Raw genomic sequence first — 57,671 nt, forward strand, 5'->3', positions numbered from 1 at the left:
GTGGCGTCCTCGGTGACGGTGGCGGTGGACGTGGCGGGTGTGTAGCCGTACTTGGTGACCTTGACCCGGTAGTCGCCGACCATGAGTTTCGGCAGGCTGTACGTTCCGTCGGCGCGGGTGTCGGCCAGGGCGTTCATCGGCCCGTCGAGCTCCACGGTGGCGCCGGACACGGGCGCGCCGTCGGAGGTGACCGTTCCGAGGAGACCACCGAGCGGGCCGCGCGGAACGGACGCGACGGCCTGGTAGGCGTCGAGCCGGCCCTCGCCGAACACGTTGTTGTTCTCGGCGCTGCCGCCGCATGTGATGTCGTCGACGTCGTGTGCCGTGCGGTCGAGGAGGCGCTCGGTGGCCGCGACGTCGCCGCGGATCGCCGGGGAAGCCGCCCACATCAGGGCGACGGTGGCGGCGGTGTGCGGTGAAGCCATCGACGTACCGGACATGATGGCGTATCCGCCGCCGGGCGCGGCCGAACGGATGTCGACGCCGGGGGCCGCGATATCGGGCTTGACCGCTCCGTCCTCGCCGGTGCCCCGGGAGGAGAAGTACGCGATGGCGCCGTCGCTGCCGTAGGCGCCGGTGGCGTAGCTGTTGGTGTAGGCACCCGGCGAGCCGGCGGTGGCGCAGTCCGGGCCCGCGTTGCCGTTGGAGAACGCGGGGAAGATCCCGGCGTCGGTCCACGCCTGGACCATGTCCTTGTACCAGGTGTCGATGACGTCGGCGCCCCACGAGTTGTTCACCACGTCGGGGGCGAGTTCCGGGCGCGGGTCGTTGCCGTTGCTGTCGGTGGGCGCGAGGATCCACTGGCCGGCGGCCATCAGCGCGTCCTGCGGGCAGCCGAGCGGGGTGCACGCCTTGGCGGCGATCCACCGGGCTCCCGGGGCGACACCGATCCGGTTGCCGTCGTGGTCGTCGCCGACCATGGTGCCCATGGTGTGGGTGCCGTGTCCGTGGTCGTCGCAGGGGGCGTCGCCCGAGCAACTCGCGGTGGCGTCGTACCAGTTGTGGTCGTGTACGTATGCGCCGTCGGTCTTCAGGCCGCGGTACGTGCTCATCAGTGTCGAGTGCTGGTAGTCGACGCCGGTGTCGATGTTCGCGATGACCATCCCGTCACCGCGCACGCCCAGTTCGTCCCAGACCTTGGGGACGTCGATGCTGTCGAGGTTCCACTCGACGCCGTTGACCGTCGGCTGCTGCTCGGCGGGCAGTTCGTCGGGCAGTTGAAGCAGTTGGTCGGCCGCGAGGGAGGCGACCTCGGGGCGCGCGGCGATCTTCGTGGCGAGGGCCTTGTCACCGGTGATCTTGAGGGTGTTGCTGATCCAGTACGAGGTGGAGTGCGCGCCCGCCTGCTTCACCAGTGCCTCGATGCCAGGCCTGCGTGGTGCTCGCGTGCTTCTTCTTGGCGGTGATGAGGGCCTTGTCACGCCCGGTCCGCGTCTTCGCCTTCTTCGCGGCCGAGGTGTCGGCACGGGAGCCGAGCTGCACCCAGAAGGTCGTGGTGTCCTTCTTGTCCAGCTGCTTGACGACTTCGGCGTCGACCTTGACCCGCAGGGTGGATGCGGGTGTCGGTGCGGGGTCGGCGGTGGCGGGGACCGCTGCGAGGAGCGGCACCCCCATGGCCATGGTGAGCGCGACGGCCAGCAGGCCGTGCCGTCGCGCGAGTTGCTGTCTCACGTGCGGACTCTCTTTCCGGAGGGTGTGAGCAGGGGGCGGGGACCGGGCGGTGCCGGTCCCCGCCTGGGCAGGGGGGCGGCGTCAGCCCAGGTCGGGCCGGTGGGTGACGCGGATCGTGTTGACGAGGGGCTTGTCGGCGGGGCTCGCGAACCGCCCCGGTCCTCGGCGTCGAGCTACGCGCGCACCGCGCCGTCCGTCTTCTGCGCGTACGGGTTCGGCTCGGGCGGGGCGGCCACCGATGCCGGCATCACCCCCATCAATGGCAGGCTCATGACACCCGAGAGCAGGGCTGCGACGACGGTTCGCCGTCGTGCGGTGACTTGCCTCAACACGCACTCTCCTTTACCGGAAACCCGCGCAGGAACCGCGGAATGATCGCCAGCGATGACCACACAGCAGTATGGGAGCGGTACAGGGGGTCACCGGAGGCGTGGGGCTGGCGAGTTGGCGACATGACGTCCACTCGCCAACCGATCGTCCGGACGGGGTGGAGCGCGCTCTCCCGAACGCGGGGTGCCCCCGGACGCGACGGCGTCCGGGGCACCCGGCGGGGCGGGCCGGTCCCGTCATTTCACGACGTGCGCCCGGGTGATGGTCTGTTGTACGGAGTTGCCGTCGGCGTCCTGCGCGCCGATCCGCAGGGACACGTAGCCGGCGCCCTCGGGATGGCGGGTTGTGACGGTGAACCGGCCGCCGTCACCACCGGTCACTCCCGCCTGGTGCCAGGTCGTCCCGTCGTCGTACGAGACCTCCGCCGTCAGCGTCCTCGCCCGCACGGGGCCGGCCGTGCCGGGTTCCTCGGTACGCACGGCGAAGCTGAACTTCCCTCCTGCGGAGGCACGGTTGAGCAGGTCCAGCGGCAGGTCGTAGTAGAGCTGCAGCAACGGAAGCGGCGCCGTTCCGGAGGCCGGGCGGGCCGAGGTGAAGCGCCACTCCGAGTGCGTCTTCGTGGACAGCTTCCAGTACGCGGCGGTGCGGGAACTGTCCATGGTCAGCGTGTACTCGGTCGGCTCGGCGTACGGGGCAGGGAACGAGCCGGTGGCCGTGATGCGTTTCGCCAGCACCTCACCGTGTGCGGAGAGCTGGGTGGTGAACTTGTCGGTGACGTAGGAGTACACGCCGTCGTGGCCGGCCTGGGAGTCGGTCCAGGGCGTGATGGCCAGGTTCATCTGGGGCCGATTCGGCGGCGGTGGGCACCTGGCCGAGGCCGCCCGGGCCGAGGGCGAAGGCTGTGGCCACCGCCAGGAGCGGTAACCGTCCGGATCCGGGCACGCGGGACTCCTTGTCGACACGGGAGGTGCGGGGAGACCCCCGGATCGTCGCGGAGTGCCGTGCCGCGGGACAAGGCGTACCGCTGGCGAGTGTGAGACAGCTCGGCCGCTGTCGTCGCTTCACCACCGGCGGTGTGCCGTGGCGTCACATCCAGTTGTTCCGCATGGCGTACCAGCCGAGCTGGAGCCGGGAGGACACCGATGCCAGGTCCATGAGCGCCCGCAGTCTGCGCTGCACCGTCCGGGGCGAGGTACCGAGCTGTTTGGCGGTCGCCGCGTCCGTGAGTCCGGAGAGCATGAGCTGCAGGATCTGCCGGTCGACCGGGGTGAGTTCGGCGACCTCTCGGAGGTACGGCCGGGAGTGCCGCCACACGGTGGCGAACAGCTCCGTCACCAGCGTCGTCAGCGGCTGCCGCAGCAGCACCGCACGTTCCGGGCTGAGCTGGACCATGGCGATGTCCCCGTCGGCCACGGCCAGTTTGAGCAGCGGGCTGTCCGTCACCCGGACCTGCTCACCGCGTCGCACCCGTTCCTCCAGGGCGGCCACCGCCGCCGGTTCGGCGAGGAAGTCGCGGTCGACCAGGAGCTGGTAGGTGACACCGGACGGGGCCCGGCGGTCGCCGTCGGACGCGTCCGACGCCTCCGACAGGGTCTGCGGCACCGGCGTGATCCTGTTCAGGCCGGTCAGGAACGCCTGGAACGTGTGGCGCGCTCCCGTTTCGAGCTCCAGGATCCGGCCGGCCTGGGCCGCAGGACCGTCGACGGTCTCCACGTACACCAGGCCGTCGTCCTCGGGCCGGTCCCTGAGCAGGGCCGCCACGGCCGCCTCGGCGCGGCGCAGATCGTCCCCGAGCTGCCGGAAGACGGCGTGCAGCCGTTCCGTGGCGGCCTCCGCGTCCGCGGCGGTGGTCGGCACGCGATCGGCCCGGGGAGGCGTCTCGCGCGACTCCCCCGATGTCGTCACTGATCGTCCAGGATCGGGCATGGGCGTCAGTCTCGCCGACGGCCTCGGCCCTGTCTCGCGCCCGGGAAGGCGTGCGCAGCCGCCCGGAAAGGCCGGTTCACCGCCTCAGCACTGGTCCGTGAAGGGTTTGTCGACGCTCCGGGCACGGAGTGGCGAAATTGCGTCATGTCGTGTCCTCGCCACGTCGGAATCGCGTGAGCGGGCCGACTCCGGAAAGGGCAGCCGGTCCGCTCGCGCCCTGTCTACCGGCGGGACTTGTTGACCTGGAAGGCACGGGTGACCGTCTGCTTCACCGAGCTGCCGTCACTGGCCGTGACTGTGGCACGCAGGGTCGCGTACGAGGCGCCGGCGGGTGCGGTCAGGTCGGCGTGCGGTTGCTGCCCACCCTTTCCGTCAAGGGCCTTGACGGAGTGCCAGGTGGCCCCGTCGTCCCAGCTGACCTCCAGCTTCGCCGGTGCGACGGTCGCTTCGGCGGCTCCCGGTGCGCGCTGGACGGCGATGTCCACCCGCGTCCTCGCGTGGCGCCGGGCACCGCCGGAAGCGTCGAGGCCGTGCGGAGTGAAGCGGACGGCCATGAGTGGCAGGAGGGTCCCGGCGCCGTCGTCGGTGTCCGAGTCGAAGGCCCACTGCATCTGCACGCGGGTGGACAGCGCGGCGTAGGCCTGGTCGCGGGTGAGATCCGCGTCGAGCGTGTAGCGGCCGGCGCCGGCCGGGACGTTCACCGTCTTGGCACTGCCGACGGCGTTCCACTCGCCGAGCCTCTGCCCGTCCTTGGCCAGCGTGAGTGTGCCGGTGGCGCCCCAGTCGGTTCCGCCGCGGGTGCCGTCGCCGTCGACGAACCAGGGCGTCCCCGCCCAGATGACGGAGTCGTTGATCCGGTAGGCGGGTGCGGCCGGCAGGCCGGGTCCGACGACGGCTGCCGCGAAGTCCAGGCGGCGCAGGGCGTGCGGGCCGAACGTCTGCGTCGACGTGACGACGGACTGGCGGCCGGCGATCGAGGCCCGGTCGAGCCAGTCCCCGGCGGTCCGGTAGTCGTGCACGGTCGAGGGGAAACGCACCGACTGGTCGATGAAGAGCGGCAGCAGGCTGTCGTCGTCGGGGGTGGCCGCAGCGGTGCCGGCGGCCGGAACGCCTTGGGCGTTGAAGTGGACTCCCACGTCCGTCAGTTCACGGCGCTGTACCGAGAAGGACGGACGGACGGGAACACCGTCCTTCCAGGTGCGTGCCACGTGGTAGAAGAACGGGCTGGGCGCCTGCGAGGAGGCGTCCTTGGACGCGAACACGGCGAACGTACGGTACGTGGCGTCCGCGTCGGCGAACGGCGTCGCGTACAGGGACTCACCGGCGCGTTCGCCGTTGGTGACCACGCTCAGGGTGTACGTGCCCGTCCCGGCGGGCAGGGCGAGAGCGGCCTGCACGGCCGTGGCGCCGGCCCGCGCGTCGTGGACGTCGGCGCCTACCGGCACGGCGGTGCGGGCGTCGAGGTCGACCGAGGTGTCCTCGACCGGGGTGACCGAGGCGGCGGCCATGGTGCTGGTGCGTTCCGTGCCGGTGCCGCTGTGGATCGTCATGCCGATCCAGTACTGGGCCTCGGGCACGGACACCGTGCCGGTGCCTGCGGTGATGCGCACCGGGTAGCGGTCGCCGGTCCAGCGGTTGACCATCAGCGCGGACCCCGTCGCCGGTGTGCCGTCGCGCTGCTCCGCGTGGAGCGTCACCTGGTGGGTGGGGATGGGGCTGTTGACGCCGAGGATGGTGCGGGTGACGGCCTTGCCGTCCTGCGAGGCGGTGAGAACCGCGGACCACGGGCCGTGCGGCAGCAGCGAGGCGCGGGTGGTGACGGTCGCGGTCGCGGTGCCGTGCGCGGGGACGGCGACCTTGTCGCGGTCGACCGAGAACTGCCCGGCGTTGCCCGGCTGGGCGGTGGGCGAGAGCGGCTTCTCGATGGCCAGGCCGAGTGTCGTGTCGCTGTCACCGGAGTTGGAGAAGGTGACGGTGTGCTCGGTGTCCTTGCCCGCTCCGTCGGACCAGCCGGCCGTCGTCGTCAGGTTCGCCGGGGAGGCGAGGACCGTCTGTCCGACGGCTCGGCCCACGTCCACCCGGCCGGTGCCCTGCTGGTAGGCCGCGCGCTTCGCGTTCGGCTCGGCGCTGTTCATGAGGGCGGTCTTGATCTGCTCGCCGGTCCAGTCGGGGTGTGCCTGGGCGACGAGTGCGGCGGAGCCCGCCACGTGCGGCGTCGCCATCGACGTACCGCTCTTGGAGGTGTGGCCGCCGCCCAGCTTCGCGGCGACGATGCTGACGCCGGGGGCCGTGATGTCGGGCTTGACCGCGTTGTCGCTGGGGCGCGGGCCGCGGCTGGAGAACGGGGCGAGTTCGTCGTCGGCGTCGACCGCGCCCACGGAGAGGGCGGCGTTCGCGATGGCGGGCGCGCCGACCGTGGCGGTCCCGTACTCGCCGTCGTTGCCCGCGGCGACGACGAAGAGCGTGCCGGTGCTCGCCGACAGGTCGTTGATGACCGCGATCGCGGGGTCCGTCTCGTCCGCGGGGCCGCCGAGGCTGAGGTTGACGACCTTGGCGTGGACGGTCTTGACGGCCCAGTCGAGGCCGGCGAGGAGCGCGGAGGTGGGGCAGAGACCGGTGTTGTCGCACACCTTGCCCACCGCGAGCGAGGCGTCGGGGGCGACGCCCCGGTAGGTGCTGTCGACGCCCGCGATCGTGGAGGCCACGTGCGTGCCGTGACCGTTGTCGTCCTCGGCACTCGCGCCGCCGAGGAAGTTGGAGGAGACCGTCACCCGGCCCGCCAGGTCCGGGTGGTTGGAGTCGTAGCCGCTGTCGAGGACGGCGACGGTGACGCCCTTGCCGGTGTACCCGCTCTCCCAGGCCTGGGGGGCGTGGATCTGCGGAACGCTCTTGTCCAGGGCGACGTGCATCCTGCCGTCCAGCCACAGCTTGTTCACCCCGCCCGCGAGGGACCGGCCGGTGCCGGCGGTGAGGCGCTTCCAGGTGATGGCGGCGTCGGCGTCGTCGTGCGGGTCGAGCGCGGTCATGCCGAGCCGGGAGATGGGGTGCCCGGGACGGGCGGCGTCGCCGAGGGCCCGGCGCGCCTTGTCCGCGGCGCCGGAGCCCTTGGCGTGCTGGACGATCATCCCGACCGTGGTGTGTGTGGTGGTGCCCTTCGTGCCGTAACCGGCCTCCAGCAGCGCCTTGACGTCGAAGAGCCGGGGGTCGACCCGGCCGGCGGCGAGCAGCGGTTCGGCGTCCGCGGGCACGACGCTCATGTCGTCGGAGTCGACGGAACTGGTCGTGAAGGCGATGTCGGAGCGGCCGGGTGCCGGTGTGACGGTCGCCGAGCGGATGGCGGTGCCGGAGCGTTCGACCGTGACGGTGTCGCCGGTGGGCAGCGGCACGGTGAAGGTCGCGGGCACCTGCGGCCGGCCGGCGGTGGCCGGGACCGACGGACCGGCCGCCTGCGCGGCGGTGACGGGCACGAGCGCCGCCGCCACCAGGCCGGCGGCCGCGGCTATGGATCTGACATGCATGGAGAGAACCCCCAAGGTTCACGGAGCGAGGACGCGACGCATCCTCGCAGCGCAGGGGCCTTCAACCGGGTTCGTCTAGTGGCGACTTGACGACGCGTCGTAGATCCGCCACCACACGTCGCATGGACCGGTGACACAGGAGGGGCCGGACCGTCGCGCGTCGGTCCGGCCCCCGTGGGGTGTGGGTGGTCAGTCCTTGTAGTCCGGTGCGATCCGCCCCACCAGTCGCAACAGTGCGCCCCAGGCGAGGTCGTAGGCGTCGTGGTCCTCGAAGTCCGAGGACGCCTCTCCCTCGCCGGCGAGCTGCTGGGCGGTGTACTCCGCGACCTCGTCCGAGGGGATGATCAGCGGAGTGGCGCCGGCCTGGGCGGTGACCTGGATCTCGCAGGCCTTCTCCAGGTAGTACATCCGCAGGAACGCCTGCTTGGCGCTGTCACCCACGGTGAGCAGGCCGTGGTTGCGCAGGATGAGCGCGGGGTGGCCGCCCAGGTCGGCGACGAGGCGCTCCTGCTCGTCCAGGTTGAGGGCGACGCCTTCGTAGTCGTGGTAGCCGACGCGGTTGTGGAACTCCATCGACATCTGGTTGACCGGCAGCAGACCGCCCTGCTGCGCGGCCACGGCGCAGCCCGCCTTCGTGTGCGTGTGCAGGACGCAGTGGGCGTCGGTGCGGGCGCGGTGGATGGCACTGTGGATCACAAAACCGGCCGGGTTGACCGGGTGCGGGGTCGGCTCGACGGGGTTTCCGTCGAGGTCGATCTTGACCAGGTTGGAGGCGGTGATCTCTTCGAAGAGCAGCCCGTACGGGTTGATCAGGAAGTGGTTGTCGGGGCCGGGCAGCCGCTGCGAGATGTGCGTGAAGATCAGATCGGTCATCCGGAAGTGCGCGACCAGCCGGTAGACGGCGGCGAGTTCGCGGCGCAGGCGCAGTTCCTCTGCGGCTGCCTCGTCCGTCGCGACAAGGGTGGTGAGGAGGTCTGTCACGCGGGGGCTCCTTGCGTGCCGGCGGTGCGGGGTACGGGGGTGGCGGCCTGTTCCGGGGCGACGACCGGAGTGTTCGGGCGTCCGGTGGTCCACCAGGCGATGACGTTGTGCGCGGGTCCGGTGACGTACGCGCGCAGCGAGGCATCCGAGAGGAAGGCGCTGTGCGGGGAGAGCAGCAGGCGGGGGTGGCGGCGCAACGGGTCGTCGGCGGCGGGCGGTTCGACGGGGAATACGTCGAGGGCCGCGCCGCCGAGGCGGCCGCTGTCGAGGGCGGCGAGAAGCGCGTCGGCGTCGACGAGGTCACCGCGCGAGACGTTCACCAGAAGGCTGCCGGGTCGCATCCGGGCCAGCAGAGGCGCGTCCACCATGCCCCGGGTCCGCGGGGTGGACGGGACGTGCAGGGAGAGGACGTCCGCCTCGGCGATCACCGTGTCCAGGCCGGCGAGCTCGACGCCGTCGGCCCGGTCGGTGGCGTGCGGGTCGTGGGCGAGGACGCGGCCGAAGAGGGGTGCGGCGATGCGGGCAAGGGTGCGGGCGATGCGGCCGAAGCCGACCAGGCCGAGGGTCAGTTCGCTCGCGCGGCGCGGGAGTTCGGGGAAGTCGTTGCTCCAGCCGCCGTCCCGGACCACGGTGTCGGCCTGCGGGAGGCGCCGGATGAGCGCGAGCGCCTGGGCGAGGGCGTGCACGGCGACGTCCTCGGTCGCCGCGTCGGGCAGGTTGGACACCCACAGTCCGCGGCGGGCCGCCTCCGCGGTGTCGACCATGTCGTGGCCCGCGGACGTGGTGGCGATCATGCGCACCGCGGGGAGCCGGTCGAGGAGGGCCGCGTCGACGCGCGCGTATCCGACGATCAGCGCGTCGGCGTCGTGCGCGGCGGCGGCGATGGCGTCCGGGTCGCGGCTGCCGACGAAGCGGGCGTCGAAGCCTGCGTCGGCCAGGAGCTCCAGGCCCGGTCCTGGATCCAGCTCCTCGGTCTCGGTGACCACGGCCACCGGGCGCGTCACCGCAGCCACCAAGAATGATTCGATTGCCTCATGGACGGGAAACTTACGTTTCGACTGCCATGGATGTCTACCCCGAACGGGATGCTTGCGTAAGTCGCCCTCCCTCGCCGCACCCGAGCCGCCGTCCGGGCGGGCGGCCCCCTGTCCGAGAATGAGCACTGACCCCGGCCGGACCCACGACCGGGCCGACCCATCACCGAGGGGACCAACCCGTGGATCTCGACGAGACCGACCTGGCGATCGTGCGCGGACTGCAGACCGACGGCCGGCTGACCTACGAGACACTGGCCCAGCAGGTGGGGCTGTCCCGGCCGGCGACCCGGATGCGGGTGCAGCGGCTCCAGGAGTCGGGAGCCGTGCGGATCGTGGCCATCGCCCATCCAGCGGTGCACCGGCTCACCGCCTCCGCGCATCTGGCGATCGACACCGACGGCACGTCCGCCCCGGTCGCCCGCGCGATCGCCACCCTCCCCCAGGCCCCCTTCGTGACCCTGACCAGCGGCCGGCGGTCGATCATGGCGGAGCTGCGCACGGCGGGCTTCGGGGAGCTGGAGCGGACCGTCGAGCACATCCGGGCGATGGACGGGGTGCGCGCGGTGGACCCACTGGTCGCGACCCGGCACGTGAAGGATCCGTACCTGCTGGCCCAGGAGCCGACCGTCGCCCTGCAGGACGACATGGACGCACGGATCCTCGCCGAGCTGGAACAGGACGGCCGGCTGCCGTTCGCCGAGCTGGCGGGGCGGGTCGGCCTCTCGGCCGGCGCCACCCGCGCGCGCACCCTGCGGCTGCTGGAGGGCGGGGTGGCGAAGGTGGTCGCACTGGTGCGGCCCGACGTGCTGGGCATGGGGTATCTGTGCGGGTTCAGCCTGCGAGTGGCCGGGGCGGCAGCTCCGGTGGCGGAGCTGGTGGCCGCGTTCCCGCGGGTGACGTTCCTGTCGACCTGCCTGGGCCGTGCGGAGCTGGTCGGCACGATCACCGCCGAGTCGTTCGCCGCCGTACGCACCACCCTGGAGGAGATGCGGGAACTGCCGCAGGTGCGCGAAGTGGAGAGCTGGCTCCATCTGGAGCTGGTCAAGGAGCAGTACGGCATGGGTCCGCGCCCGGCCTGAGGCCGAAGCGATCACCCCCGGAGACCCGCACAGCCGATTCGTACGTCGTTTGGTGATTCACCTTTACAAACATTCTTCCGGTGACCCTCTGGTCAATCGGTCGTTCGCTATCTATGGTTCACCAAGTCGAATCGTCTGTCGGCACACCCCCGTACCTCTCCGGTCGAAAGCAGGCCTTCCATGTCCCGTCCGTCCGCATCCCCCGATCGCACGCTGCTCGTCACCGGTGCCGCCGTGGCCGTCCCGGGCACCCCGGTGCGCGCCGAGGCGCTCGCCGTCCGCGGTGACCGCGTCGTGCACGTCGGCACCGCAGAGGAGGCCCGCGCGGCGCTCGGGGGCCGTGTCGACACGGAACTCGTCCTGGACGGCGGCCTGGTCCACCCCGGCTTCGTCGACGCCCACTGCCACCCGGTCATGTACGGACAGGCCCTCGCCTGGGTCGACCTGCGGCCCGAACGCGTCGGCGACATCGACACGCTGGTCGACGTGCTGCGCGAAGCCGGCCGCGACCTGCCGGCCGGCGTCCCGATCCGCGGCTTCGGCTACGAGCACCGCCGGCTGGCCGAGGGCCGCCACCCGAACTGCCACGACCTGGACCGCGTCGCCGACGACCGTGAGGTCTACGTGATGAACGCCTCCGGCCACGGCGGCGTCGTCAACTCCCACACCCTGCGCACCTGCGGCATCACCACCGCCACCTCGTCGCCCGAGGGCGGCAGCATCGGCCACTTCGAGAACGGGGAGCCCGACGGCCAGCTCTGGGACGCGGCCTGCGACATGCTGACCGGCCCGGCAGGGGTGAAGATCGGCAACCACGGCCCGAACTTCCACCTCTCCGAGCCCGACGACATCATGGCCGACCACCTCATGCGCGCCCAAGAGGTCTTCCTCGCCGCCGGCGTCACCACGATCGGCGACGCCCAGGTCTCGCGCCGCGAGATGGAGACGTACCTGCGCGCCCACGACGACGGCAGCCTGCGCATGCGCGTCTCCGCGTACCTGACGTCCGCACTGCTCGACACCGCCCTCGAACTGGGCGCGGTGCGCGGCTTCGGCGACGACCTGTTCCGCATCCAGGGCGTGAAGTTCTACGCCGACGGCACCCTCGGCGGCTGGACCGCGTACTTCCCCGAGGGATACGCCGCCGACTGCTGCCACCACGGCCAGCTCTACCACTCGGTCGAGGAGTACGCGGAGATCGTCCGCCGCGCCCACGCCGCCGGTCTCCAGACCGCGACGCACGCCCAGTCCCCGTACGCCATCGGTATGGTGCTCGACGCGATCGAGAAGGCCCAGGCCGACCGGCCTCGCGACGACATGCGCCACCGCATCGAACACTCCGGTCTGCCGACGGACGAGCAGATCGACCGCATGGGCGAGCTCGGCGTCGTCCCCGTCATGCAGCCGCAGCACCACCTGCGTACCGGCGACGGCACCCTGACCGCGATCGGCGAGACGGGCCACCGGTACAACCCCGCGGGCCACTGCCCGCAGGCCGGGGTTCCGGTCGTCTTCTCCTCCGACGCACCGGTCGCGCCGCCCGCCCCGCTGGAGGCCGTGGCCGCCGCCGCCACCCGCCGCACCGTCCTGGGCACGGTCCTCGGCGACGAATCACTGCGCCTGCCCGTCGAGGCCGGTCTGCACGCCCACACCGGTGCGGCGGCGGCCGCCCTGCACCGCGAGCACACGGTCGGCGCCCTCGCGCCCGGCATGCTCGCCGACTTCTGCGTCCTGGACGCCGACCCGCTGACCGTGCGCGCAGACGAACTCACCGGTATCCGCGTGCGCGAGACCTGGGTCGGCGGCAGCCGCGCCTGGGCCGCCGCCGGTCGCTGACCCACGCCCCGACGCTCCCGGCGGCCGGACGATCCCGTCCGTGGCCCGGCCGCCGGGCCCGGGAACCACCTGGTTCCCGCTCCCCCACCACAGCAGTCACCGTCCCCGACCGCACTCATCCGCCGGAGGTCCCCGTGTCGGACCGCACCACCCCGCGCACCCCGCAGAGCCCGTACAGAACGGCCCTCGCCGCCCTGTCGGGAACGTCCATCGAGTGGTACGACTTCTACGCCTTCGCCACGGCGGCGGCCATCGTGTTCGACGACGTCTTCTTCCCAGCCGACATGCCGGCGTCGCTGAGGACCATCTCGGCCTTCGCCACCTTCGCCGTCGGCTTCCTGCTGCGCCCGCTCGGCGGCATCGTCTTCGGTCACATCGGTGACCGCGTCGGCCGCAAGAAGACCCTCGTCATCACGCTGCTGATGATGGGCATCGCCTCGTTCGCGATCGGTCTGCTGCCTACGTACGAACAGGTCGGGGTGCTCTCCCCGGTCCTGCTGATCGTGCTGCGTCTGATCCAGGGCATCGCGATCGGCGGCGAGTGGGGCGGCGCCGTACTCATCGCCGTCGAGAACGCCCCCAAGGGCAAGGCGACCTTCTTCGGCTCCTTCGCCCAGCTCGGCTCGTCGGTCGGCGCGCTCCTGTCGACCGGCATGTTCAGCCTGATGAACCTGTTCGGCGACGAGGCGTTCGACAGCTGGGGCTGGCGCGTGCCGTTCCTGGCCTCCGCCGTCCTCGTCGTGATCGGCCTGGTGGTCCGCACCAAGCTCGAGGACTCGCCGGTGATGGACGAGATCCACGCCGAACAGCGGAAGAACGAGCAGCAGAAGGGCGAGCAGGGGAAGAAGAGTGCGGTGAGCAAGCTTCCCGTCGCCGAGGTGCTGCGCAAGGACTGGAAGACCGTTCTGGTCGGTGTCTTCGCACTGGCGACCGCGACCGGCGGCTACTACGTCGTAACCAGCTACCTGCTCGCGTACGGCACCGACGACCAGCACCTGTCCGAGTCGATGCTGCTCAACGGCCTCACTCTCGCCGCCTTCCTGGAGCTCCTCGTCACCCCGTTCCTGGCGCTGCTCGGCGACAGGATCGGCGCGCACAAGGTCGTCGTCGGCGGCCTCGTGGGTGTGGTGCTGCTGTCGATACCGCAGTTCATGGTCATGGACACCGGAAACGTCGTGCTGATCTACCTGTCGATGCTCGCGATGCGGTTCGTGATGTCCGCGTTGTACGGGCCGATGGCGGCGATCCTCGCGGACGGGTTCGCCCCGCACGTCCGCTACACCGGCATCTCCCTGTCGTACCAGGTCTGCAACCTCGTCTTCGCGGGCTTCGCCCCGGTCACCGCCGTGTGGCTTTCCTCGCTGGCCGGCGGCGCGTACTGGCCCCCCGCCGTCGCGCTGATGGTGGTCTCCGCTGTCGGGATCTGGTGCACGCTACGGCTGCGCACGTACCACCGCCGGCGTGTCGCGGCCGGGGCCCCGGCAGTCGCGCCGGAGCGGGTGGCCGTCGACGTCTGACCGTCCGGTACACCGCAGGGCCGTCCCGGATCGGGGCGGCCCTGCGGCGTTTCTCAGCGCACTTCGTAGGCGCGGACCATCGTCTGGCCGACCGACGCACCCTGCCCGTCGGCAAGCGTGACGCGCAGGTGGACGAACGTGCCCACGGGGGCGTCGCCGGGCACGACGGCCCGCCAGGCCCCGTGCGACCGCTGTATCCGGGCCGGGTGCCAGTCGGTGACGGCGTTCGTGGTGGTCTGGTCGCCGTAGGCGTACTCGACGCGGGCGTTCTCCAGGGCGACCGGGGCGTCCGCCCCGTCCACGACCGCGCCGACACCGATCGTGGTCGCCTCGCCCGCCGGGCGGGAGTTGCGCAGATCGGACGGCAGGTCAAGGACCGGGACGAGGACGCTCTGGGCACCCTGGTCGGCGGCGCCGGAGCGGAAGCCCCACTCCGTGCTGTACGCGAGGCCCGTCCGGTCCGCCGGTGAGGCGGGCCGCTGCCAGGTCTGACGGAACGTGAGGTCCGCCTGTTCCTGCGGCAGCTCCCACATGCCCGACACGTACGCCCGCGGCTCACCGTTCACCAGCAGCTGGCGGGTGCCGAAGTCGTTCCGGGCGATGGTGGAGTCGTGGCCCCCGGCGTCGCCGAACGGGGCGACGGTGAAGGTGAGCCGGTTGCTGTCGCGCGTCATCAGCGCGGCGCTGTAGGTGTTGCGCACGGGGCCGTACGGCGACTTGTACCAGTACGCCGTGGAGCTGCCCTGCTGCACCTTGCGCGGACCGTCATAGGCGGTACCGCCGTTCGGGCCGAGGTCGCGGCGCATCAGGGTCGTCCACATCAGGCCCTCGCTGCCGGACGGTGTGAAGAACTCGGTGCGCCGCTGCGGCGCGCGCAGCGGCAGCGTCGTACCGCCCGCCCACAACCCGGCCATGCCGGGCAGGCCCACCTGTACGTCGGACCAGTACGTGGGCTCGCCGGTGGCCTGCTGCACGTGGTAGCGGGCATCGGTGACGGCGAGCTTGCTGTCGTGCACCCGCTGGGTGCCCGGACGGATCGCGTCCTTCGAGACGTGCGCCAGGTTGTAGACGTACGGACTCTTCGCGGTCGCGGTGCCGGACCAGCCGACGTTCGCCGCACCCGACTGCGCGGCCTCGGCCTTGAGGGTGAGCGCGTCGTCCCAGGTGATGGTGGCCTGCGGAACACCGCCCTCGGGACCGGTGACCTGGAAGCGGCCCTCGCTGTCGGGGACTGCGGCAAGGACGCCGGCGGCGCCGGCCTTCGCGGCGGCCGTCTCCCAGGTGAAGGCATTGCCTCCGCCGGGGCCCGCGTCGACCAGAGCGACCTTGCCCTTCAGGTCGTGGCCCGCGAAGTTGGCATCCGTGCCCTTGCCGATCGCGACTACCTCGGCTGTGCCCTTGCCGTCGAACTCCGTCGCCTTCTGTATCGGCAGCGAGTCCAGGACCCGCCCTCCGCCCGAGGTGAACCGGGCGAGCGGAGCGGTCTGCCGGGCCGACGCGAGGAACGTGACCTTGTCGGCATGCCGGACCGGCTGGGCGTAGATCGCCTTGACGTACGACGGGACGGAGGTCGCATAACCGGCGAGCATCCTGCCGGTGTCCTCCATTCCGTAGGTCAGGCCGATCGCGAACCCGCCTGGCCGGCTCGCACGGTCGGTGTCCCACGCGACCCGCTCGGCGTCGCGGGCGTCCAGGGTGACCGTGGTGTCACCGGAGACAGTGAGCTCCGGCCGGTAGAGCTGCGACACCGAGGCCACATTGCCGACGTTGCCCGGCTCGTCACGGGTCATGATCAGACCGCTGAGGGAGTACGTGCCGAGCGGCACCCGGATCGTGGTGCTGCCCGCGGCCGGATAGCCCAGGGTGTACCGCTTCGCGGTGTCCCGGTGGTCGTCGAACAGCTGGAACGTCGACGGGGACGCCGCCGGGTCGCCGTGCCGGTCGAAGCCCTTGACGGTCAGATCGGCGGACGGCACCTCCAGGTGCACGCCGAAGGGGACGGTGACGCGGACACCGTGGGCGCCGGTGCCTACGAGGCGGCCGGTGAGGGTGCCGTAGTCACCGGCGTCGAGCTTCGCCGCGGGGTCGATGCGGACCGGCACGTCGGCGGTGCCGTTCGCGGGGACGGTGACCCGGGTGCCGGCCGCTGCGGCGAAGCCCCGGACACGGGAGCCGTCATCACCGCGCACGTCGCGCACGGCAAGGGTGAGCGTGAGGTCCTTGTCCGTGACGTTGGTCAGCGTGACCGGCTCGTCCACCGGGGCGAGTCCGGACTGCGGGTACGCGAAGTCGCCGAGGAGCTGGTTGGGTGCGCCGACGACCGGCTGGGCGATCGCCCGGGCCACGTCCATCGGGCCGGCGCCCTGGTCCAGGACGGGCGCGTCGGTGTCCTTCGCCGACGAGGTGAGCAGCGCCTTGAGACGGGCCGGCGCGAGGCCGGGGTGCTGCTGGAGGAGGAGCGCGGCGCCGCCGGCGACGTGCGGGGTGGCCATCGAGGTGCCGGACATCGACCGGTACGCCTGGGCGCCCCGCCCGCCCGCGCGAGCGGCGACGACGTCGACACCCTGGGAGGCGATGTCGGGCTTGGCGTTGATCCCGTCGGCGGAGGGGCCGCGGCTGGAGAAGGACGCGGTCTCGTTCCTGCGGTCGACGGCGCCGACGGTCAGGGCGCTCGGCGCGCAGCCGGGCGTGGAAACAGTGCCGCGCAGCGAGGCGTTGCCCGCCGCGATGACGAACAGGGCCTTGTCGCTGAGGCGCTGGACCGCTTCGACGTCGGGGCCCGAGCAGCTGGTGGAGCCGTCGGCGCCGAGCGACATGGAGACGACCTGTGCACCTTCGGCGACGGCCCATTCCATGCCGCTGACGATGCCGCTGAGTGTGCCGGAGCCGTCGTCGCCGAGCACCTTGCCGACAAGCAGTTCGGCCCCCGGCGCCATGCCCGCGTAACGCCCCTTGGACGCGGCACCCGTGCCGGCGACGGTGGACGCGGTGTGGGTGCCGTGGCCGGTGCGGTCTTCGGTGTCCTGGCCGTTGACGAACACCTTGGTCTGCGTGATCCGGCCGGCGAGGTCGGGGTGGTCCGCGTCCACGCCGGTGTCCAGGACGGCGACCTTGACGCCAGAGCCGTTGAGCCCGGCCCTGTGCGCGGTGCCGGCTCCGGTGAGGGGGACGGTCGGGGTGCCGAGTGCGTCGGCGGCGTTCCCCCGGACCTTGGCGTCCAGCCAGACCTTGGTGACGCCGCCGGCCGTGCGCGCCGAGGACTTCGCCGGAGCGAGGTCCTTCCAGGCATCGGCGGCGGACGTCTTGGTGACGGCGAGTCCGACGCCGCCGATGGAGTCGAGCGTGGCGGTGGTCCGGGTGCCGGGCCGGGCGGTGCGCGGTGTGCGGCCCCCGGCGTACTCCACGATGACGGGAATGGTGGCGGAGTGGGCGTCGTCGTAGCCGTCGGCGACGAGCCGGCCGATGTCGAAGAGGCGCACGTCGACGAGTCCGGCGTCGATCAACTTCTCGACGCCCTGGGGGAGGACGTAGGTGCGGGTACCGTCCCGCCAGACGGCGGCCGGGTGATCGGTACCGTCCTCGGGACGGGGTGCGGCGGACAGGATCCGGCCGTCGTTGGCCACGCGCGCGTCGACCACGTCACCGGTGACCAGGGTGACGGTCACTGTGCGGACTGCGTCGGAACCGGTACCGGTCATCGGGGTGGCGGGCGTGGTGGCGTGGGCCGCGGGTATGCCGACGCCCAGCAGGGCAACGGCCGCGAGCCCTGCGGCGGTGGACCGCCATGGTCTGCTGCGTCTCACAGGGACAACTCCTGGTCGAAGGGGTGCTGGACCAGAAGCGTCACCAATTCCCGCGCTCCATGGGCGTGTTCGGGCTGGCGAGAGGTCGCCATGGCGTAATCACGACAGGGCGGGCACCGCGGACCCGCACCCCGCCGACGAGCCGCCTTGGGGGTCCCTGCCCGGATGTGTGCGGGGGCGGCGAGAATGGGCGCATGTCGCCCGTCCCAGGAACACCCTCCCAGCAGCCCGCCGACAGTGCGGCGTCGAGCCCGGCCCTGCGCGCCTCCCTCACCGAGTTGCAGGACCACCTGCGTGGCACGAACGCCGCGCTGACCCGGCTGCTCGGCCAGTGGGGATCCGGCACCGGCGGGAACGACGAGCATGTCGTCCGGGTCTGGGAGAGCCGCGAGGAGCAGGCACGCCGTATCTACGACATGGAGTACTCGGCCCGTACCTCGCTGTTCGGCTTCCAGTCCGGGGCCAACACGGTGGCCCCCGTCCCGACGACCCTGCCCGACGGGCCCGAGGAGCATCGGTCGGACGGGGCCGGGCCGCCGATGCGCAAGGACGGCAATCCGGATGCTTCCTACCGCATCGTCGTGGACCGCGACTTCCTCTCCGAGCCGGCCGCGCTTCGGGCGCTGGATCTGCGGGTGGAACGGGGGCACCAAGTGCGGGTGGTCGACCAGCCGTTGATCAAGCTGCTCATCGCGGACGGCGAGACGGCCATGGTCCAGGTGGAGCCGGGGCGTTCGCTGGAACTGCGGCCGCCGCTCGTGGTGCTCGCGATCGAGCTGTTCGAGTCCGTGTGGCGCCGCTCGCGCCCGTATCTGCGCGAGGACGGCGACCTGAGTCCCACCGACCGCCGCATCCTGCAACTGATGCTGTCCGGGCTCACGGACGCGGCGACGGCCCATCAGCTGGGCACGTCGCCGCGTACGGTGCAGCGCCGGGTGAGGGCGCTGATGGATCTGGCCGCCGTGACCTCACGCGTCCAGCTGGGCTGGTACGCGATGCGGAACAACTGGGTGTGAGCACCCGGCACGGCGGCCGTCCGGCTACATCAGGTCCAGGTAGTCCTCCAGCGACTTGCCACGCAGGCGCTTGACCGCGTCGGTGTATCGGTCGGCCCTGCTGTTCTGCGCCAGGTAGTTGTCCCTCACCCAGGCGAGGTCCTTCGCGCCGACGGTGCCGTCGTGGTCGATGTCGGCGGCGCGGAAGTCCGTCCCGCGCGCCGCGTACACGGCGGCCGCGTCCCGGACGTCGACGACGTCGTCGCCGTTGACGTCCCCGGCGACGAGGGCGGCCGCCGAGCCGGCGCTGTTGCCGGCCACGCCCCAGGTGCCGTCCAAGCCGAGGTCGATGTCCTCGGTCCAGGTGAAGTGACCGGGCGCCGTCACCCGGAACCGGTACGGCTTGCCGGACGGGGTCAGCCCGCCGACGGAGATCCGGCCGGTCCTGTCCAGCGCGACCTCGCGGCTGGTGCCGTCGGGCGCGGTGAGCGTCGCCTTGATGCCGTCGGCCGTGTGATCACGGACGTTGTCGTACGCACCCTCCCTGGTGAGCAGGGCCTGGATCGCCGGGCGGGCGATGAAGGTCGATGTCGGGTTGAGCATCCGCACCGCACCGTAGAACTGGGTGTTCAGGTTCGCCTTGGTGCCCGCCGTGTCGACGGCGGACGTGGTTCCCGTGTTCAGGCTCGCGATCGACGTCGTCGTCCCGCCGGTCACCTCGTACGTCACCTTCAGCAACGGCATCGAGTCGCCACTCAGGCCCGCGCTGTCGGCAACATCGAAGGAGAAGGTGCTGTACGCGGACGAGCCGGACGACACGTCGGCGCGGCGGATCGCGGACGGGCCGTGTGCCTTCAGTTCGGCGGTCGGTTCGATGCCGACGAGCTTGACGTTCCGGTCGTCGTAGCGGATCTGCGAAGTGAACGACTTCCAGTTCTTCAGCTCGTGTGCGGTCAGCGTGTACGTGATACGGTCCCCGGCCCGCGCCGAGGACGCGCTCGCGTCGCCGACCACATAGGGCGTGCCCTTCCTCATGATGTTGACCTGGCGGATGCCGCTGATGTTCCCCGCGGCGTCCGTGGGCCACAGTTTGAGATGCGCGACGGGCGGGCCGACGGGAAGCTTGACCTGCCCGTCCACGGCCCCCTCGGACCCCACGGGGAGGCTTCCCTCGGGCGCGTTCGGGTTGTAGAGCGAGTAGTACAGGCGGTTGTCGCTCTGGCCGATGTCGAGGCCCGCGTCGCGGATGTCGTCGGCCTGGGCGTCCCGCAGTGTGCCGGTCACGTCGAACGACGTGGCGTCGGCGGGCTGCTCGACGACGGTGGGGTGGGCCGGGTCCCAGGCTCCGTAGGCGTCCTCGTACGCGGGTAGTTGCGTGTCCACGTACACGTCGCGCAGCTCGCTGTCCGTGCCGCCGGCTGCGTCCGTGCCGACGATGCGCAGTTTGTAGTGGCCGTCGTCCATGTAGCGGCCGCGCGGGTCGAACGGGGTGGCCTCGTCGCCGGTCATCGGGAAGTACCAGGGGCCCACCGTTGCCGGGCCGTAGAGGACGCCCTCGGTGAGGCCGACGGTGTTGATGCCGCCGACGTATCCGAGGTCCTTGCCGTCGGCGTCGGCAAGGAAGATGTCGATGCTGCGCAGCTGTCCGGCCATCCGCAGGTTGAAGGTGGCCGCGCCGCCCCCGACGGCTCCCTGGTCGGAACCCCGCCCGGTCGACATGACCGACTTGGTCATGTCCACCTCCTCGAACCCGGACTCGGCAACCCGCAGCCCGAACGGGACGTGCAGCGCGGGCAGCCCGCTGCCGCTCCACGGTGTCAGCGTGACGGTGCCCTCGTAGTAGCCGGCCGCGGCGCCGGCGGGCACACGCAGGGCGGCGGCAACGGACTTCTTGCCGTGGGCTCCGACCTTGATGCGGTCACTGGTGGTCAGGGTGATGTGCGCCGCGTCGGCGTCCGCGGAACTGCCGGAGCCACGGCTGAAGACCGTGCGCACGTCATATGTGACGGGCCTGCCGCTGTCGTTGACCACGCGCAGGGTGCGCTCGACGCTCGTGGCACGGCCCACTGGCAGCACGCCGAGGTCCAGCGCACCGGTGACGGCGTCGACTTCGGTCTGCGTACCGTCGACCGTGACATGCGGGGTGGTCTCCGGAACCTGTACGGCGGTGGTGGCGTGCACGGCCGCATACGGGTCGACGGCTCCGGCACCGGCCTCGAACACGCTGACGTCGCCGGGCAGGGTGGTCGCCGTGTTCATCAGCGCCGTCTTGATGGCGTCGGGGGTCAATCCGCGGTCGTGCTGGAGCATCAGCGCGGCGGTGCCGGCGACGTACGGCGCGGCCATCGAGGTTCCGCTGAGGCGGGCGTACGCGTACGTGTAGTCGCCGCCTTCCGGGTCGACGATGTCGGCGGGTACGGACGACAGGACGCTGACGCCGGGTGCGGTGACCTCGGGCTTGATGGCGGCGCTGCCGTAGACCGGGCCGCGCGAACTGAAGTCGGCCAGCGCACCGTCGCCGAGGCGAAAGGTTCCGGCCGGCGCGAACGAGACGTCGGCGCCGGCTGCCATCAGTGCGGCGCCGTCCGCCGCGGTCAGCGAGAACGCCGGGACGTAGTTCGGGTTCTCACCGATGTAGTGCGGGATGTGTCCCTCGTCGGCGTTGTCGTTGACGAGGAGAACGGCCGCGGCGCCCTTGTCGTGTGCGCGCCGCACCTTCTCGTCGAGCGGGATGCCGCCGCGCAGGATCCGGACGGCCTTGCCGGTGACGTCTATGCCGGTGTATCCGGCCGCGGTACCGGTGCCGGCGTCGACGACCGGAAGGGCGCCGTCCGGCAGCTTGTCGAGGGCGTCGCCGTAGGGCTGGGCGAGCAGCCTGCCCTCCGCCGTCGCCGATCCGGCGGCCAGCGAGTACGCGGGCAGGGTCAGCGGTTCGGAGTGGGCGCCGACCGTCAGCGGGAGGGCGGCGGCGGCCGGCGTGGCGACGGTGCCCGCCTTCGGGCCGCTGTTGCCGGCGGCGATGACGGTGGTGACGCCCGCGAGGACGAGGTTGTCGGCGGCTATGGACTGCGGGCTGAGCGGATCGTTGACGGCGGCGCCCAGCGACATGTTGACGACGTCCATGCCGTCGTCGGCCGCCTTGTCCATGGCGGCGATGATGTTGCTGGTGCGGCCGCTGCCGTAGGGGCCGAGGACGCGGTAGGCGTGGACGGAGGCGCCGGGTGCGACGCCGTGCGCGGCCCGCGCCTTCGCGTCGGCGCCCCGGCCGGCGATGATGCCGGCGACGTGGGTGCCGTGCTCCGTGTAGTACGTGGAGCCCTGGTTGCTCTCGGCCTGACCGGACGCCTTCCAGTCCTCGTACGTGGTCTCCATCGGGTCGGCGTCGTCGTCGACGAAGTCATATCCGCCCTCGTACACGTCCTTGAGGTCGGGGTGCCGGTAGTCGATCCCGGTGTCGATGATGCCAACCTTGACGCCCTTGCCGGTGATGCCTTCGGCGTGCAGGCGGGCCACGCCGTCGTCGGCGCTGCCGGTCTCCCGGCCGCCCGTCGTGGTGGCCTCCGGGTCGGAGAGCGCCTTCACCGTACTGTCGGGCCACACCGAGGCGACCTCCGCGTGGTCGAGCAGTTCGGCGACCCGGTCACCGGGCAGGCTGAGGCTGACCCCGTCGAAGCTGTGGGTGTAACTACGGTGCAGCCGGGGCGCCCCGGACCGCTCGCCGGACTTCCCCGCGGTCGCCTGCTTCTCGGGGAACATGTCCTTCAGCACGTCACGGAACGCGCCCTGCGCGTCGGTGACCGCGGTGCGCGCGTCCGTCTCGCTGAGGCTGCGCCCCTGGGCGGCGGCCAGCAGACGGGCGGTCCGGGCGGGCGGCGTCCGCAGTTGCACGATGACGTCGACGGGGTCGGCGGACTTCAGCGCCGCCTTGTCCGTGACGTGGAGTCCGCCCATGTCCAGCGTCGCCATCCGGTGCAGCGCTTCTCGCTCCTGGTCGTCCAGGGAGGCGAGCACACTGTGGGCGCTCGGCGTGGTGCCCGGGCCGGGTGCGGCGACGGCCGCGGGCGCCGTGCCCGCCACGGCGGCGAGGACGGCGGCCGCCATCACCAGGGACAGGCGTCTTTGTTCCGGGACATGTGTCATGGGTGCCTTGCTCCGCTCTGGACTGCGCCGGTGACGTTCGCACGATCATCGGCGCGCGGCGGAGCAGGGCGGAAGGGGGACCGGTGGCGATTTCACGACGTGTCGTCAAACCGCCAACTGCGGGCGCGGTACTCGGAGCAAGGGGATGACCGACCGACGGGCCCGGCATCGGACGATGCCATGCGGACGGCGAGGGTTCCTTTGGGTGACCGGGCGGTACCCCATCGATGGGCGTCTTCAAATGCGTTGCGAGGGCTCCGAACAGTTCAGGGGCCGACGGGATGATTCCGGTATCGCCGAGCCTGTCGGCGATACCGGACCGTTCCAGGAGGCAGTCAGGTGCCGAACCCGAGGCAGCACCCACCCATCTTCCCGCCTCTCACAACACAGCGGCCCCTGTGTTGAGACCTGACCATCAATCGAGACCATTCGACAACCGACGGCCAGTGCCGACCGTCGCATGCGCGAACAAGAACAGGGGCTACGCGTGTTGCGACGGGACTGCTTGACCGTGCATCCACCCCCATGGCCAGAGGCAGGAATTGGATGCTGAGCTGAACCGGACCGGAACACTCACAGTCCCAAGCCAACGAACTGGCCGGCGCTACAGCCCCTTCTAGTCGCTCCAGTAGGAACCTGAGCCACGGCAGACTACGAATCCACCGCACCCTGACATCACCAAGGACGCGTTGGGCGGCATGGGTAGCGACTTCGCTACCCATGCCGTCATGACCTATGTCCCCGGCTACCAGACGGGTCAGCAAGTCAGCATTGGGTCAGCATCAGGTCCACTGAAGCTGCTCACACACGACCACACTCTGGAATCCCGGGCACGTGAGGCAGAGGCTTCCGGAGAGGCGCTCGATCGATTCCGCTTCTGAGCATGGGGCCGAGTTGCCGCGACCAGGGGCGCGCTTGGCGCGTGCCACATCGATGCAGCTCAGCGCACCCTTCCCCGCGGTTTCAACGCCACCGGCGGCATGGCCGGAGCGGGCAGCCGGTCGCCGTCGTAGCCCTTCACCTCGCCGAAGCGAGGGCCTTCCATCCAGTCCAGCCGGGCCGCCTCGATCTCCTCGTGGGACCGTCCGATGAAGTTCCACCACATGACGATCTCCTCCTCGAACGGCTCGCCGCCGAGAAGCATGAGCCCGGCGTCGGAGACCGCACGCAGGGGCAGTTCGGTCCGGCCGCAGCCAAGGTAGAGCATCGAGCCGGGCAGTACCGGGACGCCGTCGACCTCGGCCTCGCCGGACATGGACAGCACCGCGTACTCGAAGTCGGGATCGAGGGGCAGCCGGGCCTCGGCGCCGCCCGTCAGGGCCAGGTCGGCACCCACGATCGGGGTGTACGCCGTGCCGGGCGACGTGGCGCCGTCGAGTTCACCGAGGATCACCGTTGCGGTGAGCCCCGGCGCGGTGACCGCGGGGAGGTCGGCGTGGTGCTGGAAGTGCGGTTCGACGTTCCTGTGGGCGTCGGGCAGGGCCACCCACAGCTGTGCTCCGTGCAGAAGCCTGGCATGCGGCTTCGGGCTCTCCTCGGAGTGGCTGATCGCCCGCCCCGAGGTCATCAGGCCCAGCTCGCGCGGGCGGACCGTCCGGAGGCTGCCCAGGCTGTCGCGGTGCAGGACCTCGCCGTCGTGCAGCCAGCTGACCGTCTGCAGGCCCATGTGGGGGTGCGGCGGTACCTGCATCCCGGGCTCGTCGGCGATGTCGTCGGGGCCGTAGTGGTCCACGAAGGCCCAGGCGCCGACCATGCGGCGGCCCAGGTTGGGCAGGAGTCGGCGGACCTCGGTGGACTCGCCGAGCTGAACATGCCGCGGCGTGAGGAGTTCACGCACCGGCTCGGCGACGACGAAGCCCCGTCCTCCGCAGACGGAGAGTGCGGCCTGGCGATCGAGATTGCTCATGGCGCTCAACCTATTCCCGTACGGACGCGGAGTGCCGGTCCCCACGCCGAAAATTTAGTGGAATATTAAACTACACCCCTGTGTTGACGCGTCCGCAGGACCCGATTCGCTCCAGGAGGAGAAGTGAACGACACCTACTACGAGTTCGGCACCGCGGCCGACCGCTGGGACCGTGCGCAGATGTTCTTCGACGCCAAGGAGTACCTGACGGCGGCGCGGATCCTCGACGGGCTGGTGGACGAGGCGCCGGAGCTGATCGCACCGCGGCTGCTGCTGGCGCGGGCCTACTACCACTCGGCGCGGCTCGCGAAGGCCGAGGCAGAACTGCTCGCCGTCCTGGAGCGCGACCCGGTCGAGGAGTATGCGCGGCTCATGCTCGGTCGGACACTGGAACGCCAGGGGCGGTCCTCCGAAGCGGCCCCGCATCTGAGGATGGCCGCGGCGCTGTCCGGGGACTTCCCGCAAGGGGATGCCCTTTAGTCCCTGATGGATCAGCGCGCGGCTGCAGATGCGCACAGAGCAAGGCTGAGGGACGCCCGGACACTGAATGTGTTCGGGCGCTCCGATGACACGGCGAAGCGCCGTGGTGGTCGTCGTGTGTCCGCCGGGGATTGCGGGACAGCCCTTGTCAGGGCATGACCTCAGGGCAGGACCCCTGACTTCGGGGGCGGTGCGGGCATTCCTTAACCTGGCGCTGTGACCAGCCATCTTCCTTCTTGCTCCTGCTGCGGCGACTCCCTCACGGACGAGCGGCGCATCGACGTCGGATTCAACCTGCCCGACGCCGCCCTCACCGCACCCGAAGCGGCCCGGCACCGGCTCGGCCCCTCCGCGCTGCTCCGGGTGGACGGCGTCGGCTCCTTCATCCGCTGTCTGCTGCCCGTCCGGCTGACGTACGAGACCGAGCTGGTCCTGGGCGTATGGCTGGAGGTCGACGAGGCCACGCTCCGGGAGGCCGACGAGCGGTGGGAGGACCGGAGTTACTCGGACCTCACCTTCAGAGGGCTGCTCTCCAACAAGGTCAGGCCCTGGGGCGACGACCTGCTGGGCGCCCCGTTCACCGCCCGGGTTGCCGATCCCGAGGAACTGCCCTACCTCGTCGCCGGCCACCACCCGCTGGCCACCCGCGTCCTGGAAGACGTCTGGGACCGGGACCACGTCCTCAGCCGCTTCCCGCACCAGCTCCCCGTCGACGTCCGCACCGGCCTCGGCGACCGCTGGTCCGTCGTCCGCACCGCAGGCCTGACCGCCCGGTTCGCCGATGGTGCGGATCAGTTCGCCGGTCCTGACCGCAGCGCCGCCGTGACAGTGTTCACGGATGACGCCCCGGGACGTTCCCCCGAGGACTTCCTCTCCGTACTGCTCGACGGCGCCCCCGACAAGCTTCCCGCGCAACGGCTCACCGAGTCTCTGCCCGACGGACTCCGCCACGCCTTCTGGCTGACCCCGGACGACCACGGCCGGGAGCGGCACGAGTTCTACGGCTTCACGGTGTCGGCCGCAGGCACCGCCGCCGGGCTTTTCTGCACCCATGAGGACTCCGCCGACCTCACCTGGGCCCAGCGGGTCTGGCGTTCCCTCGCCTGCTCGGATCCTTCTTGATCCGACAACGTGCGCCTCGGGTCGGCATCGGTGGTACGGATCCGAAGGCAGAGACCGACCTGTCAGCTCTTCCCGTCCCCCTGCGCCGCATTCGACACCCGGTCCAGCCATTCGTTCATCAGGACCGATTCCGCGGCACTGAGGCCGGACCCCTTCGACCGGTTCAGCAATGCCCTCAACCGGACTGCAGCTGAGGGAACTTCGGCCTCCACCGGCTCGGCGACGCGCGCGTCCGGGGTGAAGACGGCGGCGTGCACAGCGTCGCGTACACGCGTGCGCACGCTGTCGTCCGAGAACGTCGCGGGGCGGGATACGAGCATGAGGGCGACACCCGTATTGGCCGACATGATCATCTGGGCGGCCAGTTCAGGAGTGACGCGAAGCTTCCCCTGTTCCGCAGCCCGCTCCAGGTCACGGGTCAGGATCCGGTGGGACTCGAGCGCCGCGGCGGGCGGTGTGCGCATCGCCGGGGAGTTCATCAGCCGGTACAGGTTCGGGTTGCGCAGGGCGAACTCGATGTGGCTGTCCCAGCCGTTGCGGAGGTCCTCGACGGGGTCCGTGGACGCGCCGCGTTCCCGCTTCGTCGCCAGGTACGCGTCGTAGCCGTGGTCGACCACCGCCGACAGCAGCCCTTCCTTGTCCCCGAAGTGCCGGTAGAGAGCCGGTGCGCCGACCTGGGCCGCCTCGCACACGGCCCGGGTGGAGATGTCCCCGTCCGGGGACGCCGCGACGAGCTCGGCGGCCACTTCGAGGATGCGTGCTCGGGTACTCACCGCACGGACGCTATCAAGCGGTGCACGGCCCGGTTCGCGCGCCCGTGCGGGGAACGGCACACCGTCGGGGCCTGTCCGGGAGGGTCGCGGAGGAGGGCCGCCCGGTCCGTCACACGATCCCCCCGTTGGCGCGCAGCACCTGGCCGTTGACCCAGCGGGCGGGGCCGGCGAGGAACGAGACGACCTCCGCGATGTCCTGCGGCGTGCCCAGCCGTTCGAGCGGCGGCTGGGCCGCCATCCGCGTGATGGTCTCCTCATCCTTACCGTCCAGGAAGAGCGCGGTGGCGGTCGGGCCCGGGGCCACGGCGTTGACCGTGATGTCCCGGCCGCGCAGCTCACGGGCGAGGATCAGCGTCATGGCCTCCACCGCTCCCTTGGTGGCGGCGTAGGCGCTGTATCCCGGGAGGGCGAGCGAGAGCACCGAGCTGGAGAAGTTGATGATCGCCCCGCCGTCGCGGAGGCGGCGCGCCGCCTGCTGGTCCACGACGAAGGTGCCGCGGATATTCGTGCGGTGCATCCGGTCCAAGGCGTCCAGGTCGGTGTCGACCAGTGGTGCGAGCGTCATGACTCCCGCGGCATGGACGACCACGTCGATCCCCCCGAAGGCGGCCTCGGCCGCGTCGAAGAGTGCGGCTACGGCCGTCTCGTCGGCGACGTCCGCCTGAAACGCGAATCCCTCGCCACCTGCGGAGATGACAGCCTCTACGGCCGCTTCCGCCTCGGTCTTGTTGCCCGCGTAGTTGACGACGACGGCGAATCCGTCGGCCGCGAGCCGCTCGGCGCTCTCGCGGCCGATGCCTCGCGAGCCCCCGGTGACCAGGGCGACCCTGCGCGGCGCGGTGGTGTGCTGCTGTTGCTCACTCATGACCTGCTCCTGCGATAGAGGGGCCCCGGCCGTCTCCGCGACCCGACACGAACAACGCTAACACCATTACCGTAGCGACGCTACGTACCGTCGCGTACCGAAACTCGCATGCGTCGGCCCCTGTGGAGGTGATACTCCGGCCTGTCATGGACAACCTCATGACGACACGCCTCCTGCTGCACCCGCTGAGCGCGGCCGAAGCCGCATCGGTGGAGGCGGGTGAACCGCCGGCAGGCACGCTCTGGGCACCCGGATACCCCGGGGACGGGGACCGCGGTGTCGCCCGCCGCTTCCTGGAGACCTGCGCGGACGCCGGCAGCCCCCAGCCGTTCGGCGCCTACGAGATCCGCCGCCGCGCGGACGGCCACGTGATAGGTGGCGTGGGCTTTCACGGAAGGCCCGATTCCGACGGCCGGGTGACGATCGGCTACGGCTTGATCCCCTCGGTTCGTGGCCTGGGGTACGCCTCCGAAGCGCTACGGGCCCTTCTGGCCTTCGCGCGTTCCCAGGGGGTCGCGTCCGTGAAGGGCGACGCCGATCTCGACAACACCCGGTCGCACCACGTCATGGCAGCGGCCGGTATGCGGCTGGTCGGCGAGGACGACCGGCTCAAGCACTTCCGTATCGACTGGAGCACGAACCGGGCGGACGTCTGGACCATGACGCCTGACGCCTGAACTTCGGGCTCCGCCCGGAGCCCGTACATGACGGAACCCGCCGGGAATCCCGGCGGGTTCACTTGCCGTAGGCCCCTACGGGGCTCGCGGGTCAGCTCACGGCATCGGCCGGGCGGGGTGCCGTACGGTCACCCGCCGACGACGCGGTACGGGCGGCCGGTACGAGAAGCCGCTCGGTCAGGTAGCCGAAGACGAGACCGAAGGCGGTCCAGAGCGTCGCCTGGACGGCGAGCGTGGACAGCCGGAACTCCCACAGCAGGCTGGCCGGGAAGTCCGTGCCGACCTCGTTGAACGAGGGCAGGAAGGCGTAGGCGAGCCCGATCAGGAGGACATAGCCGGCGCCTGCGGCAGTCGTCGCGTTCCAGTTGCCCAGACGGGGTGCGAGACGTTTGCCGAGGATCACGGCGGCAACGGCCAGCAGCACGCTGAGCGCGACCATCAGGAAGAACATGCCGGTGCGCTGTCCGATGGTGTCGGGGTTGCCGACAGCCGGCGGGTTCGCCGGGTACTTCAGGAACGGCACGACGTACACCGTCAGCAGGGCCCCACCCGCGACGAGTGCGGCCGTGGCCCTCGGGCCGAAGCTGCCGATGCGGCCGAGGGCGTAGCAGAAGACGAGTGCGGCGATGCCGCCGATGGCCACGCCGAATACGAGGACACCGGTGGCGAGCCCGCCGGTTGCCTGCATCGTGCGGCTGACGAGTTCCTCGCCGCCGCCGTGGTCGTGGGTGTGTGACTCTTCCAGCGCGATGGCGGCGTCCACGCGGGACTCACCGAGGAAGTAGGCCACGGCAAGGGCGAGCGCGCCGGCCACGAGGCCGGCGAGCATGCCGCGGACGAGCAGAGCTCTGACCGATACGGAGTTCATGGAACGTTCCCCTGATTCCCGGAGTTTCAGTGGCAGGGGAATCCGAGGAGGTGGCGTCCGTCGTGGACCCACTCGTGCACGGACTCGCCCGCGAAGACCGCGGTGGCGCCCTGCTCGGCTCCGACGAAGTACAGCAGGACGAGCATCAGGATGCCGAAGAAGACGGCCCAGGGGGCAATAGCCTTCAGGGAGATGGGGGTGATCGCGGGTGCGATCGCAGCTGGGGCAGCAGAATGTGCCATGGCAGAACCTCCTGTGGGAACACGCGTCCCTGTCGTGGTGCCTGAGACGAAGGTGCCGGGTCTGACTTTCCCGCAGAACGAGCGGGTACACAGTGGCGCGACCGTGCCGGATTCTCACCGGACTTCCGTTCACACCTCGTCTTGGTTGCCGCGACCATACCGCCTGTTGCTCGGGCGCCGCCACGGTGCAACCGTCCCGGTCACGGCCCGCGGCGCGGGCCGTGTTCCCATGGGGCGCCTACGCATCGGGCAGTTGTTCAAGAAGGGGAGGGCGAGCATGACGGTACGGGTGATGTTGATCTCACCGGCCATGAATGCCGCGTCGAGGGAGGCGCGCTTCGAGGGTGACGCACCGTTGGACGAGGCGGGTCTGCGCAGGGCCGGGGACGCCGCCGGTGACGTACCGGGAGCCGACCGGTACGTGCGCGGTCCATCGGAGCGCTGCCGGCAGACCGCTCAGGCGCTCGGGCTCGACCCTCGTGCCGAACCTGCTCTCCGCGACTGGCACATGGGGCACTGGAGCGGGCAACGGCTGTCTGACGTGAGCGCCGCCGAACCCGACGCCGTGTCCGCCTGGCTGAGCGACCCTTCGGCCGCCCCGCACGGGGGCGAGTCGCTCCTGGACCTGGCTGCCCGGGTGGGCAGTTGGCTGGAGACCCTGGCCGGGGACGGCGATGTGCGGGTCATGGCCGTGGTCGAACCCGCGGTCGTCCGCGCGGCGGTGGTCCAGGCGCTGGATCTGCCGGTACAGGCCTTCTGGCGGCTCGACGTTCCCCCGCTCGCGCTCACCGAGCTCAGCGGACGGTCGGGCCGGTGGAACCTGCGGTGCGGTCGCCCTCCGGAGGCACGTGGGGCAGGGCGATCGCGGTAACCGCGAACCCGTCCTGGACCAGCCACTTTCCCTCGAACGACCCCGGTATCCCGGGCGCCGTACGGTGCAGCTGTGCCGTGAAGGTGCCCCGGTGCCGAATCCCTTCACCCCGGCGGAATTCGACCTCGGCCTCGTCGAAGTCGAGCTCGATGCCGGTGAGCGGGTACCAGGTCTTGAAAACGCTCTCCTTGGCGCTGAAGAGCAGCCGGTCCCAATGGGGGGCCACGCCGCCCGCCACGGGCCCGATCCGCCGCCGCTCCGACGGAAGCGAAATGACCTCCCACACGTCGGCCGGCAGTGCTTCGTCCGGTTCCGCGTCGATGCCGAGTGCGCGCACTTCGGACGCCCGGGCCAGCACCGCGGCTCGGTAGCCCTCGCAGTGCGTCATGCTGCCCACGACGCCCTCGGGCCACAGGGGCGCCCCCCGGTGGCCGCGCAGCACCGGTGTGGGCGGCAGCCCGAGGGCCGCCATGGCTCGTCTCGCGCAGGCGCGCACGGCCGCGAACTCGTGCCGGCGCTTGTCCACGCTGCGAGCGACCAGTTCCGCTTCCTCGGGGTAGAGCGTTCCCGCCGGAGCATCCGCCTCGAAGGTGTCCGCGCAGGCGACGTACTCGGGCACCAGTTGCTCGATCACGCCTCCTCCCCCGGCCCGTCCGGGGGCTGTTCGCCCGTGTAGGGAAGGATCTGACGCAGCAGGCCACGGGGGTGGCCACGTTTGCGCCACTCCCTGGGGTAGCCGATCGAGACCTCCTCGAAGCGCACTCCGTCGAACCAGGTCGTACGGGGGATGTGGAGGTGCCCGTAGACGACGGCGGCGACGTTGAAGCGGCGGTGCCAGTCGGCCGTCAGTTCCGTGCCGCACCACTGGGCGAACTCCGGGTACCACATGACGGATGTGGGTTCGCGCACCAGCGGCCAGTGCCCGGTGATGACGAGAGGGACGTCCGGGTCGTGCGCGGCGAGCCGCTCCTCGGTCTGCGCCACCCGCGCCCGGCACCAGTCGTCCCGGGCGGGGTAGGGGTCGGGGTGGAGCAGGTACTCGTCGGTGCAGACGACGCCGGCCTCGTGCGCCTTGGCCAGGGATTCTTCCTTGGTCATCGTTCCGGGGGCCCTGAAGGTGTAGTCGTACAGCAGGAACACGGGGGCGACGGCCACCGGCCCGTCCGCTCCCTGCCACCGGGGGTACGGGTCCTCCGGTGTCGTCACGCCGAGCTCGCGGCACACCTGGACGAGGTGCTCGTACCGTGCCTGTCCGCGCAGTCGTACGGGATCCTTGTCGACGGTCCACAGTTCGTGGTTGCCGGGGGTCCACACCACGTGGGCGAAGCGGCCCGCCAGCATCTCCAGCGCCTGTGCGACCTCCTCGGCCTGCTCCGCCACGTCGCCCGCGACGATGAGCCAGTCATCGTCGTGCGACGGGTGCAGCTTGTCGGCGATCGGACGGTTGTCGGTGATCCCGAGATGGAGGTCGCTGACGGCGAGAAGCCGGCCCCGCCCCGGCGGCGATTGGCGGGCCGGGTCGCTCAGTTGACTCATTGTTCGAATTTACCGTCCTGCTCGCTCCGCCGGGCCTCTTGTCCTCGGCGCGTCCCCTCCGCGGCACGCCTCCCTCGGCCGCCGTGGAACACCCGGCGAGAGCTCCGACGGACCTCGGCGGTTCGCTCCGAAAGCCGCGACCACAGGTCGCCTCCAGAGCTGCTCAAGCACTGCTTTCCGGCCGAAGCCTGCGGTTTCACGCGAAAACCAGATCGACATCACCGCAGGTCAGGCGGTAGTTCGCGGTTGTACCACTGCAACCTGTCCATATGGCGGACACCCGGCACGAGGCGTTCACACCACGTCCGAGCTGCCCGAACGGCCATTCGGTAGGTCCGTCTCGCGGAGGTTGGGCCGGAAAGAACTGATCGATGTGCACTCACTCCCCGCAGGCGCAAGACTCCCCACCGCAATCACCACTTCACGCAAAGGAGCTTCACGCATGCGTTACAACCTCGGCAGATTCTGCGTAATCGCCACGGTCTCCACACTCGTCCTGTCGGGCACAGCAGCCATGGGCGTCGCGCAGAGCCGGCCCGCTCAGCCGACCAGCCTCTACGCCCCGTCGGCCCTCGTCCTGTCGGTCGGCAAGGGCAGCGCCGACGAGGTCACCGTCCAGCGGGCCGTCACCCTGAGCTGCGCGCCCCGCCCGCAGGGCACGCACCCCGCGCCCGCTGCGGCGTGTTCCGAACTGCGCGCGGTCAACGGTGAGTTCGCCCGGCTGACCACGCCGCGGTCGCCCGGGAAGTGCACGCGCCAGTGGGACCCCGTCGTCCTCGACGTGACCGGTGTGTGGCAGGGCCGCAGCGTCTCCTGGTCGGCCGGCTTCGGCAACGCGTGTGAGATGCAGGCAAGCCTGGGCGAAGGACCGGTCTTCGCCTTCTGATCGAGCCGTGCGCCGCACGTGGTCGAAGGGCCCGGTCGGCGGGGGTGCTGACCGGCTCGGACCTGCGCCATGCGGCCGCCGGCGCTCGCGGCCAACGGAGTCGGCAGGGAACCTGCGCCGCTTCGGCCGGGTGCCGACTCGAGGCAGTTCGGCACCCGGGCTCCCGAAACTCGTTGCCACGACACCGTCGCCGCCGTCCCGACCTGCCGTCGGGGCAGCCTGGGTGCCCCGACGGAAGCGGCCTCCGCACGACCACGGTTCGAATCCGCCCGGGCATTCAGAGGGTGGTCTGGACGTGAGGAACTGGGGTAGGCGGGTCGCCGAATGACTCGTGAGCGAGCGAAAGGGAGACTCCGGTGCTGATGGCCCATCCTGCGGTACTGCGGAACCTTGTCGATCAGTACGACACCCTGCGCATTCTGCGCGCAGAGAACGGTGACGCGGAGGTGCAACGACGCATGGACGACGTCGCCTACACGCTCTGCGTGGCCACGGGCACCCGGGACATCGACGCCGCACTCATCGCCGCACGCCACCAATTGCCGGGCGCGCGCCCTCAGGACGACTCCGTCCTCACCACCTGAGGGAACTGAGCGCAGGAGCCGCTGTCGCCGTTGTCGGGCGGCAGCGGCTCACGTTCAACAGGCCTGCGCTCTGCAGTCGTTGAGCAACGTCGTGTTCCTGTGACCAGGAGCCCAGGTCGTGGCCGTGGTGGCACGACCTGGGCAGGAACCGGCCCGGGCCGGTGCCCGTCAGCCGACGTCCACGTTCGGCACCCGCGTCATCGTTCGCGCGAGCCGCCGCACCCTGGGGCCTCCTGTCCCGTTCTCGCGAACGAGGACCGGACGTCACCCCGTCGACTCGTCCGGGGTCGGGTGTTCCGGGTGAACGCCGGCATTGCGGGCGGCGTTGCGACCCGAGCCGGCCTCGTCGGGGTCGGGCTGTTCGTCGTCGGTCCCGGGGTCCGATTCCGCTTCGGGGCGTTCGGTATTCGGCGGGAGAATCACGTCGAGCGCGTCCTCGCCCTCCTGGACCTGTTGGTCAGGCATATCGGCAGGTACAGGCGGCGGGCTGCCCTCCGCCCCGGTGTAGGCGATCCCCTCGGGCCTGCGGTCGGTCATGTCACTGCTCCTGTCGGTGCAGGCCCATTCTCGTGCGTGTGGGCCGGTGTCGCACCTCGCGTACCCCTTGCATCCCGGACGACGCGTCCCCGTCGTCACCGGCTCCCCGGCCGACCGACTCCGGACCGGCACGACCCGCCCGGAACAGGCCGGGAGGCTTCGTGGCCAAGGACTCCTCACAGGGCTCGACCGGATCGGAGGACGGTGTCGTGCACGAGGCCGCCGGGTGGAGGGACGTGGTCAGCCGCTCACCGCGCGACAAACCCGGTGACGTCGGCGATCACCCCCGGGATACTGGTCGCCCATGGATGAGGTCGAAGTCGTCGTCGCCCATTCCGAGCGCGCGACTCTGCGCGTCGGCGACGTGTTCTTGAAGGTGGACCCCGATCAGGCGCGCATCGACGTCGAGGTCCGGGCGATGTCCCTCGCGCCGGTCCCGACCCCGGCGGTCCTGTGGCACAAGCCGCCCGTGCTCGCCGTCGCCGCACTCCCGGGGACGACGCTCGGGAGCCTCGGCGGGCCGTCGACCGGGTCGCGGGCGGCGTGGGCCGCGGCGGGTGCCGCCATCCGGAAGTTGCACGACGCGCCGTTGCCGCCCTGGCCCGGCCGGGGAAAGGGTCTCGACGAGCTGGCGGCGGAACTCGACGACGAGTGCGAGTTGCTCGTGACGAACGGCGTCCTGCCCTCCGCCGTGGTCACCCGCAACCGCCAGGTCGCCGAGGCCGCGCTCCGGCCGTGGACTCCGGCGTTCACGCACGGCGACCTGCAGATCGCGCACGTCTTCGTCGAGGGCGACGAGGTCACAGGCATCATCGACTGGTCCGAGGCGGGCCAGGGTGATGCCCTGTACGACCTCGCGACCTTCACGCTCGGACACGAGGAGCACCTCGACGACGTCATCGCCGGCTACGGCACCGACATCGACCTCGAAGTGATCCACGCGTGGTGGTCGTTGCGCAGTCTGCTGGCGGTTCGCTGGCTGATCGAGCACGGCTTCGACCCCTCCGCGCCGGGCTGTGAGATCGACGTGCTGAGATCCCGTATGTGAGGCTGCGCGGGCCCGACTGCTACGTGGGCGTTCTGACGCATCGAGCAGGCCGTCCCCCGGGATGATCGCCCGCCGTCAGGGGTGCGGGGCTTGAGCAGCATCCGAATGAGTTCGGGCTCCGTGCCACTGGCCCCGGCGTGGTCGGGTCTCGCCTTCGTTCACAAGGGCGCCCACAGTCTCGACGAGGGCGACCATGGCCAGTACCGGGGCGAGCACATGCCTGATGGCGGCGGCAGCTTCTAGGATCTCCGCATGGCGACGAGACTCGTGCAGATCAATATGAAGGCCCAGGACGACTCCGTGCTCGGCCGGTTCTGGGCGGCGGCACTCGGTTGGGGTGTCGACAGCGAGGGGCCCGGCGTCACCAACCTCGAACCGGTGGGTTTCGACTACCCCGACCCCGTGGCCGTCTGCATCGACATCGTCGCCCGCCCGGAAGTCAAGACGGTGAAGAACCGGGTGCATCTCGATCTGGCCACCACCTCGACCGCGCATCAGGCGGAGTTGGTCGCGCGCTTGAAGGATCTCGGCGCGAGGCTCGCCGACGTGGGCCAGGGCGACGTCCCCTGGACGGTCATGGCCGACCCGGAGGGCAACGAGTTCTGTGTCCTGGAGCCCCGCCCGATCTACCAGGACACCGGGCCGATCGCCGCGGTGGTCGTCGACTGCACCGACCCACGAGGGATGGCCCGGTTCTGGGGCCAGGCGATGGACTGGACGCTGCACGAGGTCGCCGACGACCACGCGACCATGCGATCCGCCAAAGGCGTCGGCCCCTACCTGGAGTTCCTCCGCACCCCCGACTCCAAGAGTGTGTGGAACCGCGTCCACCTCGACGTCTGCCCCTACCCCGGTGACGACCTGGAAGCAGAAGAAGCCCGACTGCGCGCCCTGGGCGCCACCGACCCTGGTGTCGACCGGTCCGCAATCTCCTGGACGGTTCTGGCCGACCCGGAAGGCAACGAGTTCTGCCTCCTCACTCCTCGCTGAACCTGAGCGGCTCCGGCCGCTTTCGGGTCAGCGGCGAAGACCGCGTGCCGTCGGCGCATGCCGTCGGAGACAGGGGTGGTGCCCCCAGTGATCGATGCGTGATCGATGCGCGCCCACAACTCGTCGTCGATCTCCCACGGCCCGGCAGCGGTCTTCCGTGAGGAGTCCTAAGAGCCGACGCCACTCGGTGACACCTGGGGTTCGGGCTCCTCCTGCGGAACGCTGAGCTGCTCGCGCAGGTAGTTCCAGACCACCGCGATCAGTGCGGCGGCGGGTACGGCGAGCAGGCTGCCCACGATGCCGGCGAGGCTGCCGCCCAATGTCACCGCCAGCAGGATCACCGCAGCGTGCAGGCCGAGTCCGCGACTCTGGATCATGGGCTGGAACACGTTGCCCTCGAGCTGTTGCACCACGACGATGATCGCCAGCACGATCAGCGCGTCGGTCAGCCCGTTCGACACCAAGGCGATGAGAACGGCGACGAAGCCGGCGAACAGGGCGCCCACGATGGGTACGAATGCGGAGACGAAGGTCAGCACCGCGAGGGGGAGCACCAGCGGTACGCCCACAATCCACAGGCCGATGCCGATGAGGACCGCGTCGAGCAGGCCGACGTACGCCTGGGACCGCACGAACTCACCCAGAGTCCGCCAACCACGCGCCGCCACTGTCGGGACATCGGTGGCGAGCCGACCGGGCAGCTGGCGGGCGAGCCAGGGCAGGAACCGCGGGCCGTCCTTGAGCATGAAGAACATCAGGAAGACCGCCAGGACGGCAGTGACCACACCATTGACCACCGTGCTCACGCCGGTGACGACGGTGGTGACCATGCTGCCGATGCTGTCCTGGATGCGGGCAGCCGCAGTGTCGAAGGCGCCGGCGATCTGGTCGTCACCGATGTTGAGCGGCGGCCCGGAGGCCCACTCGCGCAGTTTCTGGATGCCTTCGACCACGCCGTCGGCCAGCTCGCCGGACTGGGAGGCCACGGGCACCGCGATCAGCGCGGCGACCCCGGCAGCGACCAGGAGGAACAGCACGGTCACCACGGATGCGGCGAGGGCCGGGGGCCACCCACGTCGGCGCAGGTAATGCGCTGTGGGCCAGGTCAGGGTGGTGAGCAACAGGGCGACTATGAGCGGCCAGATGACCGACCACATGCGGCCCAGCATCCATACCGCCACCGCGGTCATGACGAGGACGAGGAGCAACTCGCCCGATACCCGCGCCGAGACGCGGAGCGCGGCGCGGGACTTGGTTGAGCTCAACATGACAGACATGCGAGTCACCCTATGGGCCACCGGCCCCGCTCCGGATCAATCGCTCCCGCCAGGAGCCCGATCGTCGCTGGACGTTGATCAAGGGCGTACGCCGGGTGAGGCTCGCTCCAGTTCGCTCGCGGCTGTCGGGAAGCTACGCCCCGCCCCCACGCCCGGCATTGAGCCTCGCGTCCAGGGTGATCGCCGCGTCGATCAGGGCCAGGTGCGTGAAGGCCTGCGGGAAGTTGCCCAACTGCCGCCCTGTCAGGCCGATCTCCTCGGAGTACAGGCCCAGGTGGTTGGCATAGGTGAGCATCTTCTCGAGCACCAGCCTGGCCTGGTCGGTGCGTCCCGCCCGTGCCAGGGCGTCGACGTACATGAACGTGCACAGGGAGAAGGTTCCTTCGGAGCCGCGCAACCCGTCAGGCGACGCCTCGGGGTTGTAGCGGTAGACCAGGCTGTCGCTGACCAGCTCGTTCTCCATCGCGTCCAGCGTGGACTTCCACATCGGATCGTCCGGCGTGATGAAGCCGACCGTCGGCATGCGCAGCAGCGACGAGTCGAGCACGTTGTCGCCGTAGTGCTGCACGAAGGCCTGCTTCTTCGGGTCCCATCCGCGGCTGAGCACCTGCGCGTAGATCTCGTCACGCGCGTCCACCCAGCGGCCGCGGGCAGCGGGACGGCCGTCGTCGGTGGCGATCCGGACGGCCCTGTCGAAGGCCACCCAGGACATCACGCGTCCGTAGGTGAAGTCCTTCTGACCGCCACGGGTCTCCCACAGCCCTTCGCCGGGCTGGTCCCAGTGGTCGACCAGCCAGTCGAGGAGGGTGTGCAGCGCGTTCCAGCCCCCGTGGTCGAGGTGCATGCCGTGCTGGTGCGCGAAGTAGATGCTGTCGAGTGCCTCACCGTAGATGTCCAGTTGCCGCTGGGTAGCTGCTCCGTTCCCGATGCGGACCGGGGCGGAACCGCGGTACCCCTCCCAGTGGTCGAGGGTCTCCTCGACCATGTCGGAGGAACCGTCGACGCGGTACATGATGTTCAGTGGCCCGGTGCTGCCTTCGCCTTCACCGGCCTTTTCCTTCACGCGCTCGTGCAGCCAGCCGATGAACGCCGCCGCTTCTTCCTTGAATCCCATGCCCAGCAATGCGTACACCGAGAACGAGGCGTCACGGATCCAGGTGAACCGGTAGTCCCAGTTGCGCTCTCCGCCCAGTTGCTCGGGCAGAGCAGTCGTGGGGGCGGCGACCACGGCGCCGGTCGGAGCGTAGGTCATGAGCTTCAGCGCCACGGCCGAACGCTCCACCGCTTCCCGCCAACGCCCCGAGTACGTGGACTGGCCCAGCCACGAGCGCCAGTACTGGACCGTCTCGTCGAAGAGCTGCTCGAACTCCTCCACTCGGACCTCGTGCGGCGGCCCTCCAGGAGACGATTCCATGACCAGCCCGCGCTGCTGCCCTGCCTGAAGAGTCAGAGTGAAGCGCAGGTCGTTGTCCTTCGGATGAATGGTCAGCAGGCGCTCGTCCTGGGGCTCACGGACCGCGTGGATGGCGAGGTCCATGTCCTGCGACGTGAACACGGCTCCGTGCTCCGTGATGTGCAACTCGTGCGGCTTGCGGCCGTAGTCGAAGCGCGGAGCGACCTCCCCTTCGAAGGTCATGCTGCCTCGGACACAGCGCAGCATGCGGACCAGACGGTGGCGGTCGGTCGCGGTGCTGCCGGTGATCGGCATGAAGTCGACCACCTCGCCCGCTCCGGCCTCGGTCATGAACCGCGTGACCAGCACGGCGGTGTCCGGGTGGTAGAGCTGCTTGGTGGTGTAGGTGTCCGCGGCCGGCCCGACGGTGAAGTGCCCGCCCTTCCGCCGGTCGAGCAGAGCACCGAAGATGCTGGGCGAGTCGAAGCGCGGACAGCAGAACCAGTCGATCGTCGCGTCCGTGGTCACGAGAGCCGCGGTCTGCAGGTCACCGATCAGGCCATGGTTCTCGATGAGGGGGTATTCATCCATCTTCGTGCCCCTTTCGGCCCCGGTTGGCAAGCCTAGGTCACCACGGGCGCCCCGTCCTGGCGAGGATGCGACGCGAGGGGACGGCGGCGGAGACCGTAGTCTCTGGACATGGCGAGCATGCAGGCGGACGGGGCCGTACGAGGGCCGGGGCGACCGCGCGAGGAGCGGGTCACCGGAGCCGTTCTCAACGCTGTTGTGGACCTGGTCACCGAGCAGGGGATCGCGGCGGTCACGATGGACACCGTCGCCGCACGGGCCGGGGTGAGCAAGCCCGCCATCTACCGGCGGTGGCCCACCAAGCAGGATCTGATCATCGCCGCCGCGGAAACCCGTATCGGCACCCTGTCGGTGCCCGACCTGGGCGACTTCCGTGCCGAGCTCCGCTTCGTACTCACCGCTCGCCTGGAGGCCTACCGGCTGCCGGGTTCGGACCGGCTGATCGCGGGCCTCATCGGGGCGTCGGCCGACGCGGGTGCGGCGCGGGGCCAGTACGCGGAGTACACCGAGCGGATCACGAGCGAGACGAGGCGCATCCTCGAACGGGGGATCGCCCGCGGTGACGTGGGTCCGGACACCGATGTCCGGGCCGCGGCCACCTTGGTGGCGGCACCGCTGCTCTTCCGGCTGATCGGCGAGCTGGAGCTGCCCGACGCCCGCTTCGTGGACTCACTGGTCGATCTGGTCGCCCGGGCGGTCGGCACCGGCGGCTGACGGCTCCCGGCCTCGGCTTTCCGGCTTTTCATTTTCATGCCGCAAGGACCCTTGCTTCCCCACGCCTCAATAACGATACTCCCCGTAACGATATTCAGGCCGCCACTGTGGAGGACTCATGGACAGCGTCGTCACCACCCCCGCCCCCGCGCTCGACAAGCCGCTGATGCACTACGGCAAGCGCACGCTCGACCGCATCGCACCGGGCGCGGAGCAGCCCGCCTACGGGCTCCTGGACGTCTGCCCGCTCACCCCGCACATCGGCGCCGAGGTCGAGGGCGTCGATCTTTCACGCCCCATCGGCGAGGACCTCGCGGAGGAGATCCGGCAGGCCCTGCTGGAGTGGAAGGTGCTCTTCTTCCGCGACCAGCACGCCTTCGACCCGCAGTCCCAGCTGGCGTTCTCCGCCCTGTGGGGCGAGCCGGAGGCCAACCCGTTCTTCCCCAAGGGCGACACCGTCGGCGTCTCCCGTCTGGCCAAGGACGCCATGGCCGTCGGTACGGAGAACATCTGGCACAGCGACCACTCGTTCATGGCCGCCCCGGCACTCGGCTCCGTGCTGCGCGCCGTCGAGGTCCCGGCAGCGGGCGGCGACACCATGTGGGCGGACATGGCAGCCGCGTACGACAACCTCACCGAGTCCATGAAGGCCCGGATCGAGGGCCTCACCGCGGTGCACGACTGGCTGCCGAGCTGGGGCGCGCTGATGACCGAGGCCCAGGTCGCCGTGCACCGGGCGAACCTGCCGGCTGTCGAGCACCCGGTCGTCGTCCGCCACCCGCGCACCGGACGCAAGCTCCTCTACGTCAACGAGCCCTTCACCACCCGGATCGTCGGCCTGTCGGACCCGGAGAGCCGTGAGCTGCTCGACGAGCTCGTCCTCCAGGCCCGTATCCCCGAGTACCAGGTGCGCTTCCGCTGGCAGCCGGGCTCGGTCGCGATCTGGGACAACATCGCCACCCAGCACTACGCGATCAGCGACTACTACCCGCAGCGCCGTGTCATGGAGCGCATCGCCATCGCGGGCGTCACCCTCTCCTGAACGACCGCCCGGCCCCTCCCCCTCCTACCCAGTCCGCGGAGCCCTTGTGACCGACACCGATGTCGCGCCCGCTGTTCCCGTCGGCCCTTCGAAGGCGCCGAGCAGTACGAGACGCCGAGCGTGGATCGTCACCGCGCTGCTCGTCGTATTCATGATGATCAACTTCGCCGACAAGTCCGTGCTCGGTCTTGCCGCGGAGGAGATCCGACAGGACCTCGGCCTGTCCGCATCGGCATTCGGACTCGCCAGCAGCGCCTTCTTCCTGCTGTTCTCCATCTCCGGTGCCGCGGTGGGGCTGCTCGCGGACCGCATACGGCCCAAGTGGCTGATCCTGGCGATGGCCGCGCTCTGGTCCGTCTCCCAGGCACCGATGGCGGTGGGCGGAGGGCTCGCGGTACTCATCACCTCACGCGTTCTCCTCGGCGCCGCCGAGGGACCCGCCTTCCCCGTCGCTCAGCAGGCCACCCTGTCCTGGTTCCCCAACCACCGGCGCAACCTGCCCGGGGCTCTGATCGTCCTCGGCATCACGCTGGGAGTGCTGGTCGCCGCTCCCGTACTCACCTGGGTGATCCAGAACCACGGCTGGCGCTCGGCCGTCGCCGCGGTGGCGCTCGCCGGTGTCGTATGGGCGCTGCTGTGGATCCCCTTCGGCGGGGAGGGACCGTACGCGGTCGCGTCGGACACCGCCGTCGGGAAGGACGAGAGGGCGGGGGCACAAGCCGTCCCGGGTCCGGCCGGGCCCAAGATGCCGTACCGCCGGATCCTCGCGACCCGTACCTGGATCGGTGCCACTGCCGCCTACTTCGGAACCTACTGGGTCATCGCGTTCGCCCTGGTCTGGCTCCCCTCCTACCTCCAGGACGCTCTGGGATACACCTCCGCCGGGTCCACCCAGGTGGTGATGCTCGTCTGGGGTCTCGGCGGCGTCGTGGTGCTCGGTCAGGCCGGCCTGACCGGCTGGCTGCTGCGCCGCGGGACCGCGAGCCGGTGGGCGCGCGGCGGAGTCGGCGGTGTTCTGCTGCTCATCGGCGCAGCGGCATGCCTCGTCCTGCCGATGGCCCCGGCCGGTGCTGTGACCGCTGTACTCCTGGTCGCGGGATTCGGCCTGGCCGGAGCGATGAGCAGCGTCGCCGTCACCACGATCACGGAACTGGCCCCGGCCGACCGTCGCGGCGGCGCGCTGGGCATCATGAACGCCGTGGTGACCACTGCGGGGCTGATCGCCCCGACGCTGATCGGGCGTCTCGTGGACACCCACGGTACGGAGGGTTACACGTACGCGGTCCTGATCACCGGCGCCGTGCTCCTCCTGAGCGGAGCCGCCGCCCTCACGCTGATCGACCCGGATCGCGACGCCCGCCGGCTGTCCGTGTGACCACACGCGCGGGCCTGCTCCTCGCACTGCGCACGGGGCAGGCCCGCGACTCCCACTCCCCCACCTTCCGCAAGGAACGACGTTGAACACAAGCGCCCTCGACACCTCCTCCCTCGACCGCACCGTGGCCCACGTACGCGGCAACGCCGAGTCCTGGTCCACCACCCCGCTCACCGAACGCATCGCCCTCCTGGAGAGGCTGCAGCCCCGCATCAGCGCGCGTGCGGCCGACATGGCCGGCGCGGGCGCCACGGCGAAGGGGTACGGACCGGACTCCCCCTGGGCGGCCGAGGACTGGATCGGCGGCCCCTGGGCCCTGGCCCAGAACACCGCGGCGTATCTCCATGTCCTTCGACGGATCGCCGCGGGAAAGGACCCGCTGTCCGACAGGACGGTTCACGAGGAGGACGGCCGCACCCGCGTGAACGTCTTCCCCGCCACCGGCTGGGACTCCCTGCTGCTCAACGGGTTCAGGGCCGAGGTGTGGATGCGCCCCGGCGTCACCGCGGAGCAGGCGCGTGCCTGCGCGGCGGGCGAGTACCGGGGCCGGCAGGGCGAACCCGCCCTGGCCCTCATCCTCGGGGCGGGCAACGTCGCGGCCATCACCGCGCTGGACATCCTGCACAAGCTCTACGCCGAGGGCCAGGTCGTCATCGCGAAGATGAACCCGGTCAACGCCTATCTGCGTCCCCACTTCGAGTACGTCTTCGCCGAGTTCGTCGAACGGGGCTGGCTGAGCTTCGTCGACGGCGGCGCGGCCGAGGGCGGCTACCTCTGCGGCCACGAAGGCGTCGACGCCATCCATGTCACGGGCAGCGAGCGCACCCACGACGCCATCGTCTGGGGTATCGACGAGGATGCCGAGCAACGCCGCCGTGACAACGTCCCGTTGATCACCAAGTCCTTCAGCAGTGAACTGGGCGGCGTCAGCCCCTGCATCGTGGTGCCCGGGCCGTGGAGCGATGCCGACTTCCGCTTCCAGGCCGAGCACATCGTCACCAGCAAGATGAACAACTCCGGCCACAACTGCATCGCCAGCCAGATCCTGGTCCTGCCGCGTGACTGGGACGGCACCGAGCGACTGCTCGACGAGATACGGCGCGTGCTGCGGGAACTGCCGCCGCGCACCGACTACTACCCCGGCGCCGCCGACCGTCTGGCCTCCGTACGAGCGGCCCATCCGGCGGCGGAGGCACACGGCGACGACTGTCGGCTCCTCGTACCCGACATCACCGACCATGGCGACCCCCTCGTCACCGACGAGGTCTTCGGCAGCGCCCTGGGGGTCGTGCGCCTGCCCGGCGCGACTCCGGCCGACTTCCTCCGGCACGCCGTCGACTTCGCCAACGCCACCCTGCCCGGGACACTCGGCGCAACCCTGATCGTCCACCCGAGGACCGAGAAGGCCGACCGGGAGGCCATGGCCACCGCCGTCGCCGAACTGCGCTACGGAACCCTGGGCATCAACTGCTGGTCGGCTGTCGGCTTCCTGCTCGGCTTCACCCCCTGGGGCGCCTTCCCCGGCCACACCCGCCAGAACATCGGCAGCGGCATCGGCTTCGTGCACAACGCGTTCATGCTCGAAGACATCGAGAAGACCGTGCTGCGCGCGCCGTTCACACCGGCCCCGCGTGGTCTCGTCACGGGCGACCCGTCGCTCTCCCCGCGCCCCCCGTACTTCGTCACCCACCGCACGGCCCTGACCACGGTGGAGCGCCTCACCCGCTTCACGGCGGCGCCGAGCCTGACGAAACTGCCCGCACTCTTCGCCGCCGCCTTGCGGGGCTGAGCCCCGGCCCCCGGCAGCCCACACACATCACGCCCGCAAAGACATTCCCAAGGGGGACCTCATGCTCAATCTCGCCACCTTGCTGGAGACCAGCGCCCGTACCGTGCCCGACCGCGCGGCGGTCGTGCTGGGCGTACAGAGCCTGACCTACGCGGAGTTGGACGCGGCAGCCTGCCGCGTGGCCGACCTGCTGCACTCACGCGGCATCGGTCGTGGAGACAAGGTCGCGCTGTCCTGTCCCAACCTCCCGTCGTTCCCGATCGTCTACTACGGCATCCTCAAGGCCGGCGCGGTGGTCGTCCCGCTCAACGTGCTGCTCAAGAGCCGTGAGATCGCCTACCACCTGGCCGACTCAGAGGCCAAGGCCTACTTCTGCTTCGAGGGCAGCTCGGACCTTCCGATGGGCCAGGAGGGCTGGTCCGGATTCAACGGGACTCCCGGCTGCGAGAACTTCTTCCTGATGACCGCCGCTCCCACCGAGGTCTCGCCGCTCGCCGACACCGAGACGCTGACCGCGGCGCTGGCCGGCCGGAGCGCGGACTTCGAAACCGTGGCGACGGAGTCCGGTGACACGGCGGTCATCCTGTACACCTCCGGAACCACGGGCACGCCCAAGGGCGCTGAGCTCAGCCACTCCAACGTGATGCTCAATGTCCTCACCTGCCACAAACTGTTCGGCGAGGTCGAGCACGACGTGCACCTGATCGCCCTGCCGCTGTTCCACTCCTTCGGCCAGGTGGTCCAGATGAACGCCGGCATCGCCTCGCAGGCGACACTGGTGCTGCTGCCACGCTTCGACGCCCCGTCCGCCCTGGCCCTGATGCAACGTCATGCGGTCACCTTCTTCGCGGGTGTCCCCACGATGTACTGGGCCCTCCTCGAAGCCGAGGCGCCCGACGTGGACCCGTCGCGGATCGCCGCGAACCTGCGGATGGCCGGGTCGGGGGGCTCCGCACTGCCGGTCGAGATCCACCGCCGGTTCAGCGAGCGCTTCGGGGTCACGATCATGGAGGGGTACGGCCTCTCGGAGACCAGCCCGGTGGCCACCTTCGCCCCGCGCGGCGAAAGGGTTCGCCCGGGCTCCATCGGACGCCCGGTCTGGGGCGTGGAGGTGGACCTGGTCGACAAGGACTGGGCTCCGGTCCAGGGGGCCGACGCGATCGGTGAGATCGTCATCCGCGGCCACAACGTCATGAAGGGGTACCACAACCGCCCCGAGGCGACCGCGGAGGTGATGCGCAACGGCTGGTTCCGTACCGGTGACCTGGCCCGCCGCGACTCCGACGGATGGTTCTACATCGTGGACCGGGCCAAGGACATGATCCTCCGCGGTGGCTTCAACGTGTACCCGCGGGAGATCGAGGAAGTTCTGCTCACCCACCCGTCCGTGAGCATGGTGGCCGTCATCGGCGTGCCGCACGACCGCCACGGCGAGGAGGTCAAGGCCTGCGTGGTACGCGCCCCAGGAGCGACGCTCACCGAGGAGGAGCTCATCGCCTGGTGCAGGGAGCAGATGGCCGGCTACAAGTACCCCCGCCTCGTGGAGTTCCGTGCGGCCCTGCCCACCAACGCCACCGGCAAGATCCTCAAGCGCGAGCTCAGGGACGCGGACGGCCACGTGACCGAGGCGGTTCGCTGAGGCCCACCACCTGACGGAGAGGCGTGAGCCGGAACCGTTCCGGGGGTGGCGCAGCCCCGGAACAGGTCCGGCACATGTCCCTCTGCCCGCCGGGCGACTCGCCCGACCTTGCTCAATCTTGACAGGTCCATGACTATCCCCATGCCGACGGGCGGCCGCGCTCCACGCTCCAGTACGAGCGCACCGACGGCACGCTCCGCCCAGTGGGTCCTACGGGCGTTCGACAGAGGTATCGCCCCCGCAGCCGGCGGCCGGGCATTGGAGACTTCGGCACGTACACCTTGCCCGGATTCAAGCCCATTGCGTCTGTCAAGTCCTTGCCATGGCAAGGACTTGCCGCCATCAGGCCTTCACGTCGGGCGTCACCGGCCGATAGACCCATGGCATGTTCTCCCCCTCTCACTCCTCCGCCTTCCGGCGCAGACGGTGGCAGCTGGTCTCAGCTGCCACCGTGGCGCCGCTGCTGGCGTCGGGCCTCGCAGTTCTGCAAGCGCCCGCACAGGCTGCTCCGAGCAAGCCCACCGTCCCCGCCAAGCCCTCGGCAACCCACAAGGTCACCCTGGTCACCGGCGACGTCGTCACGGTCACCACGATGGCCGACGGCAAGCAGACCGCCGAAGTCGACCGGCCGGACAGCGCTGTCGGCGGCGTAAAGATCCAGAAGATCAAGGGCGACCTCTTCGTCATTCCCGACGAGGCGGCGCCCCTGCTGGGCACGGACAAGCTGGACAAGCGACTGTTCAACGTCACCGACCTGATCGAGATGGGCTACGACGACGCCAAGTCGGCCGCCGTGCCGCTGATCGCGACGTACGACCGGTCGAAGTCCCGCTCGGCCGTCGAGCCGACGGCCCCCCGGGGCAGCAAACTGACCCGCAAGCTCAAGGGCATCAGTGGTGCTGTGCTCAGCACCGAGAAGCGGCAGACCCGCACCTTCTGGACCGACGTCGCGCCGCAGGGCAGCGCGAAGTTGGGCGACGGTATGGCGAAGCTGTGGCTCGACGGCCGCGTGAAGGCGAGCCTGAAGGAGAGCGTGCCGCTGATCGGCGCGCCCGAGGCCTGGGCGGCCGGGTACAACGGCAAGGGCGTCAAGGTCGCGGTGCTCGACACCGGTATCGACGTCAACCACCCCGACTTCGCCGGCCTGATCGACGGCACGGCCAGCTTCGTGCCGGGTGAGGCCGTCACCGACGTCAACGGGCACGGCACGCATGTGGCCGGCACGATCGTCGGTTCCGGCGCCGCGTCCGATGGCGACAACAAGGGCGTCGCCCCAGGCGCCGACCTGTACGTCGGCAAGGTGCTCGGCGGCGTGGAGGGCTACGGCCAGGACTCCTGGATCATCGCCGGCATGCAGTGGGCCGCCGAGACCGGTGCGGACGTCGTCAACATGAGCCTCGGCGACTCCTACCCGACGGACGGCAGCGACCCCATGTCGCAGTCGGTCGACGCGCTGTCCGCGCAGTACGGCACGCTGTTCGTCATCGCCGCCGGCAACTCGGGGCCGGAGAGCATCTCCGCCCCGGGCGCGGCCGCCGCTGCCCTGACCGTGGCCGCCACGGACAAGCAGGACCAGCTCGCGAACTTCTCCAGCACCGGCCCGCTGGCCTACTCCGGCGCCATGAAGCCGGACATCGCGGCGCCCGGCGTGGACATCACCGCGGCCCGCTCCCAGGACATGACCGACGGTGGTGAGGGCCTCTACCGCACCATCAGCGGCACCTCGATGGCCACTCCGCACGTGGTCGGCGCGGCGGCGATCCTGGCCCAGCAGCACCCTGACTGGAACGGCGCGCAGCTCAAGGAACACCTGATGAGCACCGCGAAGGGCCTGGACGCCGGGTACTCGCCGTACGAGGTCGGCACCGGCCGCCTCGACGTGGCTGCCGCGGTCCGCACCTCGGTCCGCAGCACCGGTTCACTCTTCTTCGGCAACTACACCTGGCCGCACAAGCCGGAGGACGTCACCGTCACGAAGGACCTGACCTACACCAACACCGGTTCCGCGGACGTCACGCTGAACCTGGCCCTGACCGACGACGACGGACCCTTCGCTCTGGGAGCCACCACGGTGACCGTCCCCGCGGGCAGAACCGCCGCCGTCCCGGTGGCCGGTGACCCGCAAGCCGCCTCGGCGGGCCGCCACGTCGGCTACGTGATAGCCACTGATGCGGCCACCGGGAAGCCCGTGACCCGTACATCTGTCGCGCTGCTCAAGGAGGAGGAGCGCTACGACCTGAACATCAAGCTGGTCGGCCGGGACGGCAAGCCTGCCAGCGGCTGGGTCGGAATCAACCTGGCCGGCGACTCCTGGCCGTGGAACGTCTACGTCGAGGGCTCGACGACGATGCGCATGGCACCCGGCCTCTACACCGTCGCGGGGTACCTCGACGTGGCAGGCGAGAAGGCGGACCGCTCGGGCGTGGCCGTGCTGGTCGACCCGGAGACCGTGCTCAAGGACAGCTCCGCGAACGTGGTGCTCGACGCGAGCAAGGCGAACCTGCTGCAGACCGAGGCGCCGCAGCGCACCGAGGACCGCCAGCGCAAGGTCGACTTCAACGTCCACTACAAGGGCCTCGACCCGTACATGGACTACCGCAGCGCGTACGTGGTGCCGCCGGCGTACGACGACGTCTACGTCGCCCCGACGGAGCCCATGAAGCAGGGCGAGTTCATGCTGATCACCCGCTGGCGCAAGGGCGAGCCGCAGCTCGGTCTGAGCACGCCGGGCGGTCGGATCCGCTTCGAGACACTGGTGCAGGCCGGCAGCGCCCTGGGCACCGCCACGGACACGCTGAACGCCGTCCACGCCGGCAACGGCGCGGCGTCCGCGTACGAGAAGGTCAACGCCAAGGGCAAGGTCGTCGTCATCACGCGCAGCGACGAGGTCTCGCCGCAGGAACGTACCGAGGCCGCGGTCGCGGCCGGTGCGAAGGCGCTGATCGTGGTCAACGACGGTGTCGGCGGCCTGACGGAGTACGTCGGCGAGTCGGCCATCCCCGTCGCCACCGTGCACCGCGACGCGGGCAAGGCCCTCATCGCGACGGCCAAGGCCGGCTTCCTCAAGCTGACCGTGAAGCAGACCGAGCACACGCCCTTCGTCTACGACCTGACCCGGGACTACCCCGGCCAGGTGCCGGACCGGGCACTCGTCTACAAGCCCACCCAGCATGACCTCGCCCGGATCGACGCCCGCTACTACTCGGCCACGGAAGGCAAGTTGTCGGAGGGCTACCGGTCCGACTTCACCCTCAACCCGTCGTTCAACATGCCCGAGGTCGAGTGGCACCCGGGAACCCGCACCGAATGGGTGACCCCGGGCCAGGTCTGGAGGGAGTTCCACGCGCAAGGTGTCGACGGACCCCTGCCGTGGGTGATGGTGTCGGGCGACAACACGTATGCCAAGGGCAGCACCAGCCGTCTGAACTGGTTCGCTCCCTTGACGCGCCCCGCTCAGAGCGAGTCCTTCGGTGTGTACAACTCCCGTTGGCAGAACTACATGACCTGGAACGTGCAGGCGTGGGCCTCCGCCAGCGACAACATGCGGCTGGGCGGCTACCTGCCCTGGGGTGAGACGCCGTCCCACCTGCAGGTCTTCCAGGGTGACACGCTGATCCACGACAACCCGGTCAGCGGGGACATGCAGTGGGTGGAGGTGCCGGCCGGCAACCTTCCCTACCGCACCGTCCTCGACGTGGAGCGGCCCGGTGACGTCTTCCGGCTGTCGACACGCACCCGTTCCGAGTGGACGTTCATGTCCGGCACCGTCGACTCGGACTACTTCGAGCCGTTCTCGGTGCTGAACCTGGACTACGAATTGGAGTCGGACCTGCACGGCGACGTCAGGGCCAACACCACGCAGCGGATCGCGCTCAAGCCGGTGTCGATGAACCTCGACACCGTGCCGGGCAAGGTCACCACGGTGAAGCTGGACGTCTCGTACGACGACGGCGCCACGTGGCAGAAGGTGACCCTGTCCAAGGGCGCCGGCGGCTCCTGGACGGGTTCGTTCAAGACGGCCAAGAAGCCCGGCGGCTTCGTGTCGGTCCGTGCGAGCGCCGCGACGGACCGCGGCTACAGCGTCAAGAACGAGATCATCCGGGCGTACGGCCTGCGATGAGCCGCACTGTCGGGCCCCGGGGAGGCGACTCCCCGGGGCCCTTCCCCTCGCACCCGCTCCCAGCTGGGACTATTCAGGGCCTGCCGCCATGGCGCATACTCTCCCCGCTGCGGCAAGCAAGGGAGAGTCGGTCGCCGATGCTGGATGTTCTGGGCCTCGAACCCGATGACGAGCACGTCTACCGGGCGCTGCTCGGACGGCCGAACTCCACCTCGGCGCTGCTGTCGGATCAGCTCGACATGCCGCAGGCCCACATCGACAAGGCCTTGTGCCATCTGGTCGGGTGGGGACTGGTCATCAGGTCGGCGGACGAGCAGTTCACCGCCGCGCCGCCCGCCATGGCCCTCGGCGCTCTCATCAGCCGGCGCCAGGACGGGCTGCGCATGGCCGAGCAGGCACTGGTGACCTTCGCCGAGGAGCACCGGGCGGCGATGACCGGTAACAGCATCAGCGATCTGATCGAGGTCGTCACGGGCGTCGACGCCATCCGGCATCGGTTCCTCCAGGTGCAGCAGGCAGCCCGCACGCAGGTCCGCACCTTCATCACCGCACCGTTCGTCGCCGTGCCGCCCGGCGAGAACTCGGCCGAACCCGTGGCCATCGGCCGCGGCGTGCACTTCCGTGCGGTGCTGGACCGGGCCGTACTGGCTGAGCCGGGCATCATCGCCGATGCGGTCGAGTCCATGCGCAACGGCGTGCAGCTGCGGGTCGCCGACCAGTTGCCGATGAAACTCGTGCTGGCCGACGCCGACCTCGGCCTCGTCCCTCTCGCGGTCACACCGGCCGGGGAACCCGGCGCCGTGCTGCTGCACCGCAGCGGCCTGCTGGATGCGCTGGACGCACTGTTCGAGACGGTGTGGCGCACCGCGCACCCGCTCGAACTTTCGGGCACGGGCGGCGGATCCGAACCCGCCGTCGAGCTCGGCGCGGAAGGCCCGACCGACCTCGACCGGAAGATCCTCGCCCTGCTGCTGGCCGGTCTGACCGACCCGACGGCCGCTGCACAGCTCGGTCTGTCACCGCGCACGCTGCACCGACGCCTGCGCCACCTCATGGACATGGCGGGAGTCCGGACGCGGATGCAGCTCGGCGGCTACGCCATCCGGCACGGCTGGGTGGAGCCGAACTGAGCGGGCATGCGGGACCGGTGTGAGCCGATAGCGGGGGTGGCCGCTGACACGCCACCGCCGCGGACACGGCCACCCCCGCTATCGGTCGGGCCAGGACCGGCCGCCCACGCCCTGACTGTCGGCCGTCCGTCCAGCGGCGCGGCGGGCCGCATCGGGGAAGGACCGTTCCACCGATTCCCGCAGGAGGTCCCCCTCCACCCTGACAGCCGGATGGTGGGTGGGCGGCAGGCTGTCGAGCAGCCCGTCGAACAGGGCGCGCAGCCTTCGGCAGACCTGCATGGACGTTGCCCCGTAGTCGCGGATCTCGGAGACGGCGAGCTGAAGGTAGTTCTCCCACGTCCTCCCGCGCAGCACGAGCCGCGGGCTGCCGTCGTCACCCGCCAGCACATGCCGGTCGGGCAGCGGCGACTGACCGATCCGGGTGAGGAACGACTCGATGTGATTGAGGACCTGTACTGCGGTGGTGGGGTCGTTCACGGCGGGCGACAGCGCGCGGATGGCGATGTCGACGAGCACGCGCAGGGCGAAGGCCGGGTCCTGTTCGATCGTCCGCTCGGGACCGAGCGCGATGAGACCGGTCACGCGCTCGTTGTCGGGCGTGGACCTGCCGCCGTGGATTTCGACGAGAACAGCGCCCCGCGGGACGTAGTCACCGATCAGGTGGGGCACGGTGAACACGCAGTCGTGGCGCGCGGCGAGTGCCGTAAGGCCGTCGGTGTTGAGTGCCTGGATGGCTCCGCCCGCAGTCGCGCGGACGACGGTCATCCGTACGTCCCGCACTGCGGCTTCACCACCGTGCGGCGCCGAGGTCCTGACCGCCGCTGCCCCGTGCTCGAAGACGTCCTCCCCCATACGGCCGACGAGATCGGCGATGGCGACCGGCCTGAGGTTGTGCGTGAAGCGGTTGAGATAGATGAGCAGCAGCAACAGGCTGACGGCCACGGCCGCGCCGGCGAGGGTGACCCCGAGGTCCGGCACCGAATTCGACTCGATACTGCGCAGCAGGGAGAAGGCGAACGCGAAGGTGCCGGTGAAGGTGGCCAGTACCGTCTTCTGCAGCCGGTCCCTGTACCAAAGCCGCATATAGCGTGGGGACAACGTTCCGGTGGCCTGTTGAATGACGAGAACACCGATGGTCACGACGAATCCCAGAAGGGCGATCATCGCCCCGACGATGGAGCTCAGAACTCCGCTCGCCGTCGTCGCCGAATAGCGCCAGCCGCTCGGTGGCCAGTCCGCGCTGTCAGCGGTGACGGCCAGTTCGGCCAGGACGACTCCCAGAGCGAGACCGAACATCGGCGCGATCCACAGGTTCGCCTTCACGTACTGCCGCAGCCGGAACACGGAGGCCCAGGACATCATGATGCGCCTCACTTCTCGGCGCCGGGGGTCAGCAGCACGACGCTGTCGCCTTCCCCGGGGGTCACCCGTCGCTTCTCGGTGACGGGTTCCAGCTTCTGGTCCTCACGTACCACGAAGAGGGTTTCGCTCCCGGGCGGCAGTGGAGCGGAGGCCGGCTGGACCAGGAACCGCGCACCGGCTTCGTACCGCGCGGCCAGGGTGTGGCGAACGAGCGGTCTGCCGAAGAGGATGTCCCCGCCGGTGTAGGGAGCCACGACACCGTGGCTGTCGTGAGGAGGTCCCACCCGGTAGACGGGTCCTTCGACGCTGTCCTGCATCACGACCGAAGCGAGCGCGTTGAAGTCGTCGTCGTTCGTGGCCAGGAAGACCGCGGTCACCCCCTCCAGCCGGGCACCCGGGTTGGTGGCCGTTGCGAGCAGGTCACCCTCGGCGAGTTGGATACCGGCGTCCGTGATCCGTTGGCGCTCCTGGGCGAGGCCTGCCCACATCAGCAGGTCGAGGCCGGCGGAACGCAGACTCCTCCCGAGGTCCACCACCCACGGCTCACCGCCCACCAGCAGGATCCGTGTCCCGGTGGGTTTGACGATGCCCAGCCTTCTGGCGACCGGTGCCGCGCTGAGGGCGTACAGGAGGACCGTGCCGACGATCACGAGGAACGTGACGGGAAGGATTCTGGCTGCCCCGTCCACTCCCCTGTCGACGAGGCTCGCGGAGAACGCCGTGGCTGTGGCCGCCGCGACGATGCCGCGAGGGGCCATCCACCCGACGAAGGCCCGCTCGCCTGCCGTCAGTCCCGAGCCCGCGGTCGAGACGTACGCGACGAGGGGGCGCACCACGAGGACCAGGATGGCGATGAGGGCGAGTGCGGGCAGGAGCACCGGCACCAGGGAGGCCGGCGTGACCGTGGCGGAGATCGAGACGAACAGGAGGCCGATGATCAGCTGGACCAGCGTCTCGAAGAAGGGGCGCCGTGCGGGCATGTCGAACCCGTTGATGTTGGTGACGGCGAGCCCGATGACGATGGCGGCGATGAGTCCCGTGTCGTCCCTGATGATGTCGGCGCCGGCGGACACCGCGATCACGGTGGCCAGCTGAGCCAGCGTCCCGAGTGTCTCGCCGAGCCGCAAGGTGCGCAGCGTCAGCCAGAGCAGCGCGGTCCCGATCGCCCCGCCGATCAGCCCCACGGCGAGGCTGATGGCGAACTGGCCGATTTGGTAGCCGCGACCGATGTCGACCTGGTGCGTGTTGGCGATGGCGTGGAAGACGAGTGCGCCAAGGATGCCGCCGATCGGGTCGGTCAGGGTCCCTTCCCAGATGAGAATGCGGCGTACCTTGTCCGTCGGCCGTACGAAGTCGAGGAGGGGGCCCACGACCGTGGGCCCTGAGACGACCAGAATCACGCCGAGCATGCAGGCGACTCGGAGGGGCATGTCGAACATCGCCGGCGCCACGGCGGAAATGACCAGGAACGTGACGAGTACTCCGAGCAGCAGCAGACGTCCCACGATCCACCGTGTGCGGCCGGTCAGTTTGCGCACGTTGAGCCCGAGACCGGCGTCGTAGAGGATCACCGCCACCGACATCGACACGAGGACGTCGAAGTTCTGCCCCATCAGCTGGTCGGGGTGGACGACGTCCGTCAGGGCGCCGGCGGCAAACCCTGCCGGCAGCAGGATGATCAGGGCGGGCACGCGCAGTCTGCTCGCCAGGATCTGTGAGCCGGTGGCGAGGACCACGGTCAGCGCGATCCCGAGCAGGATCTCGTCGTCGGTCACAGCAACCCCCTTCGGTGGAGTCCTGACGCAGTAGAAGTTCGGCCGTACCGACGGTCAGGTGGTGCCGGCCCTGCCGCCTCGATGCTCGCCGCCTTGCCGCAGGTCGGCATCGGTCAGTTCTTCGAGTTCGCCTCTGGTGTCGAGCCAGTACAGGAGGGCGACGGCCGGTACCACGATCACCAGCGCGACGAGAGTGACGACCGCCAGCCAGGTCAACGTGGTCGACGCACCGGCGCCCTCGGCGACGGTCAGCGACTCCGGGAGGAGGTAGGGGCGCTGAGCCAGGCCCCACGCGAGGACGGCGCACGCGACGGCACCGACGGCCGAGGCACGGGCCAAGCCGCCCGGTCTCCGCACGAGCAGCCACGCCGTGGTGAGGGAAGCCACGGCGCCGGCGATACCGAAGGCCAGCCCCACCCCGTGGGTGAGTCCGTGCCACACGTGCGGAGCGTCCTCTCTGGCGACGAACAGGGTGATCACCACCAGCACGACGAGCACGGCACAGCTCAGCAGCCCTCGGCGCCGGAAGTAGGCGACCAGGTCGGGTGCGTCGAAGCGTCGGGCATCCCCCGTCAGGAACACGGCGCCCAGGAAGGCGGTCGCTGCGACGGCGAGCAGCCCGAACATGATCGAGGTGGGGTTGGACCAGGCATCCGCCGACGCCTCCGTACCGATTTTCACCCGGCCCGAGGCGACACCCCCTACGGCGGCGCCGAGGAAGAACGGCGTCACGAGCGAGGCACAGGCGAACACAGCACCGTAGAGACGCCGTTCCGCGAGTCGGCGGGCGACCTTGCGGAAGGCGAAACCGGCGCCGCGCAGGACCAGGCCCACCGCGGCCAGGGCCAGCGGCAGCCACATCGCGGAGAACACGGCCTGGAAGAGAGTGGGGAAGCCGGTCCACATGATGATGAAGACGAAGATCAACCAGACGTTGTTGACCTCCCACACGGGCGCCATCGCGTGATCGATGAGCCAACGCGGTCGCTTGCCGCGTTCGGCGCCTCCCGCGGTCAGGTCCCAGAAGCCGGCCCCGTAGTCGGTTCCGCCCGCACAGGTGTACGCGGTGATGGCCAGCAGCAGCACCACTGCCATCAGGTCGGCCATCACCGCCCCTCACCCCGTGACCGGGTGGCGCCGCCATCACCTGCGGGGACAGTCGCGCGAGGGCCGTAGGGGCTGTCCGTCTCCGGATCGTCCGCCGGACGATCGGCGGCCTGTTGTGCGTCGGCGAGCCGCCATCGGGTGCGCAGCTTGAGCAGCACGGCGAGGAGCGAGCCGAAGATGAACACGTACACGACGATCACCACGCCGAGCATGATCCACAAGGTGGACGAGCGCGTCGCCGTCACAGCCTCGGCCACCCGCATGTTCTGGTAGACGATCCAGGGCTGGCGTCCCACCTCGGTCGCGATCCAGCCGCATTCGACGGCCACCACCGAGGCCAGACCCGCACAGGCCGCGCTGCGGTAGAACCACTTGGACTCGGGAAGCCTGCGGTGCCGCAGCCGGACCAGGCCGTACCAGAGCGCGAGGAGCACCAGGGCGGAGCCGATGAGGACCATGATGTCGAAGGCCCAGTGCGCGATCGTCGCCTGGACGACGGTCGGCCGTTGGTCCGGCGGTACGGAGGTCAGTCCGACGACCTTGGTGTCCGGGCTGAATCCGGCGAGTACGGAGTCGAGCAGCGGAACCTTGATACCGCCCGAGACGGAACCGTCGGAGTGCAGACGGCCGAACAGGTACTCCGGGACGCGGGTGTCGGTCTTCCAGACGATCTCCATGGCCGCGAACTTCACCGGCTGCTTGTGGAACACCGACCGGGCGATGGAGTCGCCCAGGACGAACTGCACCGGGGTCGCAAGGGCGGCGATGGTGAAGGGAATGCTGAAGCCGAGCCGGTGGTAGCGGTCACGGCGTCCCCTCAGCCACCCCACCGCGTAGACGCCGGCCACCATGTAACCCGCGGTCAGCAGCATGGCCACGACGAAGTGCCAGTACTGCGGCCCGAACATCGGCGTGAAGATCGCCTTCCAGATGTTCACGTCCGTCGGCTTGCCGGCGGAGTCGAGGGAGAAGCCCTGCGGTGTGTTCATCCAGGAGTTGGCCGCCAGGATGCCGAATGCCCCGAGCAGAGCGGTGAAGGGGAGCGGCAGCCCGAGGAGGAAGTGCGTCCGGGGCTTCAGCCTCCGCCATCCGTAGAGATAGATGGCGATGAGGACCGCTTCGAGGAAGAACGCCCAGGCCTCGACCCCGAAGCCGATTCCGAAGACATCGCCCCACCTGCCCATCAGCCCCGGCCAGAGCAGACCGAATTCGAAGGAGAGCACGGTGCCGGTGACGACACCGACGGCGAACTGCACCGCCATGACCGCCGACCAGCGCCGCGCCAGCAGGAGGGCCGTCGCGTCCTTGCGACGCAGCCCGCGGTAGTGCATGACCAGGGTGATCAGCGGCAGGGCTACGCCCAACGGAACCAGGATGATGTGGGAGGCAAGGGTGAAGGCCATGAGCTCCCGGGCCGGCAGGAGTTGATCCGGAGCATTGGCCAGCAGGTGGACCGAGGTGTGCATAACCGCCTTCGCTGTTTCGGGACCTGCGAAAGAGGTCAGCCGCCGGTCGCGAACCCGGGGAAGAGCGTCATCCCGCCGTCGACGTAGAGGGTCGTCCCCACGACGTAGTCCATGAGGTCCGATGCGAGAAGGACTGCCGCGTGGGCGATGTCCTCGGGTTCACCGATGCGGTCGTAGGGGATCAGACGCAGGAGGTCCTCCTGGGCCGCCTGCGTCTCCCAGGCACTGCGGTTGATGGGGGTCTTGATCGCTCCGGGGGCGATGGCGTTCACCCGGATCTTCTCCGGTGCGAGCTCCTGGGCCAGCGTCTGCATCATCATCTGCACGCCTCCCTTGGAGGAGGCGTAGTTGACGTGCCCTGCCCAGGGGATGATCTGGTGGACCGAGCTCATACAGATGATCTTCCCGGCCGCGCGGGAGACCTCCGGCATCACTCCGCGCCGACGGAACTCCTTGACAGCCTCCCGCGCGCACAGGAACTGGCCCGTGAGGTTGACGTCGAGGACCTTCTGCCACTGGGCGAGCGTCATGTCGGTGAACTTGGCGTCACGCTGCAGACCGGCATTGGCGACCAGGATGTCCAGTGTCCCGAATTCCTGGACCGTCCGGTCCAGCATCGCGGTCACCTGGTTCTCCTGCGACACATCGGCCTCGACGGCCACCGCGCGGACCCCGA

General features: G+C 70.2%; 45 protein-coding genes and 1 riboswitch (2 of these 46 running past the window's edge). Of the genes, 20 read left to right on the forward strand and 25 right to left on the reverse strand.

Going from position 1 to position 57,671, the window contains the following annotated elements; genetic code table 11:
* From ACFQ6X_RS16495 to ACFQ6X_RS16530, 8 genes are all read right to left on the reverse strand, one after another.
* Positions 1-1,352 carry the start of a S8 family serine peptidase gene (locus tag ACFQ6X_RS16495; protein ID WP_383181990.1) on the reverse strand. It extends 1,921 nt beyond the left edge of the window, so the window shows 1,352 of its 3,273 coding nt (coding positions 1-1,352); its start codon is at positions 1,350-1,352; the stop codon falls past the left edge of the window.
* Positions 1,288-1,671 carry a hypothetical protein gene (locus ACFQ6X_RS16500; RefSeq protein ID WP_383181992.1) on the reverse strand — a complete coding sequence of 128 codons (384 nt, stop codon included), beginning with the start codon at positions 1,669-1,671 and terminating at the stop codon, positions 1,288-1,290. Before ACFQ6X_RS16500 ends, ACFQ6X_RS16495 begins: the two co-directional genes overlap by 65 nt.
* 173 nt (positions 1,672-1,844) lie before the next feature.
* The gene (locus tag ACFQ6X_RS16505) at positions 1,845-2,003 is read right to left on the reverse strand and encodes a hypothetical protein (RefSeq protein ID WP_383181994.1); all 159 of its coding nucleotides are present in this window, start codon (positions 2,001-2,003) and stop codon (positions 1,845-1,847) included.
* Between the two features lie 234 nt (positions 2,004-2,237).
* Positions 2,238-2,840 carry a hypothetical protein gene (locus tag ACFQ6X_RS16510; protein ID WP_383181996.1) on the reverse strand — a complete coding sequence of 201 codons (603 nt, stop codon included), beginning with the start codon at positions 2,838-2,840 and terminating at the stop codon, positions 2,238-2,240.
* Between the two features lie 247 nt (positions 2,841-3,087).
* On the reverse strand, positions 3,088-3,858 hold the full coding sequence (locus ACFQ6X_RS16515) for a sigma factor-like helix-turn-helix DNA-binding protein (RefSeq protein ID WP_383181998.1): 771 nt from the start codon (positions 3,856-3,858) through the stop codon (positions 3,088-3,090).
* 290 nt (positions 3,859-4,148) lie between these two features.
* Positions 4,149-7,445, reverse strand: a complete 3,297-nt coding sequence (locus ACFQ6X_RS16520; RefSeq protein WP_383182000.1) for a S8 family serine peptidase — start codon at positions 7,443-7,445, stop codon at positions 4,149-4,151.
* 189 nt (positions 7,446-7,634) lie between these two features.
* Positions 7,635-8,426, reverse strand: a complete 792-nt coding sequence (locus ACFQ6X_RS16525) for a class II aldolase/adducin family protein (protein ID WP_383182002.1) — start codon at positions 8,424-8,426, stop codon at positions 7,635-7,637.
* The gene (locus tag ACFQ6X_RS16530) at positions 8,423-9,430 is read right to left on the reverse strand and encodes a C-terminal binding protein (protein ID WP_383182004.1); all 1,008 of its coding nucleotides are present in this window, start codon (positions 9,428-9,430) and stop codon (positions 8,423-8,425) included. Before ACFQ6X_RS16530 ends, ACFQ6X_RS16525 begins: the two co-directional genes overlap by 4 nt.
* 212 nt (positions 9,431-9,642) lie before the next feature.
* Between ACFQ6X_RS16530 and ACFQ6X_RS16535 the strand changes: the two genes are divergently transcribed.
* From ACFQ6X_RS16535 to ACFQ6X_RS16545, 3 genes are all read left to right on the forward strand, one after another.
* Positions 9,643-10,542: an Lrp/AsnC family transcriptional regulator gene (locus ACFQ6X_RS16535; RefSeq protein WP_383182006.1), complete on the forward strand. Its 900-nt coding sequence runs from the start codon at positions 9,643-9,645 to the stop codon at positions 10,540-10,542.
* A gap of 180 nt (positions 10,543-10,722) precedes the next feature.
* On the forward strand, positions 10,723-12,378 hold the full coding sequence (locus tag ACFQ6X_RS16540) for an amidohydrolase (protein WP_383182007.1): 1,656 nt from the start codon (positions 10,723-10,725) through the stop codon (positions 12,376-12,378).
* 134 nt (positions 12,379-12,512) lie between these two features.
* On the forward strand, positions 12,513-13,895 hold the full coding sequence (locus tag ACFQ6X_RS16545; protein ID WP_383182009.1) for an MFS transporter: 1,383 nt from the start codon (positions 12,513-12,515) through the stop codon (positions 13,893-13,895).
* Between the two features lie 53 nt (positions 13,896-13,948).
* On the opposite strand, the gene ACFQ6X_RS16550 is transcribed toward ACFQ6X_RS16545, so the two are convergent.
* The gene (locus ACFQ6X_RS16550; RefSeq protein WP_383182011.1) at positions 13,949-17,698 is read right to left on the reverse strand and encodes a S8 family serine peptidase; all 3,750 of its coding nucleotides are present in this window, start codon (positions 17,696-17,698) and stop codon (positions 13,949-13,951) included.
* Positions 17,699-17,892: 194 nt separating this feature from the next.
* Here ACFQ6X_RS16550 and ACFQ6X_RS16555 point away from each other — a divergent pair, with 194 nt between their 5' ends.
* Positions 17,893-18,714 carry a helix-turn-helix transcriptional regulator gene (locus ACFQ6X_RS16555; RefSeq protein ID WP_383182013.1) on the forward strand — a complete coding sequence of 274 codons (822 nt, stop codon included), beginning with the start codon at positions 17,893-17,895 and terminating at the stop codon, positions 18,712-18,714.
* 24 nt (positions 18,715-18,738) lie between these two features.
* Here ACFQ6X_RS16555 and ACFQ6X_RS16560 read toward each other — a convergent pair whose 3' ends face one another.
* Positions 18,739-22,833 (reverse strand): S8 family serine peptidase, encoded by a 4,095-nt coding sequence (locus ACFQ6X_RS16560; protein WP_383182015.1) that lies wholly within the window; start codon positions 22,831-22,833, stop codon positions 18,739-18,741.
* A gap of 940 nt (positions 22,834-23,773) precedes the next feature.
* On the reverse strand, positions 23,774-24,739 hold the full coding sequence (locus ACFQ6X_RS16565; RefSeq protein ID WP_351172298.1) for a pirin family protein: 966 nt from the start codon (positions 24,737-24,739) through the stop codon (positions 23,774-23,776).
* Between the two features lie 123 nt (positions 24,740-24,862).
* Between ACFQ6X_RS16565 and ACFQ6X_RS16570 the strand changes: the two genes are divergently transcribed.
* Both ACFQ6X_RS16570 and ACFQ6X_RS16575 read left to right on the forward strand, forming a co-directional pair.
* Complete coding sequence (locus ACFQ6X_RS16570; RefSeq protein ID WP_383182017.1) at positions 24,863-25,219, forward strand: tetratricopeptide repeat protein; 357 nt, start codon at positions 24,863-24,865, stop codon at positions 25,217-25,219.
* Positions 25,220-25,435: 216 nt separating this feature from the next.
* The gene (locus ACFQ6X_RS16575) at positions 25,436-26,341 is read left to right on the forward strand and encodes a DUF2199 domain-containing protein (protein WP_383182019.1); all 906 of its coding nucleotides are present in this window, start codon (positions 25,436-25,438) and stop codon (positions 26,339-26,341) included.
* Between the two features lie 62 nt (positions 26,342-26,403).
* Here ACFQ6X_RS16575 and ACFQ6X_RS16580 read toward each other — a convergent pair whose 3' ends face one another.
* Together ACFQ6X_RS16580 and ACFQ6X_RS16585 are read right to left on the reverse strand one after the other, a co-directional pair.
* Positions 26,404-27,114 carry a TetR/AcrR family transcriptional regulator gene (locus ACFQ6X_RS16580; RefSeq protein WP_383182021.1) on the reverse strand — a complete coding sequence of 237 codons (711 nt, stop codon included), beginning with the start codon at positions 27,112-27,114 and terminating at the stop codon, positions 26,404-26,406.
* Between the two features lie 109 nt (positions 27,115-27,223).
* The gene (locus ACFQ6X_RS16585) at positions 27,224-27,979 is read right to left on the reverse strand and encodes an SDR family oxidoreductase (protein WP_383182023.1); all 756 of its coding nucleotides are present in this window, start codon (positions 27,977-27,979) and stop codon (positions 27,224-27,226) included.
* Between the two features lie 146 nt (positions 27,980-28,125).
* Between ACFQ6X_RS16585 and ACFQ6X_RS16590 the strand changes: the two genes are divergently transcribed.
* Positions 28,126-28,656: a GNAT family N-acetyltransferase gene (locus ACFQ6X_RS16590; RefSeq protein ID WP_383182025.1), complete on the forward strand. Its 531-nt coding sequence runs from the start codon at positions 28,126-28,128 to the stop codon at positions 28,654-28,656.
* Positions 28,657-28,747: 91 nt separating this feature from the next.
* Here ACFQ6X_RS16590 and ACFQ6X_RS16595 read toward each other — a convergent pair whose 3' ends face one another.
* Complete coding sequence (locus tag ACFQ6X_RS16595) at positions 28,748-29,524, reverse strand: CbtA family protein (protein WP_383182027.1); 777 nt, start codon at positions 29,522-29,524, stop codon at positions 28,748-28,750.
* Between the two features lie 26 nt (positions 29,525-29,550).
* Positions 29,551-29,766 (reverse strand): CbtB-domain containing protein, encoded by a 216-nt coding sequence (locus ACFQ6X_RS16600; protein ID WP_351172319.1) that lies wholly within the window; start codon positions 29,764-29,766, stop codon positions 29,551-29,553.
* Positions 29,767-29,810: 44 nt separating this feature from the next.
* Positions 29,811-29,908, reverse strand: a riboswitch (adenosylcobalamin (AdoCbl) riboswitch).
* A 135-nt stretch (positions 29,909-30,043) separates the two neighbouring features.
* On the opposite strand from ACFQ6X_RS16600, the gene ACFQ6X_RS16605 reads away from it, so the two are divergent.
* On the forward strand, positions 30,044-30,637 hold the full coding sequence (locus ACFQ6X_RS16605) for a histidine phosphatase family protein (RefSeq protein ID WP_383182029.1): 594 nt from the start codon (positions 30,044-30,046) through the stop codon (positions 30,635-30,637).
* Here ACFQ6X_RS16605 and ACFQ6X_RS16610 read toward each other — a convergent pair.
* Positions 30,561-31,271, reverse strand: coding sequence for a 4'-phosphopantetheinyl transferase (locus ACFQ6X_RS16610; RefSeq protein WP_383182031.1), 711 nt, complete (start codon positions 31,269-31,271; stop codon positions 30,561-30,563). The genes ACFQ6X_RS16605 and ACFQ6X_RS16610 overlap by 77 nt on opposite strands.
* Positions 31,268-32,173: a metallophosphoesterase family protein gene (locus ACFQ6X_RS16615; protein ID WP_383182033.1), complete on the reverse strand. Its 906-nt coding sequence runs from the start codon at positions 32,171-32,173 to the stop codon at positions 31,268-31,270. The genes ACFQ6X_RS16610 and ACFQ6X_RS16615 overlap by 4 nt, the downstream gene beginning before the upstream one ends.
* Positions 32,174-32,615: 442 nt before the next feature.
* On the opposite strand from ACFQ6X_RS16615, the gene ACFQ6X_RS16620 reads away from it, so the two are divergent.
* Both ACFQ6X_RS16620 and ACFQ6X_RS16625 read left to right on the forward strand, forming a co-directional pair.
* Positions 32,616-33,059 carry a subtilase-type protease inhibitor gene (locus ACFQ6X_RS16620; protein WP_383182035.1) on the forward strand — a complete coding sequence of 148 codons (444 nt, stop codon included), beginning with the start codon at positions 32,616-32,618 and terminating at the stop codon, positions 33,057-33,059.
* A gap of 356 nt (positions 33,060-33,415) precedes the next feature.
* Positions 33,416-33,643, forward strand: coding sequence for a DUF5133 domain-containing protein (locus ACFQ6X_RS16625; protein WP_383182037.1), 228 nt, complete (start codon positions 33,416-33,418; stop codon positions 33,641-33,643).
* A 264-nt stretch (positions 33,644-33,907) separates the two neighbouring features.
* On the opposite strand, the gene ACFQ6X_RS16630 is transcribed toward ACFQ6X_RS16625, so the two are convergent.
* Positions 33,908-34,180, reverse strand: a complete 273-nt coding sequence (locus ACFQ6X_RS16630; RefSeq protein WP_383182039.1) for a hypothetical protein — start codon at positions 34,178-34,180, stop codon at positions 33,908-33,910.
* A gap of 304 nt (positions 34,181-34,484) precedes the next feature.
* On the opposite strand from ACFQ6X_RS16630, the gene ACFQ6X_RS16635 reads away from it, so the two are divergent.
* From ACFQ6X_RS16635 to ACFQ6X_RS16645, 3 genes are all read left to right on the forward strand, one after another.
* Positions 34,485-35,228 (forward strand): phosphotransferase family protein, encoded by a 744-nt coding sequence (locus tag ACFQ6X_RS16635; RefSeq protein WP_383182041.1) that lies wholly within the window; start codon positions 34,485-34,487, stop codon positions 35,226-35,228.
* A gap of 90 nt (positions 35,229-35,318) precedes the next feature.
* On the forward strand, positions 35,319-35,471 hold the full coding sequence (locus ACFQ6X_RS16640; protein ID WP_383182043.1) for a hypothetical protein: 153 nt from the start codon (positions 35,319-35,321) through the stop codon (positions 35,469-35,471).
* 9 nt (positions 35,472-35,480) lie between these two features.
* A complete protein-coding gene (locus ACFQ6X_RS16645) occupies positions 35,481-36,218 on the forward strand; it encodes a VOC family protein (RefSeq protein ID WP_383182045.1) in 738 nt (245 codons plus the stop codon).
* Positions 36,219-36,385: 167 nt separating this feature from the next.
* Here the strand turns inward: ACFQ6X_RS16645 and ACFQ6X_RS16650 are convergent, their stop codons facing one another.
* Both ACFQ6X_RS16650 and ACFQ6X_RS16655 read right to left on the reverse strand, forming a co-directional pair.
* Positions 36,386-37,495, reverse strand: coding sequence for an AI-2E family transporter (locus tag ACFQ6X_RS16650; protein WP_383182047.1), 1,110 nt, complete (start codon positions 37,493-37,495; stop codon positions 36,386-36,388).
* Positions 37,496-37,628: 133 nt separating this feature from the next.
* Entirely contained in the window at positions 37,629-39,479 is a 1,851-nt protein-coding gene (locus ACFQ6X_RS16655) for a glycoside hydrolase family 15 protein (protein ID WP_383182049.1), read from the reverse strand.
* Positions 39,480-39,587: 108 nt separating this feature from the next.
* On the opposite strand from ACFQ6X_RS16655, the gene ACFQ6X_RS16660 reads away from it, so the two are divergent.
* The 7 genes from ACFQ6X_RS16660 to ACFQ6X_RS16690 all read left to right on the forward strand — a co-directional run bounded on the left by ACFQ6X_RS16660 (position 39,588) and on the right by ACFQ6X_RS16690 (position 51,285).
* On the forward strand, positions 39,588-40,190 hold the full coding sequence (locus tag ACFQ6X_RS16660) for a TetR/AcrR family transcriptional regulator (RefSeq protein ID WP_383182051.1): 603 nt from the start codon (positions 39,588-39,590) through the stop codon (positions 40,188-40,190).
* A gap of 118 nt (positions 40,191-40,308) precedes the next feature.
* The gene (locus ACFQ6X_RS16665) at positions 40,309-41,232 is read left to right on the forward strand and encodes a TauD/TfdA dioxygenase family protein (protein WP_383182053.1); all 924 of its coding nucleotides are present in this window, start codon (positions 40,309-40,311) and stop codon (positions 41,230-41,232) included.
* Between the two features lie 46 nt (positions 41,233-41,278).
* Positions 41,279-42,607: an MFS transporter gene (locus ACFQ6X_RS16670; RefSeq protein ID WP_383182055.1), complete on the forward strand. Its 1,329-nt coding sequence runs from the start codon at positions 41,279-41,281 to the stop codon at positions 42,605-42,607.
* Positions 42,608-42,689: 82 nt separating this feature from the next.
* A complete protein-coding gene (locus ACFQ6X_RS16675) occupies positions 42,690-44,396 on the forward strand; it encodes an aldehyde dehydrogenase family protein (protein ID WP_383182057.1) in 1,707 nt (568 codons plus the stop codon).
* 61 nt (positions 44,397-44,457) lie between these two features.
* A complete protein-coding gene (locus tag ACFQ6X_RS16680) occupies positions 44,458-46,035 on the forward strand; it encodes a long-chain fatty acid--CoA ligase (RefSeq protein WP_383182059.1) in 1,578 nt (525 codons plus the stop codon).
* Positions 46,036-46,420: 385 nt separating this feature from the next.
* Entirely contained in the window at positions 46,421-50,155 is a 3,735-nt protein-coding gene (locus ACFQ6X_RS16685; protein ID WP_383182061.1) for a S8 family serine peptidase, read from the forward strand.
* A 137-nt stretch (positions 50,156-50,292) separates the two neighbouring features.
* Positions 50,293-51,285 carry a helix-turn-helix domain-containing protein gene (locus ACFQ6X_RS16690; RefSeq protein WP_383182063.1) on the forward strand — a complete coding sequence of 331 codons (993 nt, stop codon included), beginning with the start codon at positions 50,293-50,295 and terminating at the stop codon, positions 51,283-51,285.
* Between the two features lie 78 nt (positions 51,286-51,363).
* Here ACFQ6X_RS16690 and ACFQ6X_RS16695 read toward each other — a convergent pair whose 3' ends face one another.
* The 5 genes in view from ACFQ6X_RS16695 to ACFQ6X_RS16715 are tightly spaced (at most 54 nt apart) and all read right to left on the reverse strand, a layout consistent with a single transcriptional unit that may run on beyond the window.
* Positions 51,364-52,644 carry a DUF2254 domain-containing protein gene (locus ACFQ6X_RS16695; protein WP_383182065.1) on the reverse strand — a complete coding sequence of 427 codons (1,281 nt, stop codon included), beginning with the start codon at positions 52,642-52,644 and terminating at the stop codon, positions 51,364-51,366.
* A gap of 11 nt (positions 52,645-52,655) precedes the next feature.
* Positions 52,656-54,422, reverse strand: coding sequence for a cation:proton antiporter (locus ACFQ6X_RS16700; RefSeq protein ID WP_383182067.1), 1,767 nt, complete (start codon positions 54,420-54,422; stop codon positions 52,656-52,658).
* Between the two features lie 54 nt (positions 54,423-54,476).
* A complete protein-coding gene (locus ACFQ6X_RS16705) occupies positions 54,477-55,529 on the reverse strand; it encodes a cytochrome d ubiquinol oxidase subunit II (RefSeq protein WP_383182069.1) in 1,053 nt (350 codons plus the stop codon).
* Positions 55,529-56,995 (reverse strand): cytochrome ubiquinol oxidase subunit I, encoded by a 1,467-nt coding sequence (locus ACFQ6X_RS16710; RefSeq protein WP_383182071.1) that lies wholly within the window; start codon positions 56,993-56,995, stop codon positions 55,529-55,531. The genes ACFQ6X_RS16705 and ACFQ6X_RS16710 overlap by 1 nt, the downstream gene beginning before the upstream one ends.
* 35 nt (positions 56,996-57,030) lie before the next feature.
* Positions 57,031-57,671, reverse strand: the 3' portion of a protein-coding gene (locus ACFQ6X_RS16715) for an SDR family oxidoreductase (RefSeq protein ID WP_383182073.1). The gene runs 199 nt beyond the window's last position; the window shows 641 of its 840 coding nt (coding positions 200-840); its start codon lies beyond the right edge, outside the window — the gene reads right to left on this strand; it ends in the stop codon at positions 57,031-57,033.

Origin of the sequence: Streptomyces sp. NPDC056452 (assembly GCF_042796085.1) — a bacterium.
Lineage (GTDB): Bacteria > Actinomycetota > Actinomycetes > Streptomycetales > Streptomycetaceae > Streptomyces.

Excerpts from the sequence above, each read along its gene's own strand:
- ACFQ6X_RS16705 (WP_383182069.1), bottom strand. The coding sequence starts at position 55,529 with ATGGCCGACCTGATGGCAGTGGTGCTGCTGCTGGCCATCACCGCGTAC.
- ACFQ6X_RS16595 (WP_383182027.1), bottom strand. The coding sequence starts at position 29,524 with ATGAACTCCGTATCGGTCAGAGCTCTGCTCGTCCGCGGCATGCTCGCC.
- ACFQ6X_RS16685 (WP_383182061.1), top strand. The coding sequence starts at position 46,421 with ATGTTCTCCCCCTCTCACTCCTCCGCCTTCCGGCGCAGACGGTGGCAG.
- ACFQ6X_RS16600 (WP_351172319.1), bottom strand. The coding sequence starts at position 29,766 with ATGGCACATTCTGCTGCCCCAGCTGCGATCGCACCCGCGATCACCCCC.
- ACFQ6X_RS16540 (WP_383182007.1), top strand. The coding sequence starts at position 10,723 with ATGTCCCGTCCGTCCGCATCCCCCGATCGCACGCTGCTCGTCACCGGT.
- ACFQ6X_RS16585 (WP_383182023.1), bottom strand. The coding sequence starts at position 27,979 with ATGAGTGAGCAACAGCAGCACACCACCGCGCCGCGCAGGGTCGCCCTG.
- ACFQ6X_RS16555 (WP_383182013.1), top strand. The coding sequence starts at position 17,893 with ATGTCGCCCGTCCCAGGAACACCCTCCCAGCAGCCCGCCGACAGTGCG.
- ACFQ6X_RS16655 (WP_383182049.1), bottom strand. The coding sequence starts at position 39,479 with ATGGATGAATACCCCCTCATCGAGAACCATGGCCTGATCGGTGACCTG.
- ACFQ6X_RS16615 (WP_383182033.1), bottom strand. The coding sequence starts at position 32,173 with ATGAGTCAACTGAGCGACCCGGCCCGCCAATCGCCGCCGGGGCGGGGC.
- ACFQ6X_RS16560 (WP_383182015.1), bottom strand. The coding sequence starts at position 22,833 with ATGACACATGTCCCGGAACAAAGACGCCTGTCCCTGGTGATGGCGGCC.
- ACFQ6X_RS16565 (WP_351172298.1), bottom strand. The coding sequence starts at position 24,739 with ATGAGCAATCTCGATCGCCAGGCCGCACTCTCCGTCTGCGGAGGACGG.
- ACFQ6X_RS16660 (WP_383182051.1), top strand. The coding sequence starts at position 39,588 with ATGGCGAGCATGCAGGCGGACGGGGCCGTACGAGGGCCGGGGCGACCG.
- ACFQ6X_RS16680 (WP_383182059.1), top strand. The coding sequence starts at position 44,458 with ATGCTCAATCTCGCCACCTTGCTGGAGACCAGCGCCCGTACCGTGCCC.
- ACFQ6X_RS16620 (WP_383182035.1), top strand. The coding sequence starts at position 32,616 with ATGCGTTACAACCTCGGCAGATTCTGCGTAATCGCCACGGTCTCCACA.
- ACFQ6X_RS16605 (WP_383182029.1), top strand. The coding sequence starts at position 30,044 with ATGACGGTACGGGTGATGTTGATCTCACCGGCCATGAATGCCGCGTCG.
- ACFQ6X_RS16690 (WP_383182063.1), top strand. The coding sequence starts at position 50,293 with ATGCTGGATGTTCTGGGCCTCGAACCCGATGACGAGCACGTCTACCGG.
- ACFQ6X_RS16590 (WP_383182025.1), top strand. The coding sequence starts at position 28,126 with ATGGACAACCTCATGACGACACGCCTCCTGCTGCACCCGCTGAGCGCG.
- ACFQ6X_RS16665 (WP_383182053.1), top strand. The coding sequence starts at position 40,309 with ATGGACAGCGTCGTCACCACCCCCGCCCCCGCGCTCGACAAGCCGCTG.
- ACFQ6X_RS16710 (WP_383182071.1), bottom strand. The coding sequence starts at position 56,995 with ATGCACACCTCGGTCCACCTGCTGGCCAATGCTCCGGATCAACTCCTG.
- ACFQ6X_RS16510 (WP_383181996.1), bottom strand. The coding sequence starts at position 2,840 with ATGAACCTGGCCATCACGCCCTGGACCGACTCCCAGGCCGGCCACGAC.
- ACFQ6X_RS16630 (WP_383182039.1), bottom strand. The coding sequence starts at position 34,180 with ATGACCGACCGCAGGCCCGAGGGGATCGCCTACACCGGGGCGGAGGGC.
- ACFQ6X_RS16650 (WP_383182047.1), bottom strand. The coding sequence starts at position 37,495 with ATGTCTGTCATGTTGAGCTCAACCAAGTCCCGCGCCGCGCTCCGCGTC.
- ACFQ6X_RS16520 (WP_383182000.1), bottom strand. The coding sequence starts at position 7,445 with ATGCATGTCAGATCCATAGCCGCGGCCGCCGGCCTGGTGGCGGCGGCG.
- ACFQ6X_RS16645 (WP_383182045.1), top strand. The coding sequence starts at position 35,481 with ATGGCGACGAGACTCGTGCAGATCAATATGAAGGCCCAGGACGACTCC.
- ACFQ6X_RS16695 (WP_383182065.1), bottom strand. The coding sequence starts at position 52,644 with ATGTCCTGGGCCTCCGTGTTCCGGCTGCGGCAGTACGTGAAGGCGAAC.
- ACFQ6X_RS16635 (WP_383182041.1), top strand. The coding sequence starts at position 34,485 with ATGGATGAGGTCGAAGTCGTCGTCGCCCATTCCGAGCGCGCGACTCTG.